Origin of the sequence: Streptomyces chengmaiensis (assembly GCF_029846775.1) — a bacterium.
GTDB classification, from domain to species: Bacteria; Actinomycetota; Actinomycetes; order Streptomycetales; family Streptomycetaceae; genus Streptomyces; species Streptomyces chengmaiensis.
The window spans coordinates 287,241-337,641 of sequence record NZ_JARWBG010000003.1 but is presented as its reverse complement, the minus strand read 5'-3'; the positions used below and the strand labels follow the sequence as shown (position 1 = coordinate 337,641).

Annotated in this window: 48 protein-coding genes, 1 pseudogene and 1 riboswitch (1 of these 50 running past the window's edge); of the genes and pseudogenes, 36 read left to right on the top strand and 13 right to left on the bottom strand. The window is 72.0% G+C overall.

What is annotated here, in order from left to right; translation table 11 throughout:
* Window positions 1-139 (top strand): annotated as a pseudogene (locus QCN29_RS04835) (IS110 family transposase); the annotation flags it as partial.
* A gap of 204 nt (window positions 140-343) precedes the next feature.
* Entirely contained in the window at window positions 344-1,270 is a 927-nt protein-coding gene (locus tag QCN29_RS04830) for an oxygenase MpaB family protein (protein ID WP_279926421.1), read from the top strand.
* Here the strand turns inward: QCN29_RS04830 and QCN29_RS04825 are convergent.
* A complete protein-coding gene (locus QCN29_RS04825; RefSeq protein WP_398859114.1) occupies window positions 1,233-2,297 on the bottom strand; it encodes a LacI family DNA-binding transcriptional regulator in 1,065 nt (354 codons plus the stop codon). The genes QCN29_RS04830 and QCN29_RS04825 overlap by 38 nt on opposite strands.
* A 362-nt stretch (window positions 2,298-2,659) precedes the next feature.
* Here QCN29_RS04825 and QCN29_RS04820 point away from each other — a divergent pair, with 362 nt between their 5' ends.
* Window positions 2,660-3,961, top strand: coding sequence for a M14 family metallopeptidase (locus QCN29_RS04820; RefSeq protein WP_279926419.1), 1,302 nt, complete (start codon window positions 2,660-2,662; stop codon window positions 3,959-3,961).
* 84 nt (window positions 3,962-4,045) lie between these two features.
* Here the strand turns inward: QCN29_RS04820 and QCN29_RS04815 are convergent, their stop codons facing one another.
* Window positions 4,046-5,476, bottom strand: a complete 1,431-nt coding sequence (locus tag QCN29_RS04815) for an FAD-dependent oxidoreductase (RefSeq protein WP_279926418.1) — start codon at window positions 5,474-5,476, stop codon at window positions 4,046-4,048.
* Window positions 5,477-5,605: 129 nt separating this feature from the next.
* Here QCN29_RS04815 and QCN29_RS04810 point away from each other — a divergent pair, with 129 nt between their 5' ends.
* On the top strand, window positions 5,606-6,190 hold the full coding sequence (locus QCN29_RS04810; RefSeq protein WP_240137146.1) for a TetR/AcrR family transcriptional regulator: 585 nt from the start codon (window positions 5,606-5,608) through the stop codon (window positions 6,188-6,190).
* Window positions 6,191-6,417: 227 nt separating this feature from the next.
* Window positions 6,418-8,055, top strand: a complete 1,638-nt coding sequence (locus QCN29_RS04805) for an ABC-F family ATP-binding cassette domain-containing protein (protein ID WP_279926417.1) — start codon at window positions 6,418-6,420, stop codon at window positions 8,053-8,055.
* Between the two features lie 297 nt (window positions 8,056-8,352).
* On the opposite strand, the gene QCN29_RS04800 is transcribed toward QCN29_RS04805, so the two are convergent.
* Together QCN29_RS04800 and QCN29_RS04795 are read right to left on the bottom strand one after the other, a co-directional pair.
* Window positions 8,353-10,734, bottom strand: a complete 2,382-nt coding sequence (locus QCN29_RS04800; RefSeq protein WP_279926416.1) for a Tex family protein — start codon at window positions 10,732-10,734, stop codon at window positions 8,353-8,355.
* A 107-nt stretch (window positions 10,735-10,841) separates the two neighbouring features.
* Entirely contained in the window at window positions 10,842-11,705 is an 864-nt protein-coding gene (locus QCN29_RS04795) for an SCO6745 family protein (RefSeq protein ID WP_279926415.1), read from the bottom strand.
* A gap of 119 nt (window positions 11,706-11,824) precedes the next feature.
* Here QCN29_RS04795 and QCN29_RS04790 point away from each other — a divergent pair, with 119 nt between their 5' ends.
* On the top strand, window positions 11,825-12,811 hold the full coding sequence (locus QCN29_RS04790) for a GlxA family transcriptional regulator (protein WP_279926414.1): 987 nt from the start codon (window positions 11,825-11,827) through the stop codon (window positions 12,809-12,811).
* 101 nt (window positions 12,812-12,912) lie between these two features.
* Window positions 12,913-13,650: a DJ-1/PfpI family protein gene (locus QCN29_RS04785; RefSeq protein WP_279926430.1), complete on the top strand. Its 738-nt coding sequence runs from the start codon at window positions 12,913-12,915 to the stop codon at window positions 13,648-13,650.
* Window positions 13,651-13,731: 81 nt separating this feature from the next.
* Here the strand turns inward: QCN29_RS04785 and QCN29_RS04780 are convergent, their stop codons facing one another.
* Window positions 13,732-14,475, bottom strand: a complete 744-nt coding sequence (locus QCN29_RS04780; RefSeq protein ID WP_279926412.1) for an enoyl-CoA hydratase/isomerase family protein — start codon at window positions 14,473-14,475, stop codon at window positions 13,732-13,734.
* Window positions 14,476-14,559: 84 nt separating this feature from the next.
* Here QCN29_RS04780 and QCN29_RS04775 point away from each other — a divergent pair, with 84 nt between their 5' ends.
* Window positions 14,560-14,775, top strand: a complete 216-nt coding sequence (locus tag QCN29_RS04775) for a hypothetical protein (protein WP_279926411.1) — start codon at window positions 14,560-14,562, stop codon at window positions 14,773-14,775.
* Window positions 14,776-14,939: 164 nt separating this feature from the next.
* Window positions 14,940-15,446: an ATP-binding protein gene (locus QCN29_RS04770; protein ID WP_279926410.1), complete on the top strand. Its 507-nt coding sequence runs from the start codon at window positions 14,940-14,942 to the stop codon at window positions 15,444-15,446.
* Here QCN29_RS04770 and idi read toward each other — a convergent pair.
* Complete coding sequence (gene idi, locus QCN29_RS04765) at window positions 15,412-16,005, bottom strand: isopentenyl-diphosphate Delta-isomerase (protein WP_279926409.1); 594 nt, start codon at window positions 16,003-16,005, stop codon at window positions 15,412-15,414. The two genes, QCN29_RS04770 and idi, sit on opposite strands and share 35 nt — an antisense overlap.
* Before the next feature lie 184 nt (window positions 16,006-16,189).
* Entirely contained in the window at window positions 16,190-17,131 is a 942-nt protein-coding gene (locus QCN29_RS04760; RefSeq protein WP_279926408.1) for a cation diffusion facilitator family transporter, read from the bottom strand.
* Window positions 17,132-17,621: 490 nt separating this feature from the next.
* On the opposite strand from QCN29_RS04760, the gene QCN29_RS04755 reads away from it, so the two are divergent.
* The 18 genes from QCN29_RS04755 to QCN29_RS04670 all read left to right on the top strand — a co-directional run bounded on the left by QCN29_RS04755 (window position 17,622) and on the right by QCN29_RS04670 (window position 37,651).
* Window positions 17,622-19,514, top strand: a complete 1,893-nt coding sequence (locus QCN29_RS04755; protein ID WP_398859113.1) for a DUF5941 domain-containing protein — start codon at window positions 17,622-17,624, stop codon at window positions 19,512-19,514.
* Window positions 19,511-20,260 (top strand): phosphocholine cytidylyltransferase family protein, encoded by a 750-nt coding sequence (locus QCN29_RS04750; RefSeq protein WP_279926407.1) that lies wholly within the window; start codon window positions 19,511-19,513, stop codon window positions 20,258-20,260. Before QCN29_RS04755 ends, QCN29_RS04750 begins: the two co-directional genes overlap by 4 nt.
* Window positions 20,248-21,309, top strand: a complete 1,062-nt coding sequence (locus QCN29_RS04745; protein WP_240137135.1) for an iron-containing alcohol dehydrogenase family protein — start codon at window positions 20,248-20,250, stop codon at window positions 21,307-21,309. Before QCN29_RS04750 ends, QCN29_RS04745 begins: the two co-directional genes overlap by 13 nt.
* A complete protein-coding gene (locus tag QCN29_RS04740; protein ID WP_279926406.1) occupies window positions 21,287-22,066 on the top strand; it encodes a CDP-alcohol phosphatidyltransferase family protein in 780 nt (259 codons plus the stop codon). The genes QCN29_RS04745 and QCN29_RS04740 overlap by 23 nt, the downstream gene beginning before the upstream one ends.
* Window positions 22,067-22,077: 11 nt before the next feature.
* Window positions 22,078-22,959, top strand: a complete 882-nt coding sequence (locus QCN29_RS04735; RefSeq protein WP_279926405.1) for a glycosyltransferase family 2 protein — start codon at window positions 22,078-22,080, stop codon at window positions 22,957-22,959.
* A gap of 79 nt (window positions 22,960-23,038) precedes the next feature.
* On the top strand, window positions 23,039-23,968 hold the full coding sequence (locus QCN29_RS04730) for an ABC transporter permease (protein WP_279926404.1): 930 nt from the start codon (window positions 23,039-23,041) through the stop codon (window positions 23,966-23,968).
* Window positions 23,961-24,755 (top strand): ABC transporter ATP-binding protein, encoded by a 795-nt coding sequence (locus QCN29_RS04725; protein WP_279926403.1) that lies wholly within the window; start codon window positions 23,961-23,963, stop codon window positions 24,753-24,755. Before QCN29_RS04730 ends, QCN29_RS04725 begins: the two co-directional genes overlap by 8 nt.
* Before the next feature lie 271 nt (window positions 24,756-25,026).
* Window positions 25,027-26,034 carry a squalene synthase HpnC gene (gene hpnC, locus QCN29_RS04720; RefSeq protein ID WP_279926401.1) on the top strand — a complete coding sequence of 336 codons (1,008 nt, stop codon included), beginning with the start codon at window positions 25,027-25,029 and terminating at the stop codon, window positions 26,032-26,034.
* 8 nt (window positions 26,035-26,042) lie between these two features.
* Window positions 26,043-26,981, top strand: a complete 939-nt coding sequence (gene hpnD, locus QCN29_RS04715) for a presqualene diphosphate synthase HpnD (protein ID WP_240137130.1) — start codon at window positions 26,043-26,045, stop codon at window positions 26,979-26,981.
* Window positions 26,982-27,060: 79 nt separating this feature from the next.
* Complete coding sequence (gene hpnE / locus QCN29_RS04710) at window positions 27,061-28,449, top strand: hydroxysqualene dehydroxylase HpnE (RefSeq protein WP_279926400.1); 1,389 nt, start codon at window positions 27,061-27,063, stop codon at window positions 28,447-28,449.
* Window positions 28,446-29,564 (top strand): polyprenyl synthetase family protein, encoded by a 1,119-nt coding sequence (locus QCN29_RS04705; protein ID WP_279926399.1) that lies wholly within the window; start codon window positions 28,446-28,448, stop codon window positions 29,562-29,564. The genes hpnE and QCN29_RS04705 overlap by 4 nt, the downstream gene beginning before the upstream one ends.
* Window positions 29,565-29,709: 145 nt before the next feature.
* Window positions 29,710-31,719: a squalene--hopene cyclase gene (gene shc, locus QCN29_RS04700; RefSeq protein WP_279926398.1), complete on the top strand. Its 2,010-nt coding sequence runs from the start codon at window positions 29,710-29,712 to the stop codon at window positions 31,717-31,719.
* Window positions 31,719-32,408: a phosphorylase family protein gene (locus tag QCN29_RS04695; protein WP_279926397.1), complete on the top strand. Its 690-nt coding sequence runs from the start codon at window positions 31,719-31,721 to the stop codon at window positions 32,406-32,408. The genes shc and QCN29_RS04695 overlap by 1 nt, the downstream gene beginning before the upstream one ends.
* Window positions 32,409-32,413: 5 nt before the next feature.
* Window positions 32,414-33,436 carry an adenosyl-hopene transferase HpnH gene (hpnH, locus tag QCN29_RS04690; RefSeq protein WP_279926396.1) on the top strand — a complete coding sequence of 341 codons (1,023 nt, stop codon included), beginning with the start codon at window positions 32,414-32,416 and terminating at the stop codon, window positions 33,434-33,436.
* Window positions 33,437-33,472: 36 nt separating this feature from the next.
* On the top strand, window positions 33,473-35,356 hold the full coding sequence (gene dxs / locus QCN29_RS04685) for a 1-deoxy-D-xylulose-5-phosphate synthase (protein WP_279926395.1): 1,884 nt from the start codon (window positions 33,473-33,475) through the stop codon (window positions 35,354-35,356).
* Window positions 35,353-36,759, top strand: a complete 1,407-nt coding sequence (locus tag QCN29_RS04680) for an aspartate aminotransferase family protein (protein WP_279926394.1) — start codon at window positions 35,353-35,355, stop codon at window positions 36,757-36,759. Before dxs ends, QCN29_RS04680 begins: the two co-directional genes overlap by 4 nt.
* A 78-nt stretch (window positions 36,760-36,837) precedes the next feature.
* Window positions 36,838-37,488: a helix-turn-helix domain-containing protein gene (locus tag QCN29_RS04675; RefSeq protein WP_279926393.1), complete on the top strand. Its 651-nt coding sequence runs from the start codon at window positions 36,838-36,840 to the stop codon at window positions 37,486-37,488.
* Window positions 37,489-37,513: 25 nt separating this feature from the next.
* Entirely contained in the window at window positions 37,514-37,651 is a 138-nt protein-coding gene (locus QCN29_RS04670) for a DUF6126 family protein (protein ID WP_279926392.1), read from the top strand.
* A 16-nt stretch (window positions 37,652-37,667) separates the two neighbouring features.
* Here QCN29_RS04670 and QCN29_RS04665 read toward each other — a convergent pair whose 3' ends face one another.
* On the bottom strand, window positions 37,668-38,480 hold the full coding sequence (locus tag QCN29_RS04665; RefSeq protein ID WP_279926391.1) for a tyrosine-protein phosphatase: 813 nt from the start codon (window positions 38,478-38,480) through the stop codon (window positions 37,668-37,670).
* Window positions 38,481-38,967: 487 nt separating this feature from the next.
* Window positions 38,968-39,138: riboswitch (cyclic di-AMP (ydaO/yuaA leader) on the top strand.
* Between the two features lie 2 nt (window positions 39,139-39,140).
* Between QCN29_RS04665 and QCN29_RS04660 the strand changes: the two genes are divergently transcribed.
* Window positions 39,141-40,172: a LysM peptidoglycan-binding domain-containing M23 family metallopeptidase gene (locus QCN29_RS04660; protein WP_279926390.1), complete on the top strand. Its 1,032-nt coding sequence runs from the start codon at window positions 39,141-39,143 to the stop codon at window positions 40,170-40,172.
* 168 nt (window positions 40,173-40,340) lie between these two features.
* Window positions 40,341-41,132, top strand: coding sequence for an SGNH/GDSL hydrolase family protein (locus QCN29_RS04655; RefSeq protein ID WP_279926389.1), 792 nt, complete (start codon window positions 40,341-40,343; stop codon window positions 41,130-41,132).
* Between the two features lie 372 nt (window positions 41,133-41,504).
* Here the strand turns inward: QCN29_RS04655 and QCN29_RS04650 are convergent, their stop codons facing one another.
* The 3 genes from QCN29_RS04650 to QCN29_RS04640 form a co-directional block, all read right to left on the bottom strand.
* The gene (locus QCN29_RS04650) at window positions 41,505-42,125 is read right to left on the bottom strand and encodes a TetR/AcrR family transcriptional regulator (protein WP_279926388.1); all 621 of its coding nucleotides are present in this window, start codon (window positions 42,123-42,125) and stop codon (window positions 41,505-41,507) included.
* 145 nt (window positions 42,126-42,270) lie between these two features.
* Entirely contained in the window at window positions 42,271-42,480 is a 210-nt protein-coding gene (locus QCN29_RS04645) for a hypothetical protein (protein WP_279926386.1), read from the bottom strand.
* Between the two features lie 39 nt (window positions 42,481-42,519).
* The gene (locus QCN29_RS04640; protein WP_279926385.1) at window positions 42,520-43,116 is read right to left on the bottom strand and encodes a carboxymuconolactone decarboxylase family protein; all 597 of its coding nucleotides are present in this window, start codon (window positions 43,114-43,116) and stop codon (window positions 42,520-42,522) included.
* Window positions 43,117-43,254: 138 nt separating this feature from the next.
* Here QCN29_RS04640 and QCN29_RS04635 point away from each other — a divergent pair, with 138 nt between their 5' ends.
* From QCN29_RS04635 to QCN29_RS04605, 7 genes are all read left to right on the top strand, one after another.
* Window positions 43,255-43,695, top strand: a complete 441-nt coding sequence (locus QCN29_RS04635) for a PPOX class F420-dependent oxidoreductase (protein ID WP_279926384.1) — start codon at window positions 43,255-43,257, stop codon at window positions 43,693-43,695.
* Between the two features lie 72 nt (window positions 43,696-43,767).
* Window positions 43,768-44,931 (top strand): MBL fold metallo-hydrolase, encoded by a 1,164-nt coding sequence (locus QCN29_RS04630; RefSeq protein WP_398859115.1) that lies wholly within the window; start codon window positions 43,768-43,770, stop codon window positions 44,929-44,931.
* A gap of 328 nt (window positions 44,932-45,259) precedes the next feature.
* The gene (locus QCN29_RS04625; RefSeq protein ID WP_279926382.1) at window positions 45,260-47,083 is read left to right on the top strand and encodes a sensor histidine kinase; all 1,824 of its coding nucleotides are present in this window, start codon (window positions 45,260-45,262) and stop codon (window positions 47,081-47,083) included.
* Between the two features lie 6 nt (window positions 47,084-47,089).
* The gene (locus QCN29_RS04620) at window positions 47,090-47,524 is read left to right on the top strand and encodes a roadblock/LC7 domain-containing protein (protein ID WP_279926380.1); all 435 of its coding nucleotides are present in this window, start codon (window positions 47,090-47,092) and stop codon (window positions 47,522-47,524) included.
* Between the two features lies 1 nt (window position 47,525).
* Window positions 47,526-47,900, top strand: a complete 375-nt coding sequence (locus tag QCN29_RS04615) for a DUF742 domain-containing protein (RefSeq protein WP_279926379.1) — start codon at window positions 47,526-47,528, stop codon at window positions 47,898-47,900.
* Window positions 47,878-48,516 (top strand): GTP-binding protein, encoded by a 639-nt coding sequence (locus tag QCN29_RS04610; protein ID WP_279926378.1) that lies wholly within the window; start codon window positions 47,878-47,880, stop codon window positions 48,514-48,516. The genes QCN29_RS04615 and QCN29_RS04610 overlap by 23 nt, the downstream gene beginning before the upstream one ends.
* A complete protein-coding gene (locus tag QCN29_RS04605; RefSeq protein ID WP_279926377.1) occupies window positions 48,513-49,085 on the top strand; it encodes a GAF domain-containing protein in 573 nt (190 codons plus the stop codon). The genes QCN29_RS04610 and QCN29_RS04605 overlap by 4 nt, the downstream gene beginning before the upstream one ends.
* Window positions 49,086-49,116: 31 nt before the next feature.
* On the opposite strand, the gene QCN29_RS04600 is transcribed toward QCN29_RS04605, so the two are convergent.
* Window positions 49,117-50,028: a transketolase family protein gene (locus QCN29_RS04600; protein WP_279926376.1), complete on the bottom strand. Its 912-nt coding sequence runs from the start codon at window positions 50,026-50,028 to the stop codon at window positions 49,117-49,119.
* An 80-nt stretch (window positions 50,029-50,108) separates the two neighbouring features.
* Window positions 50,109-50,401, bottom strand: the 3' portion of a protein-coding gene (locus QCN29_RS04595; RefSeq protein WP_279926375.1) for a transketolase. It continues 412 nt past the right edge of the window; 293 of the gene's 705 nt are visible here — the last part of the coding sequence; its start codon lies off the right edge, out of view; its stop codon occupies window positions 50,109-50,111.

The window sequence follows — 50,401 nt, the reverse complement described above, 5'->3', positions numbered from 1 at the left end:
CCTGAAGAAGCGCGGCGAGGGCTGCAAGCACGTCCAGGCCGTCATTGCTCTGGCCCGCCGGCGGGCGAGTGTGTTGTGGGCCCTGCTGCGTGACGGACGGGTCTTCACCTCCGCCCCGCCAGTCACGCAAGCGGCTTGACTTCGTCATTGAGACTCCTGGGTTCTGACGGTGGGGGGGCGGAACCGGCGCGCCACATCAAATCAGCCACAGTTACCTCCTGGTAATGCTCAGGAGGCGACTTTCTTTCCTGCGTCGCACGATCACCCCAACTCCTCGCCCCGCGCCCGCTCAGCGCATACTGGAAGACGCATAAGGAACGAAGTGGCACGGGGAGCAGACCGCATGAGCAGCGCAGCAACCGACCCCGCGCCGCCCCCGCCCGGCGGGGTGCTGTGGACGCTGGCCGGTGACGTGCGGGCGCTGCTGATGCTGCCCGCCGCCCTCACGATGCAGGTGGCCCACCCCGCCGTGGGCGCCGGAGTCGACGAGCACTCGGTCTTCCGCACCGACCCATGGGGCCGCGGCGAGCGCTCGCTGCGCTCCGTCCAACTGTGGGTGTACGGAGGCCGCGACGCCGCCGCCGAGGGCCGCAGACTCCGTGAGCTGCACAAGACCATCCAGGGCGTCGACGCACACGGCCGCCGCTACCACGCGCTCGACCCCGCCTACTACGCCTGGGTCCACGCCACCGGCTTCCCCGTCTACCGGCACGCGGCCCGCTATCTGGTGCGGCCGCTCACACAGGCGCAGGAGCGCGCCCTGTACGCGGAGTGGCTCCAGGTCGGGCGCATCCTGGGTCTCAGGGACCGGGACATGCCGCAGACCCCGGAGGAGTTCTGGCCGTACTACCGCACCGTCCTCGCCGAAGAGATCGAGGCCACCGCCGTCGTACGCGAACTCGTCGCCCTCGACGCGCCCGTGCCGCCGCCCGACCGCGGCCCGCTCGTGCTGCGGCTGGCGCTGCGGGCGCTCTGGCCGCTCCTGCTGCCGCGCATCCTGCGCCTCCGCCGCTTCATGACCATCGGGCTGATGCCGCCCGAGGCCCGTGCGGCGATCGGCCTCGAATGGAGCGACCGGCAGGAGCGGGCGCTGCGCCGCTTCGGCCGGGTGGTACGGGCCGTGGTGCCGGTCCTTCCCGAGCGTCTGCGCTATCTGCCGCTCGCCCGGCGCGCCCGGCAGAAGGCGCGGCGCGACGGCACGCTCCCGCGGAAGGCCCTCGCACGGCAGGAGCTCAGGCGGAGGCCCGCACGACGAGCGTCGTCGGCGTGATGACCGACGCGGGACTGCCGGTCCGCGACCCGTTCGCGCCGTGGTCGTCGAGTACGCGCATCAGCAGCCGCACCATCAGTCTCCCCATGCCCTCGATGTCCTGACGCACCGTCGTCAGCGGGGGATCGACGGCCTCGACGACCGTGCGCATGTCGTCGAAACCCACCAGCGCCACATCCTGCGGCACCCTCCGGCCGCTCTCGCGCAGCACCCGCAGGGCGCCGGAGGCCATCAGGTCGTTGCCGGCGAACACCGCGTCCACATCGGGCCGGTGCTCGAGCAGCTCCGCCATGGCGCGCGCGCCGCTCTCCGCCGTGAAGTCCCCCTGGCGGATCAGCTCCGGGTCGGCGTCCAGCAGCACATCGTGGTATCCGGCGATCCGGTCGAGTGCGGAGGTCTGGTCGCGCGGCCCGGCGATATGCGCGATCCGGGTGCGGCCGAGGGAGACCAGACGGCGCACCGCCTCACGTGCCCCGCCGCGGTTGTCGGCGTCGACATAGGGGACCCTCGGCTCGCCGTCCCCGCCCGGGAGGAAGGGCCGCCCTCCGAACACGGCGGGCACCCGCGCCCGGCGGATGACGGACGGCAGTTCGTCGTCGTGGTGGAGCGAGAACGCGAGCGCGCCGTCGACATGGCCGCCGCCGAGATAGCGGGCGATGCGGCCGTGGTCGCCCGGCCCCTCCACCCACAGCAGCACCAGCTGTGCGTCATAGGCGATCAGTTCCCTGCTGATGCCGCGGACCTGCTGCTCGAAGAACGGGTCCGAGAAGACCCGGAACTCCGGCTCGGCGATGATCACGGCGATGGCGCCGTTGCGCCGGGTCACCAGGGTGCGGGCCGCATGGTTGGGCACATACCCCAGCTCCTCCACCGCCCGCCGCACCTTGTCCACGAGCGGGGGACGCACGCCCGCACCGCCGTTGACGACCCGGGAGGCGGTGGCGCGGGATACTCCGGCGCGGGCCGCGACGGCTTCGAGCGTGGGACGCGAACCAGCGGTCTGCTCCGGCAAAACGGCGCTCCTCATCTGCTCACAGCCTGCTCAGCGGCACCCTGCCCAGGGTATCGGCGCCGGTCGGATCATGGGAGCGCTCTCTCGGCCGAGGTGCGGCCCACGGCCGTGGGCGTGCGCCCGGCCGGAGTCGGCCCGCGGCGGTGAGCACGCTCCCTGCGGGTGTGCGCACCCCGGAGCGGTGCGTGCTCCCAGCCCGCGCCACCCCGCAGCCGCTCCCGTCACCCCGGTGGCCGAACGGCGCCCTGTCGCACAGCAGCCGCCAGGAGTACCGTCCCCGCTCGTGCCGAGGCGCGCGTCCCCGCACCCGCGACACGCGGCCGGCCCGTGCACTCACGTCGTCGCGCACCCTGTCGCTATCCGGGAGGCAGCAGCAGATGTTCGCCCGCGTCCGGCTCCGTACCCTCGCGCTGACCGCGGCGGCCGCCGCCCTTGCGGCGCCACTGGTCACCGCTCCCGCACAGGCCGCACACCCGACGCCCCGCACGGGCTTCGAGACCAGCGGGGGAGCGCGCTGGACCGGCGAGGCGGAGGAGCGCGACTTCCTCACAGCGGTCGACCACGGCGCACCCGGCCCCGGAGACCGGGTCTCGGTCCGCAGGATCGGCACGACCGGGCAGGGCCGCCCGCTCCGGCTCGTGCGGGTCGGGGCCCGGCACGCCCCGGCCACCGTGCTGCTGGTGTGCAGCCAGCACGGCGACGAACCGGCCGGCCGCGACGCCTGTCTGAGCGCCGTCCGGGATCTGGCGTACGCGCGCGACGGGGAGACCCGCCGCTTCCTGGACCGTACGCGCGTCCTGGTCGTCCCGACCGCCAACCCCGACGGGCGGGCGGCCGGCACCCGCGGCAACGCGGACGGCGTGGACGTCAACCGCGACCACATCGCGCTGCGCACCGCCGAAGGCCGCGCGCTGGCCGAAGTCCTGCGCGACGAACGCCCCGACATCGTCTACGACCTGCACGAGTACGGGGCCACGCCGCCGTACTACGACAAGGACCTGTTCGACCTGTGGCCGCGCAATCCCAACACGGACGCCGGGATCCACCGGGAGGCGCAACTCCTGTCCGGCCGCTACGTACGGCCCTCCGCGCACCGCCACGGCTTCACTTCGGGCACCTACGGCATCTGGACCGATCCGGTCACCGGCGAACCGGTCAGGCAGACCGCGGGCGACGGCCAGGAACGCATCCTCCGCAACGCCTCGGGCGTCAAGAACGCCGTGGGACTGCTCATCGAGAGCCGGGTCGACCCCCTCACGGAAGGGGAGCAGAACGACCCGGCGGCCAACAAGCGGCGTCGCGTGGCAAGTCAGCGCGCCGCCCTGGACGGGCTCCTCGACTACGCCGGCGAACGCCGCGTCCGCATCGAGGCCACGACGGCGGCCGCCCGGTTGTCCGGCCTGCTGGACCGCGGCCCGGTGTATTTCGGCGGCGCGGACAACGACCCGCCCGACCAGGACGAGACACTCCGGAACCCGCCCTGCGGCTACCGGCTGAGCGCCGGGCAGTACGCCGACGTCCACGACGAACTCGCCCTGCACGGGGTCGTCTCCCGCCCGGAACCGGCGGGCGGCGCGACGGTGCCCCTGCGGCAGTCCCAGCGCGAACTCGTGTCTCTGCTGCTCGACGCCCGCGCCCCGTACCACCTGACGGAAGGCGAGCCGCGTACCCGCTGCTGACGTCTGCGGACGTCCGGCCCGCCGAGATTCGACCGTAGCGCCGAGCCCTCCCGGCAGGATATGAACGAGAGGGCCCGGTGCGGCTCAGCCCGTGGCCCACGCCACGTACGCGTCCGGGCGGATCAGGAGCGATGTACGGCGGGTGGGGTCGGTCCAGGTCGCATCGGTGGCGGCGCCCGCCAGGGCCGGGGGTATGGAAGGGGTGCCGCCCTGGGGGGTGACGAGCACCGGGGCGCCCCTGCGGAGGAGTTCGTACAGGCGGCCTTCCCTCAGGGACAGATCGGGGGCGCGCCTGCCGGTGAGCGGGTGGCTGCCGCGAGGGGCCGGGTATCGGACGCCGATGCCGGTGACCATCCCGGCGGCCTTGCGCCGGACGGGGGTGACCGCCCCCATGACGCCGCCCGCCGCCGCGCGGACGGCGCGCTGCAGCCGGGTGTGGGCCATCGCCAGGCGGACGATGCCGCCGCTGCTGCGGAGCACCATCCTGCCGACCGGGTGGCGTTCCGCGTGGTAGCTGTCGAGCAGGGCCTCCGGGTCGGGGGCCTCGCCGCGGAGGACGGCGGCCAGCTTCCAGGAGAGGTTCGCGGCGTCCTGGATGCCGGTGTTCATGCCCTGGCCGCCCGCCGGCGAGTGGACGTGCGCCGCGTCACCGGCCAGGAAGACGCGGCCGGTGCGGTACGCCGGGACCTGGCGCTCGTCGCTGTGGAAGCGGGACATCCAGCGGGCGTCGTGCATCCCGTAGTCGGTGCCGAGGGAACGCCGGACGATCTCCCGCACCTCGTCCAGGCCGACCTGCTCGCTGTCGGGGGCCTGCCGGTCACGGGCCCAGCCCATCACCCGGTGCCAGCCGTCACCGAACGGCGCCACGAACGCGAATGCCCCGTCGGCGCCGTTCACCGCGATCGGGCCTTTCGGCTCCGCGTCGAGGCGTACGTCGGCCAGGACCATCGAGCGGATCACCGCATGCCCGGGGAACGGCAGTCCGAGCAGATCCCGCACTGTGCTCCGGACACCGTCCGCGCCCACCAGCCAGCGTGCCCTCAGCGAGGTCGCCGGGCCTCCGTCGGCGGGGGCCAGCTCGGCGGTGACGCCCTCCGCGTCCTGGCCCAGGTCGCGGAGCACCGTGCCGTACCGGAGCTCGGCCCCGGCGTCCCGCGCGCGCCGCTGGAGCAGCCGCTCGACCTCGTACTGGGGCGTGATCAGCATGAACGGGAAGCGCGACCGCAGCCCGGAGACGTCCAGCGAGAACTGCCCAAAGAAGCGAATCTCCGTCACCGGTGACCCCTTCTCCACCAACTCGTCCGCCAGTCCCCGGGCGTCGAGCTGCTCCAGCGTCCGTGCGTGGACGCCGAAGGCCCGGGTCAGATTGGCGATCTCGGGTGCGCGCCGCTCCACCAGTGTGACCTTCAGCCCCGCTGCCGCCAGGTCGCCCGCCAGCAGCAGGCCGGTCGGCCCAGCTCCCACGACGATCACATCGGTCCGGGTCTCCGCCCGCGTGTCCGTCCGTCCGGTCATGTCGCCCTCCCCAGGGGTGTCCCGTGGACATCAACACTTGTTGGCCAACATGTGTTGGTCAACGCTTGTTGGCAAGTCTGGACCCGTCGGGACTGGCCTGTCAACACCCGTTGGCCTACATTCGTTGGCATGACGACGGAAACAGGTCCCCGGCGCTCGGACGCCACCCGCGCCGCGATCCTCGAAGCGGCCCGTGTGCGCTTCGCCGAAGACGGCTATGAACGCGCCACCATCCGCGCGATCGCCCGCGACGCGGACATCGACCCCTCGATGGTGATGCGCTACTTCGGCAACAAGGAGCGGCTCTTCGCCGCCGCTTCCGAGATCGACCTGCGCCTCCCTTCGGCTGGCGCGCTGCCGACCCGGCACATCGGGGCCGTCCTCGTCGGCCACTTCCTCGACCGCTGGGAGGCTGACGACGTGCTGAACGCGGTCCTCCGCGGCGGGGTCACTCATCCGGCCGGCGCGGAGCGCATCCACGCGATCTTCAAGGAGCAGATAGGCCCCGTCGTCGCCGGCGTCTGCCCCGACCCGGCCGAGGCGCCCACCCGCGCCGCGCTCGCAGCCTCGCAGATCCTGGGCATGGCCCTGGCCCGCTACGTGCTGAAGCTGCCGCCCGCCGTGGACCTCACGCGCGACGAGGTGATCGCGTGGCTCGCCCCCACCATTCAGCGGTACCTGACAGCCGAGCGACCTCATATCGAGGGGGCCTGACTGCCTGACTGCCTGACGGCCTGACCGCCTGACGGCCTGACGGCCTGACGGCCTGACGGCATGACGGCCCGGTCGCCGAGGGGCTTTCGGCTGCTGGGCGCACCCCTCCCGGCGCGGGCCCCGGAAGCCTTCGCGGCGGCCCGTCGGCCCCCACCGCGGACGGCGTCTTGGCCGCCCGGGTCATGACATGACGCGCCGACGCCCGCACCCGTAGGATCGGCGCCCTGATGACTGCCACCCTCGTCGCCAAGGATCTCGCCGCGGGCCACGGCGAACGCTCGCTGTTCACCGCTCTCGACCTCGTCGTCGCGCCCGGAGACGTCGTCGGACTCGTCGGCGTCAACGGCGCGGGGAAGTCCACGCTGCTGCGGCTGCTCGCCGGGCTCGACGCGCCGGAACAGGGCGAGGTGCGGCTCTCGCCGCCCACCGCCGCCGTGGGACATCTGCCGCAGGAGCCCGAGCGGCGGCCGGGGGAGACGGTCCGGCAGTTCCTGGCCCGCCGAACCGGCGTGGCCGCGGCCCAGACGGCGATGGACGATGCCGCACAGGGGCTGGTGGCGGGTGCGCCCGGCGCGGACGACGCGTACGCCGCCGCCCTGGAGCGCTGGCTCCACCTCGGCGGCGCGGACCTCGACGAACGTGCCGAGGAGGTCGCCGGCTCGCTCGGTCTGACGATCGGCCTCGACCTGCCCATGACCGCGCTCTCCGGCGGCCAGGCGGCACGTGCCTCGCTCGCCTCGCTGCTGCTCTCCCGCTATGACGTCTTCCTCCTCGACGAACCCACCAACGACCTCGACCTGGACGGACTTCAGCGGCTGGAGTCCTTCGTCACCGGTCTGCGAGCGGGCGCCGTCGTCGTCAGCCACGACCGCGAGTTCCTCACCCGCACCGTGACCAAGGTCCTCGAACTGGACCTCGCCCAGCGGCAGATCACCCTCTACGGCGGCGGCTACACGTCCTACCTGGAAGAACGCAGGACCGCGCGTCGGCACGCCCGCGACGAGTACGAGGAGTACGCGGACAGGAAGGCCGCCCTGGAAACCCGGGCGCGCACACAGCGCGCATGGATGGACAAAGGCGTCAAGAACGCCCGGCGCAAGGCCGCCGACAGCGACAAGATCGGCCGGAAGTTCCGCAGCGAGGCGAGCGAGAAGCAGGCGGCCAAGGCCCGCCAGACCCAGCGGATGATCGAACGCCTGGAGGTCGTCGAAGAGCCGCGCAAGGAGTGGGAGCTGCGAATGGAGATCGCCGCGGCGCCCCGCTCGGGCGCGGTGGCCGCGACACTGCGCGCCGCCGAAGTGCGGCGCGGGGACTTCCGCCTCGGACCCGTCTCACTTCAGATCGACTGGGCCGACCGGGTCGCCGTCACCGGCCCCAACGGGTCCGGCAAATCCACCCTGCTGGCCGCGCTCCTCGGCCGGCTCCCGCTGGACGCGGGGCATGCCGCGCTGGGATCGGGCGTCGTGGTCGGCGAGATCGACCAGGCCCGCGCGCTCTTCCAAGCAGCCGACACACTGCTCGACGCGTTCTGCGCGGCCGCGCCCGGAACCGAACCGGCCGATGTCCGCACCCTGCTGGCCAAATTCGGCCTCGGCGCCCGCCATGTCCTGCGCCCGGCGACCACCCTCTCCCCGGGTGAGCGGACCCGCGCCGCCCTGGCGCTGCTCCAGGGCCGCGGGGTCAACCTCCTCGTCCTCGACGAGCCGACCAACCACCTCGACCTGCCGGCGATCGAGCAGCTGGAGTCCGCGCTCGACTCATACGCGGGGACGCTGCTGCTGGTCACGCATGACCGGCGGATGCTGGACGCGGTGCGGGTGACGCGGCGGGTCGAGGTGACGGAGGGCAGGGTCCTCGAGCACTGAGGTGCTGCGTTTTCCCCACCCCGCCCCTTCCCGCCCCTTCCCGTTAACCGGGGGCAAGCCCCCAGACCCCCCGCACGGCCTTCGGCCGTGTCCTCAACCGCCGGACGGGCTTGAAAATCAAGCCCCGCCTGGGGGTACCTCCGTGGGGGCACCCCCGGACGGAGTCTGGGGGAGGTAGCCGGGGGAGATCCAGTCGCGGGGGTCCGGGGCTCCGCCCCCGTACGGGGTCCGGGGGCGGAGCCCCGAAAACGGAGCCCGGGGCTTCGCCCCAGGCCCGCCGCAGGCGGCGAGGCGGCCTCAGCGCCGCCCGCGCCCCCGCCCCCCGTCGAGCAGCCCCGCCTTGCGCAGTGCGTCGGCCATGGCGCTGTTCGCGGGGGCGGGACCCGGCCGGCCCCCGCTCGCGCCCCCGCCTCCGGAGCGGGAGCCGCCGCGGCGGTCGCGGTCGCGGCCTCCGCCGCCCTGCCGCTGCTTCGGCGGACGGCTGCCGCCCGCCGCCGCTGCCTCGTCGTCGAGCCGCAGCGTCAGCGAGATCCGCTTGCGCGGGATGTCGACGTCCAGGACCTTCACCTTGACCACATCGCCGGGCTTGACCACGTCCCGCGGGTCCTTCACAAACGTCTTGGACATCGCGGAGACATGGACCAGCCCGTCCTGGTGCACACCGACGTCCACGAACGCGCCAAAGGCCGCGACGTTCGTCACCACGCCCTCCAGGACCATCCCCGGCGCCAGGTCGCCGATCTTCTCCACGCCCTCCTTGAAGGAGGCCGTCCTGAAGGCCGGGCGCGGGTCGCGGCCCGGCTTCTCCAGCTCGCGGAGGATGTCCGTCACCGTCGGCAGGCCGAAGGCCTCGTCCACGAAGTCGCCCGGCTTCAGCGACCGCAGCACCGCGGTGTTGCCGATCAGCGAGGCGACTTCGCCGCCCGCCTTCTGCACCATCGAGCGCACCACCGGATACGCCTCCGGGTGCACGCTGGACGCGTCCAGCGGATCGGCCCCGCCGCGGATGCGCAGGAAGCCCGCGCACTGCTCGTACGCCTTCGGGCCCAGCCGCGCCACGTCCTTGAGCGCCTTCCGGGAGCGGAAGGGTCCGTTCGAGTCGCGGTGGGCGACGATGTTCTCCGCGAGGCCAGCCCCGATGCCGGACACCCGGGACAGCAGCGGCGCGGAGGCGGTGTTGACATCGACGCCGACGCCGTTCACACAGTCCTCCACCACCGCGTCCAGCGAGCGTGACAGCTTCACCTCGGACAGGTCGTGCTGGTACTGGCCCACGCCGATCGACTTGGGGTCGATCTTCACCAGCTCGGCCAGCGGGTCCTGGAGCCGCCGGGCGATGGACACGGCCCCGCGCAGCGACACATCGAGGTCGGGAAGCTCCTGCGAGGCGAAGGCGGACGCCGAATACACGGACGCCCCCGCCTCGGAGACCATCACCTTGGTGAGCTTCAGCTCCGGGTGCCGGGCGCACAGTTCGCCCGCCAGTCTGTCGGTCTCCCGCGACGCCGTGCCGTTGCCGATCGCGACCAGTTCGACCGCGTGCTCCTTCGCCAGCCGGGCCAGCGTCGCCAGCGACTCGTCCCACTTGTTCGCCGGGACGTGCGGATAGACCGTGTCCGTCGCCACGACCTTGCCGGTCGCGTCGACCACGGCGACCTTGACGCCGGTACGGAAGCCGGGGTCCAGGCCCAGCGTCGCACGTGTGCCCGCGGGCGCGGCGAGCAGCAGATCCCGCAGGTTCGCCGCGAAGACCCGGACCGCCTCGTCCTCGGCGGCCGTACGCAGCCGCATCCGCAGATCGATCCCCAGATGCACCTGGATCTTCGTCCGCCAGGCCCAGCGCACCGTGTCCTTGAGCCACTTGTCGGCCGGACGCCCCCGGTCGGCGACGGAGAAGCGGTCCGCGATGATCCCCTCGTACGAGGAAGGCCCGTCGACCGGCTCCTCCGGCTCCATCACCAGGTCGAGGACCTCTTCCTTCTCGCCGCGCAGCATTGCGAGCACCCGGTGCGAGGGCAGTTCGGTGAACGGCTCCGCGAAGTCGAAGTAGTCCGCGAACTTCGCGCCCGGCCCCTCCTTGGCGTCGCCCTTGCCCTCCCGGACCTTCGCCGAGAGCCGCCCGCGCGTCCACATCCGCTCGCGCAGCTCGCCGATCAGATCGGCGTCCTCGGAGAAACGCTCCGTCAGAATCGCCCGAGCGCCGTCCAGCGCGGCGGCCGCGTCGGCGACGCCCTTGTCCGCGTCCACGAACGCCGCCGCGGCGGCGAGCGGTTCCACGGACGGATCGCCCAGCAGGCCCTCGGCCAGCGGTTCCAGACCCGCCTCCCGCGCGATCTGCGCCTTGGTCCGCCGCTTCGGCTTGAACGGCAGATAGATGTCCTCCAGCCGCGCCTTGGTCTCGGCGGCCAGGATCTGCGCCTGCAGCGCCTCGTCCAGCTTGCCCTGCTCGCGGATGGAGTCGAGGATCGCGGTCCGCCGCTCCTCCAGCTCCCGCAGATACCGCAGCCGCTCCTCGAGCGTGCGCAGCTGCGCGTCGTCGAGCATCTCGGTCGCTTCCTTGCGGTAGCGCGCGATGAACGGCACGGTCGCCCCGCCGTCGAGCAGCTCGACGGCCGCCTTCACCTGCCGCTCCCGTACGCCGAGCTCCTCGGCGATCCTGCCTTCGATGGACGTCGTCACGGTGTCCCGACTCGCCTTCTCACGCTGGCTGTGCTTGAGAGTGCATTGTGCCGCGCGGCCGGGCGGCGTGTCGCGCGCCCCGTCCGCGCGGCACCCCGCGCGTGGCGTCAGCCCTTGCCGAGCAGCTCCTCCGGGAACGCGCCCGCGGACACCGCCGTGACCATGAAGCCGCGCCCCAGTTCCGTCAGCCGCTCGACGCCGTCCGCGCCCAGATGCTCGTACGGAGCGGAGTCCAGGCGGTCCGTGTGCTCCTCCAGCTCGGCCCGCAGCGCCACGCCCGCTTCGGTCAACCGGCCGTCCGCGGTCAGCAGTCCGCGCTCGCGCAGCCGTTCCTCGGCGGCGTCCCAGTCGGCGGGCTGCCAGCCCCGCGTGGCGAGGATCCAGCGCGGGTTCATGCCCTTGCCGGTGGCCGTGTGGCTCACCAGCGCCTCCAGCGGGTCGAGGCCGACGGAGAGCAGTGCGGCGAGATGGCCGTCCCCGCGGTGTTCGCGCAGCAGGGTGGCGGCATGCCAGTACGCCAGGTGCGGCTCCTTGGGCACGGGCAGATCGGCGTGCGCCGCGTACAGCGGGCGGGCATGGCGGGTGCACCTCTCGGTGGCGCGCAGGGCGAGCTCCGCCGCCTCCGCCAGCTCGGGGGAGTCGATGGCGTCCTCGCCGAGCAGCCGGCGCAGTGTGACGTCGGCTGCGCGCAGCCGGGCCGCGAGCACCTCCTCGGGGGAGACGCGCGTCCACACGGCGGGCAGATGCCGGGTGATCAGCTCGTGGCTGAAGTTGTAGAAGGCGGCGGTCACCGTGCCCGGGCCGACCGCGCCCATGGCGGCGGACCGTCCGGCGAGATAGACGGCGTTCCGGTCCGTCACGCCGAGCGAGGCAAGCTCCTCGGCGAGGTCGGGGGAGAAGTACACCGTCGAGTGCAGCGGATTGAGTGCGTTGTGGCAGCGGCGGCCGGCGCGCGCGGGCAGAGGGGTCATGCAAATGCACGTTACCGACTAGTCGGTATGACAGGAACCCCCCTGGACCGGCCGCCATGGCAGAAAAGGAGGGGTTCTCGTCATTGCGGCCACCCCCGCGGCCCGCGAAGGATGAGGCCATGACGAAGCGACCCGTCCTCGTCGTCCTCTTCGACGGCGTGCAGAGCCTGGATGTCACGGGGCCCGTGGAGGTGTTCTCCGCCGCCGGCCACTTCACCGCCGACGCCGACGCCGACGCGTACCCGATCCGCACCGCCTCGCTCGACGGAGCGCCCGTCCGCACCGCCAGCGGGCTGCGTCTGACCCCCGACACGCCGCTCGCCGGGACCGAGGTGGAGCACACCCTGCTCGTCCCCGGCGGCGAGGGCACCCGGGCGCCCGACCCGCGGCTGGTCGACTGGCTGCGCGAACACGCCCCACGGGCCAGGCGGCTGCTGTCCGTGTGCACGGGAGCCCTGCTGCTGGCCGAGGCGGGACTGCTCGACGGCCGCCGCGCGACCACCCACTGGGCCCACTGCGACCGCCTCGCCCGCCGGCACCCGGCGGTGGACGTCGACCCGGATCCGATCTTCGTCAGGGACGGGCGGATCGCGACGTCCGCCGGGGTCACCGCAGGCATCGATCTGGCCCTCTCCCTGGTCGAGGAGGACCACGGCCGGGAAGTGGCGCTCGCCGTCGCCCGCGTCCTGGTGGTCTTTCTCCGCAGACCCGGCAACCAGGCGCAGTTCAGCGCCCAGCTCGCCGCGCAGACCGCCCGCCGGGAGCCGCTGCGCGAGGTGCAGCGCTGGATCAGCGAGCACCCCGAGGGCGATCTGTCGGTCGAGGCGCTGGCCGCGCGCGCCCGGCTCTCGCCCCGGCACTTCGCGCGCGCCTTCCGGATCGAGACCGGCATGACGCCGGGGCGCTATGTCGAGCGGATCCGCCTCGAACACGCCAGGAGGCTGCTGGAGGACTCCCGTGACGGCGTCGAGGAGATCTCGCGGGCCTGCGGCTACGGCACGCCGGAGGCGATGCGCCGCGCCTTTGTCAGAACCCTCGGGGCGGCCCCCGCGGAGTACCGCCGGCGCTTCCGCGGCCATGTCTCCGCACACACCGAGTCCCCTTGAACCGCTGACCGCTGACCGCTGACCGCTGACCGCTGACCGCTGACCGCTGGCCAATGGCCAATGACTGATGACTGATGACCGCTCGACTGGAAGGCCACACGATGCAGATCGCCGTACTGCTGTACGACAGGTTCACCACCCTCGACGCCGTCGGCCCCTATGAGCTCCTGGGCAGGCTGCCCGGCTCCGAAACCGTGTTCACCGCCAAGGAGAGGGGGCCGGTCCGCGGCGACCAGGGCAGCTTGGCGCTGGTCGCCGACCGCACCCTGGACGAGGTCGGGGACCCCGACATCGTGCTGGTCCCGGGCGGCCCCGGCTCCCGCGAGGCCATGCGCGACAAGACCGTCACGGACTGGCTGAGGGCGGTCGACGCCACCTCGGCCTGGACCGTCTCCGTCTGCACCGGCTCCCTGGTGCTGGCCGGGGCGGGACTGCTCACCGGCCGCCGGGCCACCACCCACTGGCTGGCGATGGACGAGCTGCGAGCCTTTGGCGTCGAGGCGACGGGGGACCGGGTGGTCTTCGACGGCAAGTACGTCACGGCCGCCGGCGTCTCCTCGGGCATCGACATGGCCCTGCACCTCCTCGGCCGGATCTCCGGGGACTTCACCGCCCGGTCGGTGCAGCTGCTCACCGAGTACGACCCGCAGCCCCCGTATGACGCGGGCTCGCCGGAGAAGGCCCCGGCCGAGGTCGTCGACTACTGGCGTCGCAGGGCGGCGAAGGACGATAACGCCGATAACGCCGATAACGCCGAGAAGGGTGCGAAGAACGCGAAGCGGCAGAGGCAGGAGAGGCGGCAGAGGGAGGGGAGGGAGCAAGCGGCCGCGCGGGGCTGAGCCGCGGCGGCAGCCCCGCCGCCGGGCCGTCGCAGGGGAGCGACCCGCCGGACGCCGGCCGCCGCTGCCGCGCGGACGGCCTCACACGGACCAGTCAAAGCGCGGCGCCCTGCGCTCCAGGAACGCGGCGACACCCTCCGCGGTGTCGCCGCTGCCGCGCGCCTGCTCCGCCCAGTACGCCTCCCGGTCGTCCCGGCCCGCCGCGAACTCCTTGGCGGCCGCCTGGGTGAGCTGGGAGCGCGTGGTCAGCACACGGGCGAACTCCGCGATCCGCTTGTCCAGCGCACCGGGCGGCAGCGCCTCGTCCACCAGGCCGGTTCGCAGCGCCCGCTCGACGCCGATCAACTCGCCCGAGAAGAGCAGAAACTTGGCGGTCGAAGGACCTGTCAGCGCGACCAGCCGACGGGTCGACGAAGCGGGGTAGACGATCCCGAGCTTGGCCGGGGTCACTCCGAACAGCGCCCCCTCCTCCGCGAACCGCAGATCGCACGCTGCGGCGAGCTGACTGCCGCCGCCCACGCAGTAGCCGCGCACCGCCGCCAGCGTGGGCTTGGGGAAGGCGGCCAGCGCCTCCTCGGCCAGCACCGCCAGCCGCTGCTGCTCATCGCCAGGTGCGCGCAGCGTCGAGATGTCGGCCCCGGCGCAGAAGGTGTCGCCCGCGCCGGTCAGCACGAGCGCCCGCACACGGCGGTCCCCGGCGAGCCCGTCGAGCAGTGCGGGCAGGGCGCGCCACATGCCTGCCGTCATGGCGTTGCGCTTGGCCGGATTGCTGATGACGACGGTGGCCGTGCCGTCGGCGACGGTGTGCTGCAGCTCGGGCTCCATGTGCCGGATGCTATCCGGGCGGTGCGATCGTACGATCAAGAAGGGGTCGGCGCCCTGCTGCGAGGAGGCGTCGACGGCCGGCCCATGACCGATTCCGCCCGGGACGGCAGAAGGCCCGGCCGCAGCTTCGGCCGGCTTGTGCTGCTGTGCGACGGGCTCGGGCTGATCGCGGTCGGGCTCGTCGGACGGCGGGTCATCGGCACGGTCGCCGGGCGGACGCAGACGGCCGCACCGGACGACGTCGCCTCAGGGGGAGCGGAAGCAGAGCGATCAGATAAGCCAACCAGTCTCGAACGGTGAGAAGGGGATCAGGATCGGTCGCACGACCGACTCTGTCGTACATATGCGATCAGAAGACGCCGATAGGTGCTGACTTCTGTTCAGGAACCCGGTACGGACCAACGCCCTCCCAACACTTGTCACCCGATGGTCAGTGGCCTCGAGGCGAGGGTGGGTGCCAGACGATGGAGAGCCGCGGAAGCGTCCCAGCCCGGCCGTCGGCGGACGAGGCAGTATGGCGGTTCACCGTCCCCGCGGTCGAGGTGTCCGTCCCCCAGGCCAGACACGCCGTACGCGATCTGCTGGCCCGCCAGGTCGTGCCCGTCCGGGACGACCTCCTCCAAGGGCTGCTGCTGATCCTCTCCGAGCTGGTCACCAATGCCGTACGGCACGCGGCTCTGCTCTCGCCCCAGGTCGCCGTGGAGGTCGCCGTCTCACCCCACTGGATCAGGGTGGCCGTCGAGGACAACCACCCCTACCGGCCCAGGCCGCTGGATACGGACTACGGCCAGACGGGCGGTCGCGGTCTGCTGCTCGTCCGTGAGATCACCCTTGAGGCGGGCGGCACCTGCGATGTCGAGCACACCGCGAACGGCGGCAAGATCATCTGGGCGGCGCTGCCGCTGGCGGCCGCGCCGCCCCGTGCGGCCGACCCGCTCACCAGCCCCCGGACGGCCCCGTCAGCTCCCTGATCGCCGGTCGCGCCGCATCCAGCACGGTCATGAACCACGCCGAGAACGGGGCCCCGGCGCGCAGCCGGGCCAGCTCCTCCGGTGTGACGAGGGCCGTCTCGCCGACCTCCTCCGGATCAGGGCGCGGAGGGGACTGCACCAGACCCACGAAGAGATGGTTGAACTCCTGCTCCACCAGCCCCGAATCCGGGTCGGGGTGGTTGTAGCGGACCGTGCCCGCCTCGGCCATCAGCGACGGCGACACCCCCAGCTCCTCGAAGGTGCGCCGGGCGGCCGCAGTGAACGGGGCCTCGCCGGGATAGGGGTGCCCGCAACAGGTGTTCGACCAGACGCCGGGGGAGTGGTACTTGCCCGGTGCGCGGCGCTGGAGCAGCAGACGCCCCTGTTCGTCGAAGAGGAACACGGAGAACGCCCGGTGCAGCTGCCCCGGCGCCCGGTGCGCGGCGAGCTTCTCCGCGGTGCCGACGGTGTTGCCGTGCTCATCGACCAGTTCGAGCAGGATCGCTTCCGGTGCGCCGTTCGACGGACTGTTCGCCGCGGTGGCTGGTGTGGTCGGCATACCCATCCTTCACTTCGGTCCTGGGGCCCGCTCAGTCTGCCGTACAAAAGCGGCTTGTCCGTACTTCGACAGTGCGGGAAAGCGCACCGGTTTCACCGTCACGGGTGGCGTGAGGGCCGCGAGGTTGACGCTTCCGCAGCCGTCAGCCGTCAGCCGTCAGCCGTCAGCCGTCAGCCGTCAGCCGTCAGTGGCAGAGTCGCGCCTCATGGGCTGCATGACCGGCCGGCTCGAGCTGGAACGTGCAGTGTTCCACGTCGAAGTGGTCCCCCAGGCAGCCCTGGAGGTCATGCAGCAGCTTCTCGTGGCCCACCGTGTCCAGCACATCCTGGCTGACCACCACATGCGCGGACAGCACCGGCAGCCCCGAAGTGATCGTCCAGGCGTGGAGATCGTGCAGACCCTCCACTCCGGGGAGCGCCAGGATGTGCTCCCGCACCTCGGCCATGTCGACGCCCTTCGGCGCCGCCTCCAGCAGGACGTCCAGCGTCTCCCGCAGCAGCTTGACGGTCCGCGGCACGATCATCAGGCCGATGACGAGTGAGGCGATCGGGTCGGCCGCCTGCCAGCCGGTGGCGAGGATGACCCCGGCCGAGATCAGCACGGTCACCGACCCCAGGGCGTCGGCGAGCACCTCCAGATAGGCCCCGCGGACGTTGAGGCTCTCCTTCTGCCCCCGCACCAGCAGGGAGAGCGAGATCATGTTGGCGACCAGGCCGACCGCGGCGAACGCGATCGCCAGCCCGCCCTTCGTCTCCGCCGGAGTGATGAACCGCTGCACCGCCTCGTACAGCAGATAACCGCCGACGCCGAGGAGCAGCAGGCAGTTCGCCAGGGCGGCGAGGATCTCCGCCCTGGCGAAGCCGAAGGTGCGGTTCAGCCCCGCGGGCCGGTTGGCGAAGTGGATCGCGAGCAGCGCCATGCCGAGCCCCACCGCGTCCGTGGCCATGTGGGCCGCGTCCGCGATCAGGGCGAGAGAGTCGGCGAGCACTCCGCCGATGACCTCGACGACCATCACGCTGAGTGTGATCGCGAGCGCGATGCGCAGCCGGCTCTGGTAGGCGGCTCCCGCGGTGCCGCCGGGCGGCCGCCCCGCGTGCGTGTGCCCGTGATCGTGCCCAGCCCCCATGAGGATGCCTCCCCGGTCGTCGGAAATGATCTGTCAGAACCTCAGTGAACTACGGGTGGGGGGTATCTGCAAACATGGCGCTGAACACCGTTGTCATTCCCTCTGACCTGCGAAGATGTGCCCGGTTCCGTTCCGTGTGACGAGGTCCGGCCCATGGCCGCGCCCGGCGGCTGCGAGGAGGGTGCGCGGCAGATGTGCCAGGGCGGTTTGGAGGCCGGGGCGATGATCGACGATGATGAGCCGGGCGGACCTCCAGGGCATGAACGACCGGTGAACTCGCGCCCGTGTTCATCCGATAGCCTCAGCCGACGCGCAGCCGCCCACTGCAGGGCCCGAGCCGCCGCGCGCCAGCACCGTCAGCTCCAAGGAGTGAGTTCGTCTGTCGACCGCCATCCTCACCGGCACGCCGGTACCCGGATCGTCACTCGAGGGCGATCTGCGGTCGCTGGGCTTCGACGTGCGGTTGGCCTCCGGTGTGCAGGAGGCCGCGGTGCAGCTCGCCGCCGTGCCGGCCGCTGAGCGGGTCGCCGTCGTCGACCCGTGCTTCGTCGGCCATGTGCACGCCCTGCGTCTGGGGCTGACCGACCCGCGCTTCCCCGCGGCCGCGATCCCCGGCGCCGTGACGGCCCGGCCCGAGGCTCGCGCGTCCCTGCTGCGGGCCCTGCGGCAGTCCGGGCAGACGCTCGCAGACCCGTCGGCCCCGTCCGCCTCAGGCGGTTCCGCGCCCTCGACCGTCGCGCATCCGATCGGTGACACCGCCGCGCCCGCCGTGCCCGGCGGCGCGGCCCGCGAGCAGGCGGCTCGCGGCGTGGCCGACGCATGGTCGCCGGCGCACGGGAGCACACCGAGCGCTGCGCATGCATCCGCCGCGGCACAGGGCGGCGTCCGCGCCGATGCCGTGCGCGACGCCTACGGGCCCCTGCCCGAGCAGCTCGCGCAGGCCATGGAGGCCGACGGGACCGCTGTGCACCGGCCGGAACTGGGGTCGCTCGTCGCCGCAGTGCCGACCGGTCTGGAGGCGCGCCACCAGGCGCGCGCCGCAGTCGAGGCCGTCGACGAGGAGGACGTACGGCTCCGTTCCGCCGTCAAGGCCCGCGACGGCTTCTTCACGACCTTCTGCATCAGCCCCTACTCGCGCTACGTCGCCCGCTGGTGCGCCCGACGCGGACTGACCCCCAATCAGGTCACCACCGCCTCCCTGCTCACCGCGCTGCTCGCCGCCGCCGGCGCGGCCACCGGCACCCGCGCCGGTTTCATCGCCGCCGGTCTGCTGCTGATCTGCTCCTTCGTGCTGGACTGCGCCGACGGGCAGCTCGCCCGCTACTCGCTGCAGTACTCCACGATGGGCGCCTGGCTCGACGCCACGTTCGACCGTGCGAAGGAGTACGCCTACTACGCGGGCCTGGCGCTCGGCGCGGCCCGCGGCGGTGACGACGTCTGGATGCTCGCGCTGGGCGCCATGGTCCTCCAGACCTGCCGCCACATCGTGGACTTCTCCTTCAACGAGGCCAACCACGACGCGACCGGGAACACCTCGCCGACCGCCGCGCTCTCCGACCGCCTCGACGGCCTCGGGTGGACGGTCTGGGTGCGCCGGATGATCGTGCTGCCGATCGGCGAACGCTGGGCGATGATCGCCGTGCTGACCGCCGTGGCCACCCCGAGGATCGTCTTCTACGCGCTGCTCGTCGGCTGCGGATTCGCCGCCTGCTACACCACCGCGGGCCGGGTGCTGCGCTCGCTGACCCGCAGGGCGCGCAGGACGCCGCGCGCCGCGGAGGCGCTTGCCGACCTCGCCGACACCGGTCCCCTCGCGGGCCCCGCCGCACGGCGGCTGCCCGGTCTGCCCGGGCTGATACCCCTCGCCGCGGCGGCCGCGGGTGCGGCCGCCGTCACCGGGGCCGCCGCGCTCACCCCGTACGGGTCCGTCTGGCCCGTCGCGGCCGCCGTGCTGTACGTCCTCACCTCTGCCGCCGCGGTGGCCCGCCCGCTGACGGGCAGCCTGGACTGGCTGGTTCCCCCGGTGTTCCGGGCGGCGGAATACGGCGTCATCCTCGCGCTGGCCGCCAACGCCCAGGTGAACGGAGCGTTGCCGGCGGCCTTCGGACTGGTGTCCGCCGTCGCCTACCATCACTACGACACGGTGTACCGCATCCGCGGCGGCACCGGAGCGCCCCCGCAGTGGCTGGTGCGGGCGACCGGCGGCCACGAGGGACGGATCCTGGTCGTCACGCTGGCCGCCGCGCTGCTGGGCGCTGCGGACTTCACCCTCGCGCTGGCCGTCCTGGCCGGGGCCGTGGCTCTTGTGGTGCTCGCCGAGAGCATCCGCTTCTGGGTGTCCTCCGGAGCACCCGCCGTACACGACGAAGGAGAACCTGCATGATCGGCCTCGTACTGGCAGCCGGTGCCGGACGGCGTCTGCGCCCCTACACCGACACGCTTCCGAAGGCCCTCGTGCCCGTGGACCCCGCCGGAGACGGCTCGCTCACCGTGCTGGACCTCACCCTCGGCAACTTCGCCGAGATCGGGCTCACCGAGGCGGCGATCGTCGTCGGTTACCGCAAGGAGGCCGTCTACGAGCGCAAGGCGGCGCTGGAGGCGAAGTACGGGCTGAAGCTCACCCTCGTCGACAACGACAAGGCGGAGGAGTGGAACAACGCCTACTCCCTCTGGTGTGCCCGTGACGTCCTCAAGGAGGGCGTGATCCTCGCCAACGGCGACACCGTGCACCCGGTCTCCGTCGAGAAGACGCTGCTCGCCGCCCGCGGCGACGGCCAGAAGATCATCCTTGCGCTGGACACGGTGAAGCGGCTCGCCGACGAGGAGATGAAGGTGATCACGGCCGACGGCCAGGGCGTGAAGCGGATCACCAAGCTGATGGACCCGGCCACCGCCGCCGGCGAGTACATCGGCGTCACCCTCATCGAGCCCGATGCCGCCGCCGATCTCGCGGACGCTCTGAAGGCCACGTTCGAGCGCGACCCCGACCTCTACTACGAGGACGGCTACCAGGAGCTCGTCAACCGCGGCTTCCAGATCGACGTCGCCCCGATCGGCGAGGTCGAGTGGGTTGAGATCGACAACCACGACGACCTCGCGAAGGGCCGTGAGATCGCGTGCCGGTACTGACCCGTCTCATCCCGTCCCCGGTCGTCGTCGACATCTCCCGCGGCGCCCTCGACGGACTGGCCGGTCTCCTCGCCGACCAGCGGATCTCGCCCTCCGGAAAGCTGGCCGTCGCCATCAGCAGCGGCTCCGGCCAGGCGCTGCGCGAGAGGCTCGCGCCGGTGCTGCCGGGCGCCGACTGGTACCCCGTCGCCGACGGGGCCATCGACTCCGCGGTCACCCTGGCCGACGCCATGAGGGGCAAGCGGTACGACGCCGTCATCGGTCTCGGCGGCGGCAAGATCATCGACGTGGCCAAGTACGCGGCCGCCCGGGTCGGACTGCCGATGGCCGCCGTCGCGACGAACCTGGCGCACGACGGCCTCTGCTCGCCGGTCTCCATCCTCGACAACGACAACGGCCGCGGCTCGTACGGCGTCCCGTCGCCCATCGCCATGGTCATCGACCTCGACGTGGTCCGCGACGCCCCGATCCGCTTTGTGCGCTCCGGCATCGGCGACGCGATCTCCAATATCTCGGCGATCGCCGACTGGGAGCTCTCGCACGAGATCACCGGCGAGCAGGTCGACGGACTGGCGGCCGCGATGGCCCGCACCGCGGGCGAGTCCGTGCTGCGGCACCCGGGAGGCGTCGGCGACGACGAGTTCCTGACCGTCCTCGCCGAGGCGCTGGTCCTCTCCGGCATCGCCATGTCGATCAGCGGTGACTCGAGGCCCTCGTCCGGCGCCTGCCATGAGATCAGCCACGCCTTCGACCTGCTCCACCCGCAGCGCGCCGCCAGCCACGGCGAGCAGGTCGGCCTTGGTGCGGCCTTCGCCATGCATCTGCGCGGTGCGACGGAGGAGGCGGGGCTCTTCGCCGAGGTGCTGCGCCGGCACGGGCTGCCGGTGCTGCCCGAGGAGATCGGGTTCTCCGTCGCCGAGTTCATCGCCGCCGTGGAGTACGCGCCTCAGACCCGGCCGGGCCGCTTCACCATCCTCGAGCACCTCGACCTCGCCACCGACCAGATCAGGGACGCATACGCCGACTATGCCAAGACCATCAGTTGCTGAACTCCGTCCGGTCGTCCACCCGGAGGGAGTCAAGGACCGCAGAAGCGGGGAGCACTGGGCCGGGCGCCTGTACATGCGCGAGATCTCGCTGCGTGTCGACCCGTATCTGGTGAACACCAGGATCACGCCCAACCAGCTCACCTACCTCATGGTCGTGGTCGGCGTGCTGGGCGGAGCGGCCCTGCTGATCCCCGGGCTGACCGGCGCGATCCTGGCCGCCGTGCTCTTCCAGGTCTATCTGCTGCTGGACTGCGTCGACGGCGAGGTCGCCCGCTGGCGCGGCCAGACCTCGATCACCGGCGTCTATCTGGACCGGATAGGCCACTACCTCTGTGAGGCCGCCCTGCTCGTCGGCTTCGGCGTGCGCGGGGCCGACGTTCTCGGCGACGGCCGGCCCGAGTGGCTGTGGGCGTTCCTCGGCACGGTCGCCGCCCTCGGCGCGATCCTGATCAAGGCGGAGACGGACCTGGTCGACGTGGCGCGCACCCGCAGCGGACTGCCCGCCGTCCAGGACGAGGCGTCCGTGCCCCGCTCCTCGGGACTCGCGCTCGCCCGCCGCGCCGCGGCCGCGCTGAAGTTCCACCGCCTCGTCGGCGGCATCGAGGCCAGCCTGTTCATCCTTGCCGCCGCGATCCTCGACACGGTCCAGGGCGACCTGTTCTTCACCCGTCTCGGCATCGCCGTCCTCGCCGGCATCGCGGTCCTGCAGACTCTGCTGCACCTGGTCTCCATCCTCGCCTCCAGCAGGCTGAGGTGAGGGCGGGCAAGATGAGCGAGATGAAGCTGGGCGCGGTCGTCATCACCATGGGCGACCGCCCCGAGGAGCTGCGGGCGCTGCTCGACTCGGTCGCCAAGCAGCACGGCGACGCCATCGAGGTGGTGGTCGTGGGCAACGGAGCGCCCGTCACGGGCCTTCCCGAGGGCGTGCGCACCGTGGAGCTGCCCGAGAACCTGGGCATCCCCGGCGGCCGCAACGTCGGCATCGAGGCCTTCGGCCCCGCCGGCTCCGACGTGGATGTGCTGCTCTTCCTCGACGACGACGGGCTGCTGCCCGACGCCACCACCGCCGACCTGGTCCGCCGGGCCTTCGACGAGGACCCGCGGCTCGGAATCGTCAGCTTCCGCATCGCCGATCCGGTCACCGGGCGCACCCAGCGCCGCCATGTGCCCCGGCTGCGCGCCTCGGACCCGATGCGCTCCTCGCGGGTCACCACGTTCCTCGGCGGCGCCAACGCGGTCCGCACCCAGGTCTTCGCACAGGTCGGGGGGCTGCCGGACGAGTTCTTCTACGCCCATGAGGAGACCGACCTCGCCTGGCGTGCGCTGGACGCCGGATGGGCGATCGACTACCGCGCGGACATGGTGCTCTTCCATCCGACGACGCCGCCCTCCCGGCACGCGGTGTATCACCGTATGGTGGCCCGCAACCGGGTCTGGGTGGCGCGGCGCAACCTGCCGGCCCCGCTGATCCCCGTCTATCTGGGGGTCTGGGTGCTGCTCACCCTGCTGCGGCGGCCCACGGCGCCGGCGCTCAAGGCCTGGTTCGGCGGATTCCGGGAAGGCTGGCGCGCTGCCTGCGGTCCCCGGCGCCCCATGAAGTGGCGTACTGTATGGCGGCTCACCCGGCTGGGCCGACCTCCTGTCATCTGACAAGCTCGGTTCTGAGAGCATCGGGCTCACGCATCAGAGCCCGAACTGTCGCGCATCTTGAAGACGAAAGTTTCCACTTGTGAGTGACACAACCCATGACGGCGCCATCACGGTGAGCCCTCCGCCATCGTCGGACGCCGGCCTGTCACCGGCGGAACTCGCCGCCAAACACGGACTGACGGTGAGCGGCGCCCGGCCGGGGCTCACCGAGTACGTCCGCCAGCTGTGGGGGCGGCGCCACTTCATCCTGGCGTTCTCGCAGGCCAAGCTCACGGCCCAGTACAGTCAGGCCAAGCTGGGGCAGCTGTGGCAGGTGGTGACGCCGCTGCTGAACGCCCTCGTCTACTTCCTGATCTTCGGTCTGATCATCGGGGCCAATCGGGGGATGGGCACCGAGATCTATGTCCCCTTCCTGGTGACGGGCATCTTCGTCTTCACCTTCACCCAGACCTCCGTGATGTCGGGCGTGCGCTCGATCTCCGGCAACCTGGGCCTGGTGCGCGCCCTGCACTTCCCACGGGCCTCGCTGCCCATCTCCTTCTCCCTCCAGCAGCTCCAGCAACTGCTGTTCTCCATGGTCGTGCTGATAGCGATCGTGATGGCCTTCGGCAGCTATCCCTCACTGTCCTGGCTGCTGGTCATCCCCGCGCTCGCGCTGCAGTTCGTCTTCAACACCGGCCTGGCGATGATCATGGCGCGGCTCGGGGCCAAGACCCCGGACCTCGCCCAGCTGATGCCGTTCATCATGCGCACCTGGCTGTACGCGTCCGGCGTGATGTTCTCCATCCCGCTGATGCTCAAGGACAAGCCCGCCTGGATCGCCGATCTGCTGCTGTACAACCCGGCGGCCGTCTATATGGACCTGATCCGCTTCGCGCTGATCGACGGATACGGCTCCGAGTACCTGCCCCAGCATGTGTGGGCCACCGCGCTCGCCTGGGCGCTCATCTTCGGCGTCGGGGGCTTTGTGTACTTCTGGAAGGCTGAGGAGCGGTACGGCCGTGGCTGACAACACCGACAACCGGCATGAGGCCCGCGTGCCCACCGTGATCGCCGACGAGCTGCACATCGTCTACCGGGTCAACGGAGGCAGCGGCGGACGAGGCAGCGCCACGGCGGCGCTCAACCGGATTCTCCGCCGCGAAGAGGGCGCGTCCCGCGGGATGCGCGAGGTGCACGCCGTGCGCGGAGTGTCGTTCACCGCGTACCGGGGCGAGGCCATCGGCCTGATCGGCACCAACGGCTCGGGCAAGTCCACCCTGCTGCGGGCCATCGCGGGCCTGCTGCCCGCGGAGAGCGGCCGCGTCTACACCAATGGACAGCCCTCGCTGCTCGGTGTGAACGCGGCGCTGATGAACGATCTCACTGGAGAGCGCAACGTCATGCTCGGTGGCCTGGCCATGGGCATGTCGCGGGAGCAGATCCGGGATCGCTACCAGGGCATCGTCGACTTCTCCGGCATCAACGAGAAGGGCGACTTCATCACCCTGCCGATGCGCACCTACTCCTCCGGCATGGCGGCCAGGCTCCGGTTCTCCATCGCCGCGGCCAAGGACCATGACGTGCTGATGATCGACGAGGCGCTGGCCACCGGCGACCGCCCCTTCCAGATCCGCTCCGAGGAACGCATCCGAGAGCTGCGCAAGGAGGCGGGCACCGTCTTCCTGGTCAGTCACAGCAGCAAGTCGATCAGGGACACCTGCGACCGCGTCCTGTGGCTGGAGAAGGGCGAACTGCTGATGGACGGCCCGACCGACGAGGTCATCAAGGCGTACGAGAAGGAGACCGGCAAGTAGCGCCGGCGCGCCCGGAGGAAGGCCCCCGACCCGAGCATCCCGGCGGGGGCCTTTCCGCGTCCTGGGAAGCGGCGGTGTTCCGGTGCAGCACGCAGCACCTGCGCGCAACGGAGCGCGTTCCACGACGTAAGCTGTACCGGTGCTGACGCCCGGCGGCGTGTCCGAAATAGGATGTAATGGGTCGGCAGTGTAGAACGGGAGATGTGACGGCAATGACGGGAAATCTCCAGCTTCGCGAAGTCTTCGCCGTCCTCGCGCCGGGCAGCCCGCAGTGACTGGGGCCCGGCAGCCCGCGGCGGCGGGCACCCGTGGCTCGGAGCGACCTCGGGGACCGTCCGAGGGCGCGGAGGGGTTCCCGGCGCCCACCGCCGCCGCCCACCGCGCCCAGGCCGACGCGTCCGCCACTCTCGACAAGGCCGCGCACGAGAACTTCCCCGTCGCCCCCTTCTTCCTGCCCCGCGCCTGGCGCAGCGACCTCATGGCGGTATACGGCTACGCCCGCCTCGTCGACGACATCGGCGACGGCGACCTCGCGCCCGGCGGCGCGGACGCCCGCAGCCTCGGCGTCGCCCCCGAGCGGGCAGGCGACCGGCTCGCCCTGCTCGACGCCTTGGAGGCCGACCTCCGCCGTGTCTTCGACCCCGCGGGCGGGACGCCGGGCCACCCCCTGCTGCGCGCCCTCGTTCCCACCGTGCGCCGCCGCTCGCTCACCCCCGAGCCGTTCCTCGGCCTTGTCGAGGCCAACCGGCAGGACCAGCGGGTACGCCGCTACGAGAGCTACGACGACCTCGTCGCCTACTGCGAGCTGTCCGCCAACCCCGTCGGCCGGCTCGTGCTGCAGATCACCGGCACCGCCACGCCCGAACGCATCCGCCGCTCCGACGCCGTGTGCACCGCGCTCCAGATCGTCGAACACCTCCAGGACGTCGCCGAGGACCTCGGGCGCGACCGCGTGTATCTGCCCGCTGTGGACATGCGGCGCTTCCATGTCACCGAGGCGGACCTGGCCGCCCCCACCGGGGGCGCGTCGGTGCGCGCGCTGATCGCATTCGAGGCCGAACGCGCCCGGCTGCTGCTGGATGAAGGCGCACCTCTCGTGGGTAGCGTCCACGGAAGGCTGCGGCTGCTCCTCGCCGGGTTCGTCGCCGGGGGCCGCGCCGCCCTCGCCGCGATCGCGGCCGCGGGATTCGATGTACTGCCAGGGCCGCCGAAGGCCGCCACGGCGCAACTGCTGCGGGAGACGGGCGCCGTCCTGCGAAGAGCGCGTAGAGAGAGGTGAGCCGGACGATGGAGTCACCGACCCAGCCGCCCGCACCGGTCATGGCCGCGTACACCTACTGCGAGGCCGTCACCGGACGGCAGGCGCGCAACTTCGCGTACGGCATCCGGCTGCTGCCGACGGAGAAGCGCCAGGCCATGTCCGCGCTGTACGCGTTCTCCCGGCGCGTCGACGACATCGGCGACGGCGGCCTGGACGCCGACGCCAAGCGCGAGCGGCTCGAAGCCACCCGCGAACTGCTGCAGCGGATCCGTCGCGGCGAGGTCGGCGAGGACGACACCGACCCGGTCGCCGTCGCCCTCGCCGACGCCGCCGGGCGCTTTCCGATCCCGCTCGGCGGCCTCGACGAGCTGATCGACGGCGTTCTGATGGATGTGCGCGGCGAGACGTATGAGACCTGGGACGACCTGAAGCTCTACTGCCGGTGTGTCGCCGGCGCGATCGGACGGCTCTCCCTCGGCGTGTTCGGCACCCAGCCCGGCGCGCGCGGCGTCGAGCGCGCCGCGGAGTACGCCGACACACTCGGCCTCGCCCTGCAACTCACCAACATCCTGCGCGACATCCGCGAGGACGCCGCACACGGCCGCACCTATCTGCCCGCGGACGACCTCGCCAAGTTCGGCTGCTCCGACGGCTTCCACAGCTCAGCGCCGCCGCCCGGCGCCGACTTCGCCGGCCTGGTGCACTTCGAAGTCCGCCGCGCCCGGGCCCTGTTCGCCGAGGGCTACCGGCTGCTGCCCATGCTCGACCGGCGCAGCGGCGCCTGCGTGGCCGCCATGGCCGGAATCTACCGCCGCCTGCTGGACCGCATCGAACGCGACCCGCAGGCCGTGCTGCGCGGCCGTGTCTCACTGCCCGGCCGCGAGAAGGCCTATGTCGCGGTACGCGGACTGTCCGGGCTCGACGCCCGCCATGTCACCCGCCGGAATCCGAGAGGGCGCGCCTGATGCATCTGCGGCTCACTCCTGCAACCCACTGCCGGCCGGCTGCGTCCCAGACTCCGACAGCCGCCCGAGGGGAGGGCGCATGACGGACCACGACAGCCGGCCGGGACACTCGGCCGTGGTGGTCGGCGGCGGACTCGCCGGCATGGCCGCGGCACTGGAACTCGCCGACGCCGGACTCGACGTCACCCTCGTCGAAGGCCGCCCCCGACTGGGCGGCCTCGCCTTCTCCTTCCGCCGCGGAGAGCTGACCGTCGACAACGGCCAGCACGTCTATCTGCGCTGCTGCACCGCGTACCGCTGGTTCCTCGACCGCGTCGACGGAACCCCGCTCGCCCCCCTCCAGCACCGGCTCGACGTCCCCGTCCTCGACGTCGCCCACCCCCGCGGCCCACGGCTCGGCAGGCTCCGGCGCACCTCCCTGCCGGTGCCGCTGCACCTCGCCGCCGGCCTGGCCGCGTATCCGCACCTCTCGCTGGCCGAGCGGGCGAGCGTCGGGCGCGCCGCGCTCGCCCTCAAACGCCTCGACCCGGCCGATCCGGCGCTCGACGGCATCGACTTCGCCACCTGGCTGGGCCGCCACGGCCAGTCACGGCGAACCGTCGAAGCCCTGTGGGACCTCGTCGGCGTGGCGACGCTGAACGCGACCGCGCCGCACGCCTCCATGGGACTGGCGGCCATGGTCTTCAAGACCGGGCTGCTGTCCGAGCCGGGCGCCGCGGACATCGGCTGGGCCCGCGTGCCGCTCGGCGAACTCCACGACACGCTTGCCCGCAAGGCCCTCGACTCGGCCGGGGTCCGCACCGAAATGTCCACCCGCGTCCGCTCCCTCACCCGCGCCGGCGACGGCCGTTGGCAGGTCGGCCTCCAGGGCGAACAGCTGACCGCGGACACCGTCGTCCTCGCCGTCGCCCAGCGCGAGGCGCATGCGCTGCTGCCGCACGGAGCGCTCTACGACCCCGACCGGCTCCTCGACATCGGCACCGCCCCGATCCTCAATCTGCACGTCCTGTACGACCGCACGGTGCTGCGCCGGCCCTTCTTCGCCGCCCTCGGCAGCCCCGTCCAGTGGGTCTTCGACCGCACGGACGCCTCCGGCGCGCAGGACGGCCAGTATCTGGCCGTCTCCCAGTCGGCCGCGCACGACGAGATCGACACGCCCGTCGCCCGGCTCCGCGAGACCTACCTGCCGGAGCTGGAGCGGCTGCTGCCCGCTGCCCGGGAGGCCCGTGTACGGGACTTCTTCGTCACCCGCGAACGCACCGCCACCTTCGCGCCCACGCCAGGCGTCGGCCGCCTCAGGCCCGGTGCACGCACCCGCGCCCCCGGCCTGTACCTTGCGGGCGCGTGGACCGCCACCGGGTGGCCCGCGACCATGGAGGGCGCCGTGCGCAGCGGACTGAGTGCCGCCGGCGCCGCCCTCGCGACGCTCGGCCGCCACCACGACCATCCGCTCAAGGAGGCGGCATGAGCCTTCGCACCGGAACAAGAGGAGAGACCGTGCCCCCAGTGCCCTCGGCGCACGCTGCCGAAGACACCGCAGACAGAGCCCCCGGCGTGGACATCGCCGCGCTGCTGGAGCGCGGGCGGACCATGACCGCCCCGGTGCTGCGCGCCGCAGTGGACCGGCTCGCACCGCCCATGGACACCGTGGCCTCCTACCACTTCGGCTGGATCGACGCCCAGGGCCGGCCCGCCGACGGCGATGGCGGAAAGGCCGTGCGCCCGGCCCTCGCGCTGCTGTCCGCGGAGGCGGCCGGGGCGCCCGCCGAAGTCGGTGTGCCCGGCGCGGTCGCCGTGGAGCTGGTGCACAACTTCTCCCTGCTGCACGACGATCTGATGGACGGCGACGAGCAGCGCCGCCACCGGGACACCGTCTGGAAGGTGCACGGACCCGCCCAGGCGATCCTCGTCGGCGACGCGCTGTTCGCGCTGGCGGGCGAGGTGCTGCTGGAGCTCGGCACCGTCGAGGCGGGCCGCGCGGCCCGTCGGCTCACCGTCGCCACCCGCAAGCTGATCGACGGCCAGGCGCAGGACATCTCCTACGAGCACCGCGAGCGGGTCACCGTCGAGGAGTGCCTGGAGATGGAGGGCAACAAGACCGGCGCGCTGCTGGCCTGCGCCGTCTCCATCGGCGCCGTCCTCGGCGGCGCGGACGACCGGGTCGCCGACCGCCTCGAGGCCTACGGCCACCACCTCGGCCTCGCCTTCCAGGCCATCGACGATCTCCTCGGCATCTGGGGCGACCCGGAAGCCACCGGCAAGCAGACCTGGAGCGATCTGCGCCAGCGCAAGAAGTCCCTGCCGGTCGTCGCGGCCCTCGCCGCCGAAGGCCCCGCCGCCGCCCGGCTCGGCGAACTGCTCGCCGCGGACGCCAAGAGCAGCGACGTCGAGAACTTCTCCGAGGAGGAGTTCGCGGCCCGAGCTGCGCTGATCGAGGAGGCGGGAGGCCGCGAGTGGACCGTCCAGGAGGCACGCCGCCAGCACGCCGTGGCCATCGAGGCGCTGGACTCGGTCGACATGCCCGGGCACATCCGCGACCAGCTCGCCGCGCTCGCCGACTTCGTGGTCGTCCGCAAGAGATGAGCGACCCGCGTATACCCCCGTCCTGAGGGGCCGACACCGCCGAGCCGAAGTTCACCGGCCCCCAGGAGGTCGCCGGCCGGCGCCGCACACGGCGTCGGCCGACGGCAGACCCAGCAGCAGAGACCGACTGCACGAAGGGGAAGCCATGACAGCGACGACCGACGGAAGCGGGCGGCCCTCCGGGGCCGGCACGGCCGCGGCCGGCGAAGCGACCGGCGTCCGTCCCGCGGGGGGCGACGCCGGCGATGTCGCACGGATCGCCGAGGACGCCATGCGGCGCGCGGCCGACTGCCTCCTCGGCCGCCAGGACGCCCAGGGCTGGTGGAAGGGCGACCTGGAAACCAATGTGACGATGGACGCGGAGGATCTGCTGCTGCGGCAGTTCCTCGGCATCCGGGACGACGGGGTCACCGAGGCCGCCGCCCGCTGGATCCGCGGTGAGCAGCGCGACGACGGGACCTGGGCCACCTTCCACGGCGGGCCCTCCGAGCTGTCCACGACCGTTGAGGCCTATGTGGCGCTGCGGTTGGCCGGGGACCGGCCCGAGGACCCCCACATGGCGCGCGCCTCCGCCTGGATCCGCCACCAGGGCGGCATCGCCCGTACCCGTGTCTTCACCCGCATCTGGCTGGCGCTCTTCGGCTGGTGGCGCTGGGACGACCTCCCCGAGCTGCCACCCGAACTGATCTTCCTGCCGCCGTGGTTCCCGCTGAACATCTACGACTTCGGCCAGTGGGCGCGGCAGACCATCGTCCCTCTGACCATCGTCTCCGCGAAGCGCCCGGTGCGGCCCGCGCCCTTCCCCCTGGACGAGCTGCACACCGACCCCGCCCGGCCCCGTCCCCCCGGCGCCCTCGCCCCCGCGGTCAGCTGGCGGGGCTTCTTCCAGCGCGCCGACAAGGCTCTCCACCTCTACCACAAGGTCGCGCCGCGGCGGCTCCGCCGCATCGCGATGAACGCCGCGGCACGCTGGATCATCGAGCGCCAGGAGAACGACGGCTGCTGGGGCGGCATCCAGCCCCCCGCCGTGTACTCGCTGATCGCCCTTCATCTGCTGGGCTACGACCTCGACCATCCCGTGATGCGCGAAGGCCTTGCGTCCCTGGACCGGTTCGCCGTCTGGCGCGAGGACGGCGCGCGGATGGTCGAGGCCTGTCAGTCGCCGGTCTGGGACACCTGTCTCGCCGTGATCGCGCTCGCCGACGCCGGACTGCCCGCCGACCACCCGGCGCTGGTCAGGGCCGCCGACTGGATGCTGGGCGAGCAGATCTCCCGGCCCGGGGACTGGGCCGTGCGCAGACCCCATCTCACCCCGGGCGGCTGGGCGTTCGAGTTCCACAACGACACCTACCCCGACATCGACGACACCGCGGAGGTCGTCCTCGCCCTCGGCAGGGTCAGACACCCCGACCCCCTCCGGGTGGACATCGCGATCGCCCGGGGGCTGCGCTGGAACCTCGGCATGCAGTCAAAGAACGGCGCCTGGGGCGCTTTTGACGCCGACAACGACTCCCCGTTCCCCAACCGGCTGCCGTTCTGCGACTTCGGCGAGGTCATCGACCCGCCGTCGGCCGACGTCACCGCGCATGTCGTGGAGATGCTCGCGTACGAGGGGCTGTCCGCCCACCCCAGGGCACGGCGCGGCGTCGCCTGGCTGCTCGGGCAGCAGGAGCCGAGCGGCGCCTGGTTCGGGCGCTGGGGCGTCAACTACCTCTACGGGACCGGCTCCGTGGTGCCGGCGCTGATCGCGGCCGGGGTGCCCGCGGCCCACCCCGCGATCCGCCGGGCCGTCGACTGGCTGGCCTCCGTGCAGAACGAGGACGGCGGATGGGGCGAGGACCTGCGCTCCTACCGGGAGCGCCGATGCATCGGGCAGGGCGACTCGACCGCTTCCCAGACGGCCTGGGCGCTGCTGGCGCTGCTCGCGGCCGGGGAGCGGGAGAGCAGGGCGGCCGAGCGGGGAGCGGTCTGGCTGGCCAACGCCCAGCGGCCCGACGGCAGCTGGGACGAGCCGCACTTCACCGGGACCGGCTTCCCCTGGGACTTCTCCATCAACTACCACCTGTACCGGCAGGTCTTCCCGCTCACCGCTCTCGGCCGCTATGTGCACGGCGAGCCCCCCATGGCCCGCGCGGGCGCCCGCAAGGGGGGCTGATGGACACGCCCCCGGGCACCGCCCCCGAGCCGGCGGCCGAAGCCGTGTCCGGCGCCGACGCACCGCTGCTGATCGCCTGTGCGCTGGGGATCGAGAAGCTCGCCCTGCGCAGCGGCGTACGCGGCCCGGCCGGCGGCGTCGGGGGACCGTTCACCGTGCTGCGCACCGGCATGGGGCCGCACAGCGCGGAGCGGTCCCTGCGCCGCGCCCTGGCGGACCCCTCCTCGGCGGCCACGGCGGTCGTCGCGTCCGGCTTCTGCGCCGGGCTGGCCGCCGGCATGCACCCCGGCGATCTGGTCGTCGCCGACGAGACCCGGCTGGGGGACCGCGTCACCCGCTGCACGGACGCCGGCCGGCTGGTGGCGGCGGTGGCCAGGGCGGTGCCCGGCCGCACCGTGCACACCGGCCCGCTCATCGGCTCCGACCATGTCGTCCGCGGCCCGGAGAGGGCGGAACTGCGGGCGTCGGGCGCCCTCGCCGTCGACATGGAGTCCGCCGTCACGCTCGGCGCGGCGCTGGCCGCCGGGCCACGTCCGGTTGCGGCCGTCCGGGTGGTCGTGGACGCTCCAGAACATGAACTGGTCCGCATCGGGACGGTACGCGGTGGAATATCAGCCTTCCGCGTCCTTCGCTCCGTCGTTCCCGCTTTCTTCGAATGGCACCGTTCTTTGCTGCTCCCCAGGAGGTGAGCCAGATGGCCATGCCGCTCCGCCAGACCATCAGGGTCGGGACCTACCTTCTCGAACAGAAGCTGCGCAGGCGTAAGAAGTTTCCGCTGATCGTCGAGTTGGAACCGCTCTACGCCTGCAATCTCAAGTGCGAGGGCTGCGGCAAGATCCAGCATCCGGCGGGCGTGCTCAAGCAGCGGATGCCCGTGGCGCAGGCGGTGGGCGCGGTGCTGGAGTCCGGGGCCCCGATGGTGTCCATCGCGGGCGGAGAGCCGCTGATGCACCCCCAGATCGACGAGATCGTACGGCAGTTGGTCATGAAGCGGAAATATGTGTTTCTCTGCACCAATGCCCTGCTGTTGCGCAAGAAGATCGAGAAGTTCACGCCTTCTCCCTATTTCGCCTTCGCCGTGCACATCGACGGACTGCGTGAGCGGCATGACGAGTCCGTCGCCAAGGAAGGCGTCTTCGACGAGGCCGTGGAAGCCATCAAGGAAGCAAAGCGGCGTGGCTTCCGGGTCACCACCAATTCCACGTTCTTCAACACCGACACCCCGCAGACCGTCGTCGAGGTGCTGAACTACCTCAATGACGAACTCCAGGTCGACGAGATGATGATCTCGCCCGCCTACGCCTATGAGAAAGCCCCCGACCAGGAGCACTTCCTGGGCGTGGAGCAGACCCGGGAACTGTTCCGGAAGGCGTTCGCCGGCGGCAACCGGCGCCGCTGGAGGCTCAACCACTCCCCGCTGTTCCTCGACTTCCTGGAAGGGAAAGCAGACTTTCCCTGCACCGCATGGGCCATCCCCAATTACTCGCTCTTCGGATGGCAGCGCCCCTGCTATCTGATGAGCGACGGATATGTGCCCACCTACCGGGAGCTCATCGAGGAGACGGACTGGGACAAGTACGGCCGCGGCAGGGACCCCCGCTGCGCCAACTGCATGGCGCACTGCGGCTATGAGCCCACCGCCGTGCTCGCCACCATGGGTTCACTGAAGGAGTCCCTGAGGGCGGCACGGGAGACGGTCTCGGGACCACGCGGGTGACCCGGGCGGCGGCAGAGAGGGGGCGGAACCACAGCCATGCTGGAGAGCATCCGGGGACCACACGACCTCAAGGCGCTCGAGCGCGCCGATCTCGATGACCTCGCGGAGGAGATAAGGCAGTTCCTCATCCATGCGGTGGCCAGGACCGGAGGCCATCTGGGCCCGAACCTCGGGGTGGTCGAGCTGACGATCGCCCTGCACCGTGTCTTCGACTCGCCCATGGACCGGATTCTGTGGGACACCGGGCACCAGAGCTATGTCCACAAGCTGCTCACCGGCCGCCAGGACTTCTCCGAGCTGCGCGGCAGGGGCGGCCTGTCCGGCTACCCCTCGCGCGCCGAGTCCGACCACGACGTCATCGAGAACTCGCATGCCTCGACCGTCCTGGGCTGGGCCGACGGCCTGGCCAAGGCCAACGAGGTCCTCGGGCGCGGCGACCACGTCGTCGCAGTGATCGGCGACGGGGCGCTCACCGGAGGCATGGCCTGGGAGGCGCTGAACAACATCGCGGACGCCAAGGACCGCCCGCTGGTCATCGTCGTCAACGACAACGAGCGCTCCTACGGCCCCACGATCGGAGGCTTCGCCAACCACCTCGCCACCCTGCGCACTGCCGACGGCTACGAACAGGCGCTGGCCTGGGGCAAGGACGTCCTCCAGCACACCCCCGTCATCGGCCGTCCCCTGTACGAGTCGCTGCACGGTGCGAAGAAGGGCTTCAAGGACGCCTTCGCCCCGCAGGGCATGTTCGAGGACCTCGGGCTGAAGTACGTCGGACCCATCGACGGCCATGACGTCGGCGCCGTCGAATCCGCGCTGCGCCGCGCGAAGCGGTTCCACGGCCCGGTGCTGGTGCACTGCCTCACCCAGAAGGGCCGCGGCTATGCCCCCGCCCTGCTGGACGAGGCCGACCGCTTCCACACCGTCGGAGTGATGGACCCCCTCACCTGCGCGCCGCTCACGCCCTCGAAGGGCCGCTCCTGGACCTCGGTGTTCGCCGACGAGATCGCCGAGATCGGCGCCGAGCGGCCGGACGTCGTGGCCCTCACCGCCGCGATGCTGCACCCGGTCGGCCTGACGGAGTTCGCCGAGCGCTTCCCCGAACGGGTCTGGGACGTGGGCATCGCCGAGCAGCACGCGGCCGTCTGCGCCGCCGGTCTCGCCACGGGCGGGCTCCACCCGGTCGTCGCCGTGTACGCCACCTTCCTCAACCGCGCCTTCGACCAGGTGCTGATGGATGTGGCGCTGCACAGGTGCGGCGTCACCTTCGTCCTCGACCGGGCCGGCGTCACCGGCGCCGACGGCGCGTCCCACAACGGCATCTGGGACATGTCCATCCTGCAGGTCGTCCCCGGGCTGCGGATCGCCGCCCCGCGCGACGCCCAGCGGCTGCGCGAACTGCTGCGCGAGGCCGTCGACGTCGACGACGCGCCGACCGTCGTGCGCTTCCCCAAGGAGTCCGTCGGCGATCCCGTCCCCGCGCTGGACCGGATCGGCGGCATGGACGTACTGCACCGGCCGGCCCGCACCGGAGACCCCGATGTGCTCGTGGTGTCGGCCGGCGCGCTGGCGGGGGTGTGCCTGGAGGCCGCCGGGCTGCTGGAAGCGAGCGGCCTCGGCTGCACGGTCGTCGACCCGCGGTGGGTCAAACCGGTCGACGGGCGCCTTCCGCCGCTCGCGGCACGCCACCGGCTCACCGCGGTCGTCGAGGACAACTGCCGCAGTTCGGGCGTCGGCTCGGCCGTCGCCCAGGTGCTGCGCGACGCGGACGTGGATGTGCCGCTGCGTACCTTCGGCATCCCCGAGCAGTTCCTCGCCCACGCCAAGCGCAGCGAGGTGCTCGCCGACGCCGGCCTCACCGCGGTGGAGATCGCGGGACAGATCAGCGCTGCACTGGCCGCCAAGGAGAACGCCTCATGACCTCGACGGGCGACATGACGGGCACCGGCTTCGACCTCGCCAGACTCCTCGCGGAGCGCGGCGGCGAACGCCATGAGCTGCACACCAGACACCTCAACCACCAGCTGCCCCGGATGCTGCACACCATCGGCTTCGACAAGATCTACGAGCGGGCCGAGGGCGCGTACTTCTACGACGCGGACGGCAACGACTACCTGGACATGCTCGCCGGCTTCGGGGTGATGGGCCTGGGCCGCCACCACCCCGTCGTACGCAAGGCACTCCACGACGTCCTCGACGCCTCGCTCGCCGACCTGACCCGCTTCGACTGCCCGCCGCTGCCGGGGCTGCTCGCCGAACGGCTGCTGGCCCACAGCCCGCATCTGGACCGCGTCTTCTTCGGCAACAGCGGCACCGAAGCCGTGGAGACCGCGCTGAAGTTCTCCCGGTACGTCACCGGGCGGCCCAGGGTCCTGTACTGCTCCCACGCCTTCCACGGGCTGACCGTCGGCTCCCTGTCGGTCAACGGCGAGGCCGGCTTCCGCGACGGGTTCGCGCCGCTGCTGCCCGACACCGCCGTGCCGCTGGGCGATCTCGCCGCGCTCGAGGCGGAGCTCGTCCGCGGCGATGTGGCCGCCCTGGTGGTGGAGCCCATCCAGGGCAAGGGCGTGCACGAGGCGCCGCGGGGCTATCTGCGCGCCGCCCAGGAACTGCTGCACCGGCACGGGGCGCTGCTCATCGCCGACGAGGTGCAGACCGGGCTCGGCAGGACCGGTGACTTCTACGCGTACCAGCACGAGGACGGCGTCGAGCCCGATCTGGTCTGCGTGGCGAAGGCACTCTCGGGCGGCTATGTGCCCGTCGGCGCCACGCTCGGCAAGGACTGGATCTTCAAGAAGGTCTACTCGTCGATGGACCGGGTGCTCGTGCACTCCGCGAGCTTCGGGTCCAACGCCCAGGCGATGGCCGCCGGGCTCGCCGTACTGTCGGTGATCGAGGACGAGCAGGTCGTGGCGGGCGCCCGGGCGGCGGGGGAGCTGTTGAAGACGCGGCTCACGGTGCTCAAGGACCGCTATGAGCTGCTGCACGACGTACGCGGACGCGGACTGATGATCGGCATCGAGTTCGGCAGACCCTCCTCGCTGAAGCTGCGCAGCCGCTGGGCCATGCTCCAGGCGGCCCGCAAGGGCCTCTTCGCGCAGATGGTGGTCGTGCCGCTGCTGCAGAAGCACCGGATTCTCACCCAGGTCTCCGGCGACCGGCTTGAAGTGATCAAACTCATTCCGCCGCTGATCATCGGGGAGCGGGAGGTCGAGCGGTTCCTGGAGGCCTTCACCGAGGTGATGGACGACGCCCACAGCGGCGGGGGGCTGATCTGGGACTTCGGAAGGATCCTGGTGAAGCAGGCCATGGCCGCGCGCTGAGGCGGCCGCGGCCGCGGAGTGCTTTGCCTCTCAGGCAAGAAATTTGCCGATGAGGGAAGAACCTGGCGGAATGGAGGCATGCCGAGACTCCCCGGAGGTCGCCGCCCCGGTGCCTCTCCCCTCTCTCACGCCTCCTCCGTTTCTCCCCTCTCCCCGTCCGCCCTGGGCGAGGCTGTGCCCGATGTCGCCCCGCGCCTGCGGGAACTGCGCCGGCGGCGCGGCCTCACCCTGGAGAACGCCGCCCAGCGGGCGGGGCTCTCCCCGGCCCATCTGTCCCGGCTGGAGACCGGCCGTCGTCAGCCGTCGCTGCCGATGCTCCTGGCACTCGCCCGGACCTACGGCACGACCGTCGCGGAGCTGCTCGGCGAGACCCCGCCGGAGCGCGAGCCGGTGATCCGGGCGGGCAGCCGGGAGCCGACCGGGGCCGACGGCTGGACGTACCACCAGGCCGGCGGGCCCGGCCGGGCGATGCAGGCGCTGCGGCTGGAGATCCCGTACGGCGCCCAGGGCGATCTCGTACGGGTGCACCCCGGCGAGGAGTGGCTGTATGTGCTGCGCGGCGGACTGCGGCTGACGCTGGGGGAGAGCGTCCATGAACTCGCCCCCGGCGACAGCGCCCACTATGACTCGCTCACCCCGCACCGCCTGGCGGCGACCGGACGCGAAGGCGCCGAGGCGCTCTTCGTCCACACGCTGCTGCAGAGCCCTGATGTGCATCCGCATATCTGAAACCCGGGAAAGGACCGTGACGTCAATGGGTGAAACAGGGCAGAAGCCAGAGCGTTCACTCCCCACAGGGCTGGTGGTGCGCCTGTTCGCCTATCTGGTGGCCGGCCATCTCTTCGCGGCCTTCCTGTATCTGCTGTTCCTCCTCGGGGGGCAGAACCAGTGACCGCCTCCGACGGCGTTCACGCCTCATCGAGGAAGCGCGACCGCAGTCGCTCGCGGGTGTCCGGGGCGAGCTTCAGCCCCTCGTTCAGATACCGCTCGACACCGCCCCAGGTCTCCTCGATGGCGGCGAAGGCAGCGTCGAGGTACTCGCTGCGCGCGTCAAACAGCGGGCTGAGCAGGTCCATCACTTCGGGAGACGTCCCGGAGGGCGCATTGTCCCCGCGCTTCACCGGATAGCGGCGGTGCGGGTCGTTGGACTTGAGGTAGTCCGCCTCGATGGCGTCGCGCTCGACGCCCAGGGCGAGCAGGGCGACCGCGATCGACAGCCCCGCGCGGTCCTTGCCCGCGGCGCAGTGCATCAGCGCCGGGACGCTGTCCTCCGCGAGTGCGTGCAGCACCCGGCTGTGCTCGGCGGTCCGCTCCTTGATGATCAGCCGATAGGTCTCGGTCATCCGGCCGGCCGCCTTGCCGTCGGCCAGTATCGACCTGAGCTCGTCGAGGTCGCCGTCCCGGACCATCTTCCAGAACTCCGCGCCGTCGGCCGGATCCGTCAGCGGCAGATTCACATTGCGCACGCCCGGCAGCTCGACGTCCGGGCCTTCGAGCTTCTGGTCCGCGGCATTGCGGAAGTCGAAGATCGTGTGGAGCCCCAGGCCGGCCAGGAAGGTCGCGTCCCTCGCCGTGGCGTGTGCCAGATGGCCGCTCCGGTACAGGCGTCCGTACCGCACCTGCCGTCCGTCCCTGGTCGGCAGGCCGCCCACGTCCCGGAAGTTGCGGACTCCGGTGAGCTGGGACTCGGCCGATGGCACCTGCGGCGACTGCTGCGTCACTTGGGGCTCCTCGTGTGACGGCGTCGGCGTTGGTCGCCGACGGTGACGTGTTCCCGACCATACGACATCACTTCATACGTCAAATGATCTCACCGGGGGCACGCGCACGGGTTCTGTCCGGCCGGCCGATTCGTCATGCGGTGCGCCCCATGGGTACACCAGACCGCCGCATCGGTGAGCGGGGTGGTGATTTGGCATGACTTCCGATGTCTGCCCGAATTGCACCTTTAGTAATAACCTGCCCTGGCTGAGGGGGAGATGGGAAACGGTACGTGAGCAGCGTCATATCCGTAACGGACCGTGGCGGATGCCGGACGGTGAATTCCTTTCTGAGGTGGGAATTTGAATCGCCTTCATCGACGGAGGGTGACCGGAATTCCTCGCCGATATCACAGCGCTCAATGCCGGGGGAATCGGAAGGCTTGTTCCGCTGTGCTCGGCTCGTTTACGGTCACGACCGATCCGGACGGACCGCCTAATCCTGCCGCCGTTCGGAATGACGACCCCACACACGCGTGGCAGGAGCGGGGGAACCAGGTAAGTCGCCGCGCCGGAGTCGCCGCTCCGGACGGCTTGGGGTGAAGCCGCGTCACCGCGTGGCCGGGCATCTCCAGCCCGAACCCGACAGCTCACCTCGCAGGCGCCGGAGAGGAAATCGCCATGCCCGCGAAGGGTAAGCACCGTCGTCCCAAGAGCAGCCCGCTCGCACGCGGTTTTGTCGCCGCGGGCGCAGGCGGCGCCGCCATCGCCATCCCGCTGCTGTCCCCGGCGGGCGCCCACGCCGCGGAGACGTCCGCGCCCGCCGCCGCGCCGCGGCAGGCCGTGACCGCCGCGGCCGCCCATGCCCCCGCCGGTGACGCCAAGTCCGGCGATGCGGTCAAGAAGCAGGCGCGGAAGGCCACGCCGACCACCTACGAGGTCGTCCCCGGCGACTATCTGTCCAAGATCGCCGACGAGCACGATGTGCGCGGCGGCTGGCAGCGGCTGTACGCGGACAACCGGGAGGCCGTGGGCGACAACCCGTCGCTGATCCACCCCGGGCTGAAGCTCACCGTCCACGGCAAGGCAGCGGAGCAGTCCGCCCCCGCGAAGGCGAAGGCGAAGGCAAAGGCCAAGCCCAAGGCGAAGACCGAGGCGAAGGCCGAGAGCAAGGCCCAGAGCGCCCCCAAGGCGCCGAAGAAGAAGGCCGCCCCCGAGCGCTCCACGTCCAAGGCGTCCGCCGCTGAGTCCACGCCTGCGCAGAAGCCCCAGCAGCCTCAGGCGGCCCAGCCGGCAGCCAGCGTCTCCGGCTACTCCGCGCCCCTCTCCGGCGCAAGCGTCACCACCCCGTACCGCGCCTCCGGCGCCAGCTGGTCCAGCGGCTACCACACCGGCGTCGACTTCGCCGCCGCCACCGGCACCACGGTCAAGGCAGTCACCGCGGGCACCGTCGTCTCCGCCGGCTGGGGCGGCGCGTACGGCAACGAGGTCGTCATCCGCCACAACGACGGCACCTACTCGCAGTACGCCCATCTGTCCTCGCTGTCCGTCTCCTCCGGCCAGAGCGTGAGCGCCGGCCAGCAGATCGGCCTGTCGGGCTCCACGGGCAACTCCACCGGCCCGCACCTCCACTTCGAGGTCCGCACCGGCCCGTCGTACGGCTCCGACATCGACCCGGTGGCGTACCTGCGCCAGCACGGCGTGTCCATCTGATCCGTCCCACGCAGACGCGCATCCATCCGCGCCCCTCGCAGCCCGGCGCTGCGAGGGGCGCGGTGGTATTCCGGGTTGGCGAAAACTTGACCGGTGGCAAAGATCACCTCCCGTCAACCCCTCCTTACGGTCGCGTAGGTCACATCTGCGGGGGAATGATGCTGCCCTGTGGCAGACGATTCGAGAAGAGAGAACAAGGGCGCATTCGAGTCGTACGCGGCGATCGGTGACAGCTTCACCGAAGGCGTGGGCGACCCGGGCCTCGACGGGACGTACGTCGGCTGGGCCGACCGCCTCGCGGTGCTGCTCGCCGACCGCATGCCGGAGCACACCTTCCGCTACGCCAACCTCGCCGTGCGCGGCCGTCTCCTCGACCAGATCGTCGAGGAACAGGTCCCCCGGGCCAGACAACTCGCCCCGGATCTGGTGACGTTCTGCGCAGGCGGCAATGACATCATCCGTCCGGGCACCGACCCGGACGACGTCGCCGAACGCTTCGAGCGCGCCGTCGCCGACCTCGCGGGCTCCGTCGGCACCGTCATGGTGACCACGGGCTTCGACACCCGCGGCGTCCCCGTCCTGCGCCATCTCCGCGGAAAGATCGCCACCTACACCGCGCATGTGCGGGCCATCGCCGACCGCTACGACTGCCCGGTGCTCGACCTGTGGTCCCTCAGGTCCGTCCAGGACCGCCGCGCCTGGGACGCCGACCGGCTCCACCTCTCCCCGGAGGGCCACACCCGCGTCGCCCTGCGTGCCGCCCAGGTCCTCGGCCTCGACGTCCCCGCCGACCCGGACCAGCCGTGGCCGCCGCAGCCGCCGCGCGGCGTCCTGGACGTCCGCCGCGACGACATCCAGTGGGCCCGCGACCACCTGGTCCCCTGGATCGGCCGCCGACTCCGCGGCGAAAGCTCCGGCGACCACGTGGCCGCGAAGCGCCCGGACCTCCTGCCCCTGTAGCGAAGCGGGGGCTTCGCCCTCCCTGGCCCCTCCGGGGGAGGTTTCGCCGGGCTGCCGCCCGCGTCCTGCCGGGAGCGGCAGCTACGCGCCTCCGGGATGCCCGCCGGGGCGGTGACGCCGGCGGCCGGCGCATCTCCTGCGGGGCGGCGGGCACGTTCCGTCGGGATGGCCGGTGGTCAGCCTGTGCCGAGGGGCCGTACCCGGCCGTGTGCCGGCGAAGGGGGGCGTGCCGCGCAAGGCGGCGTCATGCCACACGCCCGGGGCCCGCGTACCTCCCGGGGGCGGCGGGCCGCGCCGACGGAACGGCCTGACGACGGTTCTGCCTGGGGGCCGGCGCCCCGGCGCGGCCGTGGGGCGACCGCAGCGGCCGTGTCAGCGGGCCGCCGCGGTGAGGGCCGCGCGGTCCAGGGACAGTTCGCGGGCCAGCGCGTCGTCCGCCCACTCCAGCATCGCCGCCCGCGAGAGCCGCCCCGTGTACGCGGTCATCTGCACCGCGAGCCCGTCGAGGAACGCCGTCAGACGCCACGCCGCCGACGCCGGGTCGGCGCAGGCGAACTCGCCGCCGGCCGCGCCCTCGGCGATGACCTCGGTCAGGGCCGCCTTCCACTGCTGGTCCAGATCGCGCGCCACATCCCGCAGGACCGGTTCCCGCAGCGCCGCCGCCCAGCCCTCGATCCACAGCCGCCAGCCCTTGGCCTGCCCCGTCGGGGCGTACCACCGCACGGCGGCGCGCAGCCTGCGCACCGCGGTCGTGCGGCGGCCGAGCAGCTTGCGCAGATGTGCGAGGTCGGCGGCGGCCGCATGCGCGAACGCCGCCGAGACGAGCTGCTCTTTGGAGGAGAAGTGATACAGCACCAGCGCATTGCTCACGCCGAGCGCCGAGGCCACGTCCGCGATCCGCACGGCGGCCACGCCCCGCGCCTCGATCTGCTCGACGGCCGCGTCCAGCAACTCCTCGCGCCGCTCCGCAACGCTCAGCCGTACTCGTGCCACGGCCGTCACCCTACACAGCCGCTTTCCGAGGCCTCACCCACCCCGTACACCGCGCAGGTCCGCCCGGACCGTCGGGACGAGTCCGGCCCCGGCCGCCGCCCGGTCGCGGACGCCCTGGCCGAGCCGAGGCGGGCCTCCTTCACCGTCATCCCGCGGCGGGGCCCGACACCTCCGCGAGCGTGCAGCCCCGGCGCATCCGCAGCCCGTCGCGGGCGGCCCCGTGAACCAGCCGGTCGACGACCGGGCGCCCGCGGCAGCGGGTGACCGGGTCGGTCCATATGAGCTTCAGCAGCGGCGGGGCGGGAGGCGGCGAGACGTCCGGCACAGCGGTCATGACGTCCGGCACAGCGGTCATACGACGGGGTCGCCAGGGGCCGGCTATCTGATTCGACAATCAGTCAGCGCTTGAACCGGCCTCCGCCCGTGTCGACGCGGCCGCCCGCATCGCCGGGACCTCGCAGCGGTCCTTGAAGCCCTGACTGGTCAGCCCCAGGGCGGAGTTCATCCGGGACCGCAGGTTCTCCACCGCCACCATCGCCGTCAGCTCCACGAAGGCCGGCTCGCCGAGGGCCAGGCGCAGCCGCCGCGCCAGTTCGTCGTCCACCTCCGGCGGAGTCGCGGTCATCGCCTCCGCGTACTCCATGACGTCGCGCTCCAGCGGGGTGTAGGCGTCGCTGTCCCGCCACACGGGCAGGTCCTGCAGCTTGCGCGGGTCCATGCCCCGCGTCCGGCTCACCCAGTAGCCGAAGTCCATGCACCAGCTGCACCCGATCGCCGCGGCCGACGCCATCACGGCGAGCTCCTTCAGATCCGCGTCGAGCTGCTTCCACTTGGCGACCGACTGCTCGAAGCGCAGGTCCGCCCAGAGCACACGGGGGTTGTGGGCCAGCGCCCGAACGGGGTCCAGGACCCTGCCGTACACCCGCCCGGAGTACTTCTCGACGAACCGGAAGAGCAGCGTGCGCGGCGGGTCGAGCGAAATGCGGGCCATGAGGGATCCCTCCTCTGCGATGCCGGGCGCTTGTGCGCCCTTCACCCGTACGACGGATCCCGCACCGGAGAATGTGACATCCCCCAGAACACCGGCGACATCAGGAACACCGGCCCCCGTGCATGCGTTGGTCCCAGCATGACGGAGAACGAGGCCCAGCAGGACGCGCTGCTCGCGCTGCTCGCCGAATACGACGGAGGCGTGCTCGTCACCCTGAAGCGGGACGGCAGACCGCAGCTGTCCAATGTGAACCACGCGTACTACCCGGACGAGCGGATCATCCGCGTCTCCATCACCGACGACCGGGCCAAGACCAGGAATCTGCGCCGCGACCCCCGCGCCGGCTACCACGTCACCAGCGCCGACCGCTGGGCCTGGACGGTCGTCGAGGGGACCGCCGAGCTGACCCCGGTCGCAGCGGACCCGTCCGACGACACCGTCGAGGAGCTGATCGCCCTCTACCGGGACGTCCAGGGAGAACACCCCGACTGGGACGACTACCGCCGCGCCATGGTCCGTGACAAGCGGCTCGTGCTGCGGCTGCACATCGAACGGGCCTACGGACAGCCCGCCCGCTGAGCCCTGTCGGACCTGCCGCCCATAATGGAGAGACCACGCCACCAGGAGGTTGTCGTGACCGGCCCCACCTCGATGCATCCGCTGCGCGCCCGGCTTCGCGCGCTGCGCCCGGCTGCCTTCGGGGCCGACCCGTCCGGCGCCCGCTGGGAGCGCATCCGACGCTCGCCGAACTTCTCCGACGGCTCCTTCCAGAACCCGGCAGGGGCGCGGACCAGACCCTCCAACGGCTCGTTGGTCGAGTTCGCCAAGATCTACTTCCAGAAGGAGGCGAGGGCGCTCCGCTCGCCCGTCGCCCCGGTGCCCGTCCATCCCACCACCCTCGCCGAGCTGGCCAAGCCTCCGGCGTCCGGGCTCCGGCTCACCTGGATGGGCCACTCCAGCGTCCTCGCGGAGATCGACGGCCGACGGGTGCTCTTCGACCCGGTCTGGGGCGAGCGGTGCTCTCCCTTCTCCTTCGTGGGCCCCAAGCGGCTGCACCCCGTGCCCGTGCCGCTCGCGTCGCTCGGCCCCGTGGACGCCGTCGTGATCTCCCACGACCACTACGACCACCTGGATCTGCCCACCATCCGCTCCCTTGCCTCCACCGACACGGTCTTCGCGGTCCCGCTCGGCGTGGGAGCGCATCTGGAGCGCTGGGGCGTCCCCGCCGACCGGCTGCGCGAGCTGGACTGGCAGGAGTCGACGCGGATCGCCGGCCTCACGCTGACGGCCGCCCCCGCGCGCCACTTCTGCGGCCGCGGGCTGCGCAACCAGCAGCACACCCTCTGGGCCTCCTGGGCGGCAGCCGGGCCCGAGCACCGGATCTACCACAGCGGTGACACGGGCTACTTCCCCGGATTCGCCGACATCGGCGCCGAGCACGGCCCCTTCGACGCCACCATGATCCAGATCGGCGCCTACTCCGAGTACTGGCCCGACATCCATATGACCCCCGCCGAGGGCATGCGGGCCCATCTCGACCTCCAGGGCGGCCGCCCGAGCGGAGTGATGCTCCCCATCCACTGGGGCACCTTCAATCTCGCCCCGCACCCCTGGGCCGAGCCCGGCGAGGGGACCGCCGACGCCGCGGCCGAAGCCGGCGCCCGCATCGCCCTGCCCCGGCCCGGCGAACCCTTCGAACCGGCCGCCCCGGCCATTCCCTCCGCGCCGTGGTGGCGGGCCGTCGCCACCGCGCCCGCCCAGGGCTGGGCCGCCGCCCCCGGCACGGACGCCTCCGAAGTGGCCCCCACCGCCTGACCTGCGACGGCGGACCGCAGCCCGGCGGTCTGCACAGCAGCGAAAAATTATCGGGCTGTCGTACGAACCCTCATGCCGGAGCGGGACACTTCGCGGGGACTTTGTCAACTGCCCGTCGCACGCGCCCCATTGGCGACTACCGTGTGTTGCCGGTGATCAACGATGGGCTCGTCCGGCTGCTGCCGCCCCGTCGGTGAGGCGGTGCGGTACGCCCCGAGCCGCCCGGCCGAGCGGTCCGGGGCGCCGGACCCGCTTCGGCAAGCCGGAAGAGACCCATTGCCACCCGCGCAGTACGCCGTTTCCTGGGGCCCACGTACCAAGGACGCTGATGTCTCAACTTCGCGCACCCGCCGCGCGGTCCGACCGCCGTGAAGGCGGGCGGCACGGCCGGCCAGGCGCCCGCTCCCTCTCGTCCTCGGGGAGGCGGCATCCCGCGCCCTCCCCGCCCGAGGCCCGTATACGTCCGCGACTTCTGCGCGCCGCGGTCCTGCCGACCCTCGGCGCCTCGCTCAGCGGCGCAGGCGCCGTCGTCGCCACGGTCCGCGCCGCCGCTCCCCAGCCGTCGCCCGGACTGTGGGCGGTGCTCACCGCGGCCGCCGCGCTGGCCATGGCGTCGATCGCGGCCGCGGCGCTCGGCGCGGACCGCACCGCCAGGTCCGTACTCGACCGCTGCGCCGCGCTGCGCCGCACCGCCGCCCGGGGCCAGGCCGACCTGAGAGGCCTCGTCGACCGGCTCAGAAGGGGAGAAGGGCCGCCCGCCCGCGACGACGCGCCGTTCGCTCCGCTCGGCGGAGACGAATTCGATCTGCTCACCCAGGAGCTGGGGCGCGGCCATGAAGCCGCCGTCACCGCGGTGGTACAGGCATCCCGGCTCTCCACCAGCGCCGGCAACGAACAGAAGGTGGAAGTCTTCGTCAACCTCGCCCGGCGGCTCCAGTCCCTGGTGCACCGCGAGATCCAGCTCCTCGACGAGCTGGAGAACGACGTAGAAGACCCCGACCTGCTCAAAGGGCTGTTCCATGTCGACCTCCTCGCCACCCGCATCCGCCGGCACGCCGAGAACCTCGCCGTGCTTGGCGGCGCGATCTCACGCCGTCAGTGGTCCAACCCCGTGCCCATGACCGAGGTGCTCCGCTCCTCGATCGCCGAGGTCGAGCAGTATCCGCGCGTCAAGCTCGTGCCGCCCATCGACGGCACGCTGCGCGGCCACGCGGTGGCCGACGTCATCCATCTGCTGGCCGAACTGGTCGAGAACGCCACTCTGTTCTCCGCCCCGCACACCCAGGTGATGCTGCGTGCCCAGCACGTCACGGCCGGGCTCGCCGTGGAGGTCGAGGACCGGGGCCTCGGCATGCCGCCCGTGGAGCAGGCCCGGATGAACGCGCTACTCGCCGACCCCGACCAGGTGAGCGTGGCCCAGCTGCTCCAGGACGGGCGCATCGGCCTCTTCGTCGTCTCCGCCCTGGCCCGTCGGCACGGCATCGCGGTACGCCTGCAGTCCAATATCTACGGAGGCGTCCAGGCCGTGCTGGTCCTTCCGCAAGGACTCCTCGGCGCAGAGCAGGACGATCCCGAGAACGGGCAGACCGCACAGGCCCTCGCCGTCGAGGCGGGGCCGCAGACGGCGGCCACCCTGCGGCACGGGGTACGGCAGGGCGGACACTCCGCCGGCGTCCCGCACGGCGCCGCGGGCCAGCCGGCGTACCCCGCGCAGCCCCCGGACACCGCCCGGAACGCCTCGCAGCGGCCTGGGGCGTCACACCGCGGCAGCCACCCACTGCCCGTCCGCGAAGAGCACGACCAGCGCCCGGACCCGGCGGCCGCGTTCTCCGGCGTCCCCCATGCCGCCCTGTCGCAGCACCCCGCGGCCGAGCCCGGCCACACCGCCGCCGGACCCCCGTCGGTCCCCCGCGTCGACGACTGGCCCCACGGGGAGCGCCCGAAGCTGCCCAGACGCCGCAGCCAGGAACACCTCGTTCCGCAGCTCAGGGACGCGCGGCCGCCCCGCAGGGACGACGAGCACATCCTGCACGACCCCGGGCTGATGGCGGCCTTCCAGCGGGGCGTCGGGCTGGCCGAGTCCCAGTCCGCCGCCGACCGGGCCGTCACGCCGCCGCAGCGGCAGCGCCACGACAACACCTCCAAGGAGTAGATCACCATGGCGAGCGATGTGCCGACCGGACATACCCCGGACCTCGACTGGCTGCTCGGCGGTCTGGTCCAGCGCGTCCCGTACACCAGGAACGCGGTACTGCTCTCCGCCGACGGGCTCGTGAAGTCCGTCCACGGACTCGACGACGACAGCGCGGACCACATGGCCGCGCTCGCCTCCGGCCTCTACTCACTCGGCCGCAGCGCCGGAGCCCGATTCGGCGACGGCGGCGAAGTCCGCCAGGTCGTCGTGGAGCTCGACTCCACACTGCTGTTCGTGTCTGCCGCCGGATCCGGAACCTGCCTCGCCGTGCTCGCGGGACGCGAAGCCGACGCCGCGGTCCTCGGATACGAGATGGCGATGCTCGTCAAGAGCGTCCGCCCGTACCTCGCCACGCCCGTCAGACAGTCCGCAGGAGCGCCGGGTCCGCTGGGGCAGTGACGTGCCGGCGCCCCACGAAGGACCGTTGCTCGACGATGTGGCCGGCCGGCTCGTCCGTCCGTACACGGTGAGCGGCGGCCGCACCCGGCCGACGGCCACGCTGGAGCTGCTCTCGCTGGTGATGGCGACCGGGCCCGTGCCGCCCAGCGCACAGCTCGGCCCGGAGCATGTCACGGCCCTCGCGCTGTGCGGCGGACCGACCTCGGTCGCCGAGGTCGCAGCCTGCCTCCGGCTCCCCGCCGCCATCGCCAAAGTGGTGCTCTCCGATCTCATGGACTGCGGAGCCGTCACCGCGCGAGCGCCCCGCAGCCCCGACACACCGACCGACCGTTCCCTGCTGGAGGCAGTGCTCGATGGCCTACGACGACTGCTCTGAACAGGAGTCCGCACAGGTGTGCGGACCGGAGGAGCTCTTCCCCACCGCGCTGAAAATCCTGGTCGCGGGCGGCTTCGGGGTGGGCAAGACCACTTTCGTGGGCGCGGTCAGCGAGATCGACCCGCTGAGCACGGAGGAACTGCTCACCCAGGTCAGCGTCTCCACCGACAGCCTCGACGGCATCGAGGCCAAGGCCACCACCACCGTCGCCATGGACTTCGGCAGGATCACCCTCGACCGGCGGCATGTGCTCTATCTCTTCGGCACACCCGGCCAGGAGCGCTTCTGGTTCATGTGGGACGAACTCTCCGAGGGCGCCCTCGGGGCCGTCGTCCTCGCCGACACCCGCCGGCTCGAGGACTCCTTCTCCGCCGTGGACTTCTTCGAACGCCGCGGCATCGGATTCGTCGTCGCCGTCAACGAGTTCGACGGCGCCCACCGCTATGAACCCGCCGAGGTGCGGGCCGCCATCGACCTAGAGCCGGATGTGCCGGTCGTGCTGTGCGATGCACGGATCGCCAGCTCGGGGATCAAGACTCTGGTCACCCTCGTCCGGCATCTGCTCACCACCACCGCGGCGTCCGCCCCGGCGCCGAGCTACGGAGTGCCGTCATGACGTACGAGCCCACCGGCCATCTGCTGCTCACCCCCGTCGACCGCGAAGCCCCCACGAGGGTCCGCCGACTGCGTCAGCTGGGCATGGGCGACCGTCCCGACCCGGCCTTCGACGCGTTCGCCCACAGGCTCGCCCGGGCGGCCGGCGCGCCCTACTCCATGGTCAACTTCATCGACGAGAGCAGGCAGTTCTTCGCCGGGCTGCACACCCCGGACGGCGTCCGCGGCGGCGGCCTCATGGCCGGGGCCGGGGCGGCGGCCCCGGGCATCGGCCGCCATATGGCCAGGGACCACGGCTACTGTCCTCATGTGGTGGTACGGCGCAAGGCCCTGGTGCTGGAGGACGTCTGCGACTATCCGCGGTTCGCGGGGAACCCGGTCGTCGACGAGATCGGCATCCGCTCCTACCTGGGCGCTCCGCTGATCGACCGTACGAACACCGCGCTGGGGACGGTCTGCGTGGTCGACACCGAGCCCAGAGCGTGGGGGCGGGCGGGACTCGAGACCATCAAGTCGCTCGCCGCCGAGTTGGTGGAGCAGATCCACCGCAGGGAGGACGGCGGCTGCTGACGCCGGAGGGCGGACCGGACGCCGACGGTCGTCAGCGGGGCGTCCCCGGGAGGAACCGGGCCATGCGGGCGCGCAGCCCGCGGGGGTCAAGCCCATGGGCGGTGAGATGCTCGTCCATCCGGCCGTAGCGGCGCAGCTCGCGACGGGACACCCCGAGGCCCAGCACCCGGTGCGGTACGTCGGTCAGCGCCTCGGAGGCCGCGGCGGTCGAGGTCCCGGCCAGATACGGTTCGACGATCACCACGTCGGCGGCGTTCTGCACGCCCGCCGCCGCCCGGAGGGCCGCGCTGTCGAAGGGCCGGACGGTCGTCGCGTACAGCACGGTCACATCCAGCCCCTCCGTCGCCGCCAGCACATGGTCCAGCATCGGCCCCACGGCGATCACCACACCGCCGCGCCCCTCGCGCAGGGTGCGGAAGCCGGGCTTCCCGTCCGACGCGTGAGCCCGCGCGTTCGTCTGCAGCGACAGCCTGATGTACACCCGGTCGTCACGGGCCGCGGACTGCCGCAGCAGAGCCTCCGCTTCGTCCGGGTGGCCCGGCACCTGGACCGACCAGCCGTCGAGGGTGTCCAGCAGCGCCACGTCTCCCGGCGCCATGTGGGTGAAGCCGCCGGCGGGCCAGTCGTAGGACGCCCCGGCGCTGACCAGCACCCCGCCCGTTCCCTGATGCCCGAAGTCCAGCTTCACCTGCTCGAACGGCCGCTCGACGAGAAAGCTGGCGAAGGTGTGCATGATCGGCCGGAGGCCGGTGAGGGCGATGCCGCCGCCGGCGCCGATCAGCAGCTGTTCGCGGATGCCCACATTGATCACCCGGTCCGGGTGCCTGCGGCGCGCGGCGGAGAAGCCGTCCTTGCTGATCTCCGCCAGCACCAGGGCGAGCCGTGCGTCCTCGTCCAGCAGCTGTGAGGTGGTCGAGACAAACCGTTCGCGCATCGTGTCCATGATCGTCAATCCTCCGGTGCATCCGTGAGTCGTGCTGTGCGGGCCTATGGGAGCCGTGGGAAACAGGTGGGCGGGCGGCCTCAGGCGTCCTTGGGCTCGACGCGGGCGACGACCGCCCGCGGCCGCCCCGGATGCGGTGCGCTGAACGCCGCGTACAGCGCCTCGTGGTCCCGGCCGTCGACCGTCTCCGCCGACCATCCCGCGGCCTCGAAGCGGGACGCGATGCCGCCCGGCCAGCCATGGGTGGCGGACACGTTGTCGATCACCAGGGTGTGCAGCTGCTCCAGGCCGGCCGGGCCCGCGTAGGCGAGCGCCTCGTGGTTGCTCCCCTCGTCCAGCTCCGCGTCGCCGATCAGCACCCACACCCGTGGCC

Excerpts from the sequence above, each read along its gene's own strand:
- QCN29_RS04635 (WP_279926384.1), top strand. The coding sequence starts at position 43,255 with ATGACGGAGAACGAGGCCCAGCAGGACGCGCTGCTCGCGCTGCTCGCC.
- QCN29_RS04625 (WP_279926382.1), top strand. The coding sequence starts at position 45,260 with ATGTCTCAACTTCGCGCACCCGCCGCGCGGTCCGACCGCCGTGAAGGC.
- QCN29_RS04660 (WP_279926390.1), top strand. The coding sequence starts at position 39,141 with ATGCCCGCGAAGGGTAAGCACCGTCGTCCCAAGAGCAGCCCGCTCGCA.
- QCN29_RS04630 (WP_398859115.1), top strand. The coding sequence starts at position 43,768 with ATGCATCCGCTGCGCGCCCGGCTTCGCGCGCTGCGCCCGGCTGCCTTC.
- QCN29_RS04620 (WP_279926380.1), top strand. The coding sequence starts at position 47,090 with ATGGCGAGCGATGTGCCGACCGGACATACCCCGGACCTCGACTGGCTG.
- QCN29_RS04735 (WP_279926405.1), top strand. The coding sequence starts at position 22,078 with ATGAGCGAGATGAAGCTGGGCGCGGTCGTCATCACCATGGGCGACCGC.
- hpnD (WP_240137130.1), top strand. The coding sequence starts at position 26,043 with ATGGAGTCACCGACCCAGCCGCCCGCACCGGTCATGGCCGCGTACACC.
- shc (WP_279926398.1), top strand. The coding sequence starts at position 29,710 with ATGACAGCGACGACCGACGGAAGCGGGCGGCCCTCCGGGGCCGGCACG.
- QCN29_RS04820 (WP_279926419.1), top strand. The coding sequence starts at position 2,660 with ATGTTCGCCCGCGTCCGGCTCCGTACCCTCGCGCTGACCGCGGCGGCC.
- QCN29_RS04645 (WP_279926386.1), bottom strand. The coding sequence starts at position 42,480 with ATGACCGCTGTGCCGGACGTCATGACCGCTGTGCCGGACGTCTCGCCG.
- idi (WP_279926409.1), bottom strand. The coding sequence starts at position 16,005 with ATGCCGACCACACCAGCCACCGCGGCGAACAGTCCGTCGAACGGCGCA.
- QCN29_RS04680 (WP_279926394.1), top strand. The coding sequence starts at position 35,353 with ATGACCTCGACGGGCGACATGACGGGCACCGGCTTCGACCTCGCCAGA.
- QCN29_RS04770 (WP_279926410.1), top strand. The coding sequence starts at position 14,940 with ATGGAGAGCCGCGGAAGCGTCCCAGCCCGGCCGTCGGCGGACGAGGCA.
- QCN29_RS04815 (WP_279926418.1), bottom strand. The coding sequence starts at position 5,476 with ATGACCGGACGGACGGACACGCGGGCGGAGACCCGGACCGATGTGATC.
- QCN29_RS04760 (WP_279926408.1), bottom strand. The coding sequence starts at position 17,131 with ATGGGGGCTGGGCACGATCACGGGCACACGCACGCGGGGCGGCCGCCC.
- QCN29_RS04830 (WP_279926421.1), top strand. The coding sequence starts at position 344 with ATGAGCAGCGCAGCAACCGACCCCGCGCCGCCCCCGCCCGGCGGGGTG.
- QCN29_RS04750 (WP_279926407.1), top strand. The coding sequence starts at position 19,511 with ATGATCGGCCTCGTACTGGCAGCCGGTGCCGGACGGCGTCTGCGCCCC.
- hpnE (WP_279926400.1), top strand. The coding sequence starts at position 27,061 with ATGACGGACCACGACAGCCGGCCGGGACACTCGGCCGTGGTGGTCGGC.
- QCN29_RS04740 (WP_279926406.1), top strand. The coding sequence starts at position 21,287 with ATGCCAAGACCATCAGTTGCTGAACTCCGTCCGGTCGTCCACCCGGAG.
- QCN29_RS04670 (WP_279926392.1), top strand. The coding sequence starts at position 37,514 with ATGGGTGAAACAGGGCAGAAGCCAGAGCGTTCACTCCCCACAGGGCTG.
- QCN29_RS04640 (WP_279926385.1), bottom strand. The coding sequence starts at position 43,116 with ATGGCCCGCATTTCGCTCGACCCGCCGCGCACGCTGCTCTTCCGGTTC.
- QCN29_RS04790 (WP_279926414.1), top strand. The coding sequence starts at position 11,825 with ATGACGAAGCGACCCGTCCTCGTCGTCCTCTTCGACGGCGTGCAGAGC.
- QCN29_RS04775 (WP_279926411.1), top strand. The coding sequence starts at position 14,560 with ATGACCGATTCCGCCCGGGACGGCAGAAGGCCCGGCCGCAGCTTCGGC.
- QCN29_RS04705 (WP_279926399.1), top strand. The coding sequence starts at position 28,446 with ATGAGCCTTCGCACCGGAACAAGAGGAGAGACCGTGCCCCCAGTGCCC.
- QCN29_RS04610 (WP_279926378.1), top strand. The coding sequence starts at position 47,878 with ATGGCCTACGACGACTGCTCTGAACAGGAGTCCGCACAGGTGTGCGGA.
- QCN29_RS04600 (WP_279926376.1), bottom strand. The coding sequence starts at position 50,028 with ATGGACACGATGCGCGAACGGTTTGTCTCGACCACCTCACAGCTGCTG.
- QCN29_RS04780 (WP_279926412.1), bottom strand. The coding sequence starts at position 14,475 with ATGGAGCCCGAGCTGCAGCACACCGTCGCCGACGGCACGGCCACCGTC.
- QCN29_RS04785 (WP_279926430.1), top strand. The coding sequence starts at position 12,913 with ATGCAGATCGCCGTACTGCTGTACGACAGGTTCACCACCCTCGACGCC.
- dxs (WP_279926395.1), top strand. The coding sequence starts at position 33,473 with ATGCTGGAGAGCATCCGGGGACCACACGACCTCAAGGCGCTCGAGCGC.
- QCN29_RS04695 (WP_279926397.1), top strand. The coding sequence starts at position 31,719 with ATGGACACGCCCCCGGGCACCGCCCCCGAGCCGGCGGCCGAAGCCGTG.
- QCN29_RS04805 (WP_279926417.1), top strand. The coding sequence starts at position 6,418 with ATGACTGCCACCCTCGTCGCCAAGGATCTCGCCGCGGGCCACGGCGAA.
- QCN29_RS04825 (WP_398859114.1), bottom strand. The coding sequence starts at position 2,297 with ATGAGGAGCGCCGTTTTGCCGGAGCAGACCGCTGGTTCGCGTCCCACG.
- QCN29_RS04810 (WP_240137146.1), top strand. The coding sequence starts at position 5,606 with ATGACGACGGAAACAGGTCCCCGGCGCTCGGACGCCACCCGCGCCGCG.
- QCN29_RS04795 (WP_279926415.1), bottom strand. The coding sequence starts at position 11,705 with ATGACCCCTCTGCCCGCGCGCGCCGGCCGCCGCTGCCACAACGCACTC.
- hpnH (WP_279926396.1), top strand. The coding sequence starts at position 32,414 with ATGGCCATGCCGCTCCGCCAGACCATCAGGGTCGGGACCTACCTTCTC.
- QCN29_RS04675 (WP_279926393.1), top strand. The coding sequence starts at position 36,838 with ATGCCGAGACTCCCCGGAGGTCGCCGCCCCGGTGCCTCTCCCCTCTCT.
- QCN29_RS04605 (WP_279926377.1), top strand. The coding sequence starts at position 48,513 with ATGACGTACGAGCCCACCGGCCATCTGCTGCTCACCCCCGTCGACCGC.